Consider the following 57,671-nt stretch of genomic DNA (forward strand, 5'->3'; position numbering starts at 1 on the left):
CGGCGCTCTCGCCGAAGGCGAGCAGGTCGGCCTCGCCGAACGCACGCGCCGCCGTCGTGTCCTCCACGCCCGCCTCGCGCAGCCGTTCCCGCATCGCGTGCTTGTCCTGTACCAGGCGTACGGTCCGCGCACGGTGCGTGGCGATGCCCAGGGCGGCGCCCACCGCGGCGGCGCGGTCCTGGTCGTGCTCCCAGAACGTGGTGATCCGGGTGACCGGCTGGATCGTGTGGACGGTACGGGCCAGCGCGACGACCTCGTCCATCGGGGCGTCCTTGCGCACCGCGAGGACCCGCGCGTAGTGGCCGGACTCGGTGATCCGGGACAGGTGTTCGGGCCGGCAGAGCACCGAGACGGTGGCGGACTCGTCCAGTTCACGTATCCGGCCCGCGAAGTCCAGCTGGGGGCCGATCGCGAACAACAGGTAGTGGTCGGAGGCAGGAGAGGGGGAGAGGGCGGTGGGGACACGGTCAGACATGGGGGAGGGCCCTTTCACGGGTGGGTGCGCAGGAGGGGGGCGGTGGGGGAGAGGGCGCGGGACAGTCCCTCGGCGAGAATCGCGAGCGGTGGCCGCGCGATCAGGTAGAAGTGGTCGCCCGGTACGGTGTGCCGGACGAACGGGCCTTCGGTGACATCCGCCCAGGCCGCGGCCCGCTCCTCGTCGACCTGCGGGTCCGCGCTGCCCGCGACGGCGGTGACCGGACAGGTCAGGAGCGGGCCGGACCGGTACTCGTAGGCGTCGAACATCCTGAAGTCGCCGCACACGTACGGCAGGACCAGCTCGCGGAAGTCGGGGTCCGACAACAGCTCGGCGTCCGTGCCGCCCAGCTCCACCAGAGCGTCCGCGACCGCCTCGTCGTCCATGTCGGCGGCGGCCGGGCCACCGTCCGTGCGGTGCGCGAGGTGCGGTGCGCGCGCCCCGGAGGCGTAGAGGTGCCCGACCGGACGGCCCCGCGCCTGGAGGCGCCGCGCCGTCTCGAAGGCGACGACCGCGCCCATGCTGTGACCGAGGAGGGCCGTGGGCCGGTCCAGGAGCGGCAGCACCGCCTCGGTGATGTCCTCGGCCATCCGGTGCAGGTCGGTGGGCAGGGGCTCCTGGAGCCGGGCCGCGCGGCCCGGGTAGCACACCGAGTGGATCTCGTACCCGGGCAGTTGCCCGGCCCACTCGTGGAAGAAGGACGGCGAGCCGCCCGCGTGCGGGAAGCACACCAGGCGGTACGTCGCCCCGGGGCGCGGGACCGCGCATCTGAGCCAGCTCATCGTCGTTCCTCTGCTCCTGCCGTGATCAGTGATTCCACGAGGGCGGTCTGCTGGGCGAGGGTCGGCCCGGTCATCAGCGCCCGGACCGGGACGCGTACCCCCAGGTCGTCGCCGAGCCGCCGGGCGAGCCGGACCACCAGGAGGGAGTCACCACCGAGGTCGAAGAAATCGGACTCGGGTGACAGCCCGGGCCGGCCGAGCAGCTCGGTCCACCGGGCCGCGACCGCCTCACCAGGGCTGCGTACCGCCGTGGCCGGTGCCGCCGCGGTCCGCACCGCGCCCCTCACGCCCGGGGCCGGGCTCCCCGTACGGGCGTGGGGGGGGGGGGGGGGGGCGGCGCCGCCCGGCCGGCCCCCCCCCCCCCCCCCCCCCCGCCCCCCCCCCCCCCGCCCCCCCCCCGCCGGGGCCGCGCGCGGGGCCGCCGCGCCCCGCGGGGCCCCCCCCCGCCCCCCCCCCGCCGGGGGGGGGGCCCCCCGCCGGGGGGGGGGGGGCGGGGCCGCCCCCCGACCCGGGTACGTTCCGCAGCCGCGCCAGCGCCTGCGGCGCCACCAGGCGCGGCCCCGCGAAGGCGTAGCCGGGCAGGTGCGCCGGACGCCCGGGGCCGGCCAGGGCCACCGCGTCGAGCGGCAGTCCGGCGGCCCACAGCCCGGCCAGTGCCGACAGGGTCTCCTCACCGGGACGCTCCGAGCGCCCCGGGCTGAGGGCCACGGCCGTCAGCCCCGCAGCCTCCGCCATACTGCTCAGCGCCCGGCCGGGGCCGAGCTCGACCGCCACCGCGTCCGGGTGGAACCCGGCGATCGCCGCCAGCCCGGCCGCGAACCGTACGGTGCCGCGCGCTTGCCGGGCGAACGAGTCCGCCTCGACCGGGCTGCCGGCCGGCACCAGGGCGCCGGTGGCATTGGACAGGTACGGCAGCCGGGGGCGCCCGAGGGGCAGCTCCGCCACGGCCCGCGCCAGCTCCCCGACGGCCGGCTCGATCATCGAGGTGTGGAAGGCGTGGCTGGTCCGCAGCCGCCGGACCCTCTCCCGGCCACCGAGCCACCCCCGGAAGGCCTCCACCGCGTCGGCGGGCCCGGCCAGGACCGCGCTCTCGGCGGTGTTCACGGCGGCGAGCTCCAGCAGCGGCCCGCCCGTCCCGGCGAACTCCCGGGCCAGAGCGGTGGCCTCGCCCTCACCCACGGGCAGGGAGAGCATCGCACCGGGCGGGCAGGACTGCATGGCACGCCCGCGCAGGGCCACCAGCGAGGCCGCGTCGCCCGGTGCCAGTACGCCCGCCAGCGCGGCGGCGGTCAGCTCGCCGAGGCTGTGCCCGGCGAGCGCGACCGGGCCGAGACCGAGAGCGGTCAGCGCGGTGGCCGCCGCGTACTCCACGCAGAACAGCGCGGGCTGCGCCAGTTCGGTACGCGCCAGCTCCCCGGCGGGGAACGCCGGATCGAGCAGCGCGGGCCGCAGCCGGGCCGCCGTCCCCTCCTCGAAGAGCGCCAGGCACTCCTCCAGAGCGGCGTCGAACCCGGGCAGCGCCTCCCGGAACGGCAGTGCCATGCCGGGGCGCTGGCTGCCCTGGCCGGGCAGCAGGAACACCACGGGTGCCGGTCTCCCGGCGGGCCCGGTCGCCGTGGTCGCCGCGTCCAGCCGCTCGGCCAGTTCCCGGTGGGTGCGGCCGACGACGGCCGTACGGTACGGCAGCCGGGCCCGGCCTGCGGCCAGGGTGTGGGCGATGTCCCCGAGCGGGGTGGACTCCAGGCCGGGCAGCCGCTCGGCGAGGCGCCGCACCGAACGGGTCAGGGCCTGCGGTCCGGCGGCCGAGACCATCAGCACCCGGCCGTGGGGGGGGGCCCCCGCCCGCCCCGCCCGGACCGGGGGCTGCACCACGCCCACCGCGGCGGTGGTCCCGCCCAAGCCCAACGAAGAGACGCCCGCCCGGCGCGGGCCGGGGCCGTCCCAGTCGAAGCGGGCGGTGGGCACGTACAGCGGCGAACCACCGGTCTCCAGCAAGGGGTTGAGACCGGTGAACCCGGCCACCGGGGGAACCTGTCCGTCGCGTACCACCAGCAGGGTCTTCATCAGCGACACCAGCCCGGACGCCGCGTCGAGGTGGCCGATGTTGGCCTTCACGGCGCCGACCGCGACGCTGCCCGGTGCGGCGCCCAGGGCGCGCAGGACCGAGGAGGCGGCCGACCACTCGATGGGGTCGCCGACCCGGGTACCGGTGGCGTGCGCCTCCAGGTAGCCCAGGGTGCCGGCGCCGATGTCCGCCGCGGCGAGGGCGGCCCGGATCACGGCCTCCTGCCCGGCGGCGGAGGGCGCCTGGTAGCCCGCCTTGGCGGAGCCGTCGTTGTTGACGGCGGTACCGATGATCAGCCCGTACGGGTCGCTTCCGTCGTCGAGGGCGTCCTCGGCCGGGCGCAGGACCACGGCGACCACCCCGGAGCCCGCCAGCGCACCGTCGGCGGCGGCGTCGAAGGGGCGGCACTCCCCGGAGGCGGAGAGGATCCCCCCGGGCAGGTGGACGTGACCGGTCTGCGGGAAGTCGACGGCCGCCGCGACGACCACGGCCTGCTCGCACTCGCCGTTCAGCAGGGCCTGCACGGCGAGGTGCACGGCGACCAGGGAGGAGGAGCAGGCGGTCAGCACGCTCAGTGCCGGCCCGGTCAGGCCGAGGCGGTAGGCGATCCGGGTGGCCATGTAGTCGGGCTCGTTGGCGCGCAGCGCCTCCTCGACGCCCGCCGCGTCCAGGGTCCCCGAGGTGAGCATGGCGCGCAGGTAGGCGCTGCTGCTCGCGCTGGCGTAGACGCCGGTGACCCGGGACTCGGTCAGCGGGTCGCAGCCCGCGTCCTCCAGGGCCGTCCAGGCGGCCTCCAGCATCAGCCGGTGCTGGGGGTCCATGAGTTCGGCCTCGCGCGGGCTGATGCCGAACAGCTCGTGGTCGAACCGGTCGGCGTCCTCCAGCAGGCCCCGTACGGGGACGTAGTCCGGGTCGTCCAGCACACTCGCCGGCTCGCCGTCGCCCAGGAGCCGTCCGCGGGGCAGGCGGGAGGTGAGCACCTCGCCGCGCAGCAGCGCCTGCCACCAGGAGCCGATGTCGGCGGCGCCGGGGAAGCGGCCGGCCATGCCGGTGACGGCGATGTCCAGGGACCGGTCCCGGGCGTCCTGAGCGGCGGGCGCGTCCGTGGCCGCGTGGTTCCCGGGGTGTCCGAGCGGCGCGGTCATCGGGTCGCCCCCTGCACGGCACGGCGCTGGCGGGCGCGGGCGGCCCGCTCGCGGCGCGCCCGCTCGGCGCGGCCGTCGCCCTGCCCCGCCTGCTCGGCGCCCGCCCCGGCACCGGCCCGTACGAGCGCGGCCTGGGCGTCCACCGTGGAGCAGCGGAACAGCTCGACGACGGAGGGCCGTGCGCCGGTATGGCGTCCCAGGGCCTCCTGGAGCCGGATGATCAGCAGCGAATGCCCGCCCAGGTCGAAGAAGTTGACGGAGGTCGGTACGGAGGAGATCCCCAGCACCTCCGCCCACGCCGCCGAGACCTGCGCGACCGGGTCCGCGCCGGCCCCGGCCGGCCGCGCCTCCCGCAGCGCCGTCCCGGCCGCGGCCCGTCCGGGCCGGTCCGCTCGCGCCCCGTGCTCCAGGAGTGCGGCCAGCGCCGCCCGGTCCGCCTTGCCGTTGACCGTGACCGGGAAGGCGTCCATCGCCCTCAGCACCGCCGGCACCGCCACCTCGGGCAGCTCCAGCGCCAGCCGCTCCCGTACGGAGTTCAGCGCCTGGGGCGCGCTCGTGACGACGAAACCGGTCAGCCGGGTGCCCGTGGCGTCCGGTACGGCGACGGCCTCACGGACGCCGGGGCAGGCGAGCAGCGCCGACTCGACCGCGCCCAGCTCGACGCGGTGGCCGCGGATCTTGACCTGGCCGTCGCGGCGCCCGAGGAACTCCAGGGTGCCCGTCGCGCTCCAGCGGACCAGGTCACCGGTGCGGTACATCCGGGTGCCGCCGCCCGCGAAGGGGTCGGCGACGAAGGACACGGCGGTGGCCTCCGGCCGGCCGAAGTAGCCGCGGGTGACCCCCGAGCCCCCGATGTGCAGCTCGCCGGTGATCCCGGGCGGCACCAGCCGGCCCGCCGGGTCGAGCACGTACAGCAGGGCGCCCGGCACCGGACCGCCGATGTCGACGGGACCGGCGGTCCCGAAGCGCCGGTAACTCGCCCAGACGGTGGCCTCGGTGGGTCCGTACTCGTTCACGAGCGCGACGCCGGGCAGCAGCGCGGCGTGCCGGCTCAGCAGCGACTCGGCCAGCGCCTCACCGGCCGTGATCACCGTGGTCAGTCCGGCGGGCAGCCGGTCCAGCTGCTCACCGGCCGAGAGGATCGCGTCGTACAGGGAGGGGACGCACAGCAGGTGCGTCACGGCGTGCCGCTCGACCAGGCCGAGCAGCGCCTCCGGGTCGCGGTACTCGCCGGGGTCCGCCACGACGAGCAGGCCGCCCGCGCTCAGGGTGCCCCACAGCCCGGCGACGGAGGAGTCGAAGGCGAGCGGCGAGAGCAGCAGGAAGACCGGCCGGCCCGGGTAGACCTCGCGGCGCGCGAGGGTGGAGGCGGCCAGTTGGGCGTGCTCCACGAGGACGCCCTTGGGGGTACCGGTGCTCCCCGAGGTGTAGATGAGGTACGCGGGGTCGTCGGGGCCGGTCTCCACCGGCTCGGGAACCCCGTCCTCCTCGCATACGGCGGACCCGCCTTCGCCCCGTACGGCGGGCTCGTCGGCCGACAGGACGGTGAGGCCGAGCCCGGCGACCCGCTCCCCGAGCGCCCCCGTCACCAGGACCGCGCCGACCCGCGCGTCGCCGAGTACCGCGGCGATCCGCGCGTCCGGGTTGGCCGGATCGACGGGGACGTACGCCGCTCCCGCGCGCACCACCCCGAGCACCGCGGCGACCATGGCGACGGACCGGTCGGCCAGCACGGCGACCCGGTCGCCCCGGCCGATCCCGGCCTTGGCCAGCCGGGCGGAGATCCGGGCCGCCCAGGCGTCCAGCGCGGCCCGGTCGGCCCGGTCGCCGCCGCAGGCCACCGCGGGTGCGTCCGGTGCGAGGCGGGCGAGTTCGGCAATGCGCCCGTACACCGGGCCCCGGCCTTCGGCGGGCAGTTCGGCGCCCTGCCCGAGCGCCAGCAGCTCCCGGCGCCCCGCCTCGTCCAGCAGCTCCAGCGTCCCGACCGTGTGCTCCTGCCCGGCGGTCAGCCCGCGCAGGACGGTCCGCAGGTGAGCGAGGAGCCGCAGGACGCCGGAGGCGGTGTACCGCTCCTCGCTGTAGAGGGCGACGAGTTCGCACGTGCCCGCGGCCGGGTCGAGGCCCTCCAGGGCGACGCAGACCTCCCGCGCCCCCGACAGCTCGGCCGGTGCCGGGCCGTGCCGGAACTCGACGAGGTGCTCGGGAGGCAGCCCCTCGGCGCCGGCGGCCCACGACGCGAGCGACCGCTCCAGCTCCAGGGCGGCGTCGGCGAGGAACTCGGCCCGGCCCACCTCGTCCCGTACCGCGAGGACCACCGGGACCTGCGGCGTCCCGGCCACCACCCGGTCCGTGCCGGTCCGTCGGGAGAGGGTCACGGCGAGGGCCGCCAGGCCCACCGCCAGCGGGGTGACGCGGTGTTCCCGGGCCGTGCGCCCGACCGCCGCGCGCAGGGCGGCGTCGAGGGGCAGCCGCACCGTCGCGGACCGCCCGCCGGGGGCTGGACGGGCCCCGCCGACGCCCAGCGGACTGTCGGTGGTGGCGGCGCGGACCTCGTCGGCCCACCGCCGGAACTCCTCGGTGCTGCGGTGGGCCGGGGGCGGCCCGGACCGGGCGGCGGCGGACGGCGTTGACATCGTTGCTCCTTGGGTGGCGGTCGGGGCGCGTGGGGGCGGGGGTCAGCCGGCCAGCGTCATCGTGAGGTGGATGCGGTCGGTCCCGCCCGCGTTGTACGCGGAGTGGTGACGCAGGGTGTTGAGGATGTGGACCCGGCCGTCGGTCGGCACGTGGTAGGTGTGGCCGCTGCGGAACAGCAGACGGCTGTCCTCGTTGGTCGTGAGCGCCACGTGCGCCACGCGCGAGTGGTCGGTGTGCATGTGGTAGATCTCGCCCGGGTGCAGGGTGACCAGGCGCATCCGGCCGGGGCGGAAGGTCAGGCTCCGGTAGAGCTCGTAGAAGTAGGTGTCCTTCAGCTCCTCGTTGAAGAACGCGAACTCGCCCTCCTCGAAGTTCTTCCGGCCCGTCCTCTGGTCGAACTGGCCGTTGCCCGCGTCGCGCCACGGGTCCTCGGCACCGGCGCGGTGGGTCAGCCCCAGCCGGCGGAAGCGGTCCTCCGGCTTGCCGGAGGGAGCGTCGGGCAGACGGTCCAGGTACTGCTGGTAGGCCTTGAGGATCTCGTCCTGGTCGAGGGCGGGACCGGGGACGATCTCGACGAGCTCGGGGTCGATGACGCTGAGGGTCGGGGTGGCCATGCTGCTCTCCGGTTTCTGGTGTCCGTGCCGTCCGGACGGGAGCCCGGACGGCACGGGGAACGACAGGGGAAGGAAGGGGAAGGCAAGGGGAGAAGGGAGAAGGGGGAGGGGGGAGGGGGAGGGGCCGGGCTGCCCTCGCGGGCGGTTCAGACCACCGGGCCCTCGTACGTCCGGGGCCGTGGCGAGGTCCGGACGGCCCAGGAGACGAGCGGGCGGCTGACACAGCCCACGAAGAGGAACACGAGTGCCAGCACGAACCAGCCCGAGCGGCCGAGGCCGAGTGCCAGGGTGGCCAGCACGGCGGGGGCGAGCGCCTCCGCCAGGCCGCCGCCGAGACCGAAGACCCCGGAGTACTGCCCTTGGGCGTGCGGGGCCGCGAGCCCGAAGGAGTACTCCATCGCGGCGGCCGCGTGCCACAGCTCGCCGAGCGTGTAGACGGCGGTGGCGGCCAGCAGCAGCGCGGCCGAGGCCCACATGGAGAGGTCGCCGGCGGCCATCATCAGCAGCAGCCCGACGGCGACGGCCCCGCCCGCCCAGCGCATCCGGGAGCCCGCCGAGGCGGGGTCGCTGACGTTCTTGCTCACCGCGACCTGGAGGGTGATGACCAGGACGGTGTTGAGGACCAGCACCCCGGAGACCATCCAGCGGGGCGCCTCGGTGTGCTCGACGATCCACAGCGGCAGCAGGAACGTCGGCACCGCGAAGTGCAGTGACATCAGGGAGTTGAGCACGGTGGCCGCGAGGTACGGACGGTCCCGCAGCGCCTCCCACCGGCCGCTGAGCGGCGGCACCTCGACGGGGACCGGCCGGGGCAGCCACAGCAGCGTGATCGCGCAGCCGACGAAGGCCAGGGCCCGGGCCCCGACCAGGGTCAGGTAGGCCGGCGCGGTGTCGAGCTGGATGGCGACGCCCGCGGCCAGCGCCCCGAGCGAGATGCCCAGGTTGGTCCCGGCGCGCAGGTAGGCGCGGAACCGGGCCGGGTCGTCGCCGCCGAAGCTCCGTACCAGCGGCGCCCGGCTGGACTTGTCCGCGGCGAACACCACCCCGGTGAGCACGGAGATCAGCACGAACGACCAGAAGGCGTCGACCAGCAGGAAGCAGCCCATGAACACCGCACCCGAGAGCATCACCGCGATCTGCGTCTCCCGGGCGCCCCAGCGGTCCGCGATCCGGCCGCCCAGGACACCGGCCACCAGGCCGACCATGGCACCGGCGAACAGCCCGAACGCGACCTGGGACATCGGCAGGCCCACGACACGGGTGAAGTACAGGACGCTGGACGACATGAACATGCCGCTGCCCAAGGCGTTGACGAAGGTCGCCCCGGCCAGGGTCCGGCGGGGACCGCGCTCCGGCAGCAGCCGCGCCGGCCGCCTCCGCCGGGCGGCCGTGTCCTTCGCCCCCGGCTGCTGTGCGGGCGTGGTCACGGCCACAGCGGGTCCCGGAAGTCGGCCTCGGGCCGCAACGCGCGGCCCCAGGCACGGATCTCGCGTCCGGTGAGCCCCTGCGGGGCGATCACCAGGCGTTCCTCGAACCAGGCCCCCACCTCGGCGAAACGGGCCTCCAGCCGTTCCTCGTCGGCCGCCGACACCAGCACCTGTCCCACCCGGTGGTTGGTGTTGTCGATGTCGCCGAGGAAGCGTTCACCGGCCGGGAACTCGACCCGGGCGAACTCCACCCCGGGCAGGGCGCGCAGCTCCGCGGGGGAGGGGCAGCCGAACATGATGCCGGCCCGGCCCTTGAGGTAGCTGGTGCCGAAGACCCCGGGGCGGACCTCCACCTCGGCGCGCGGCGTCCGGCCGAGCGCGCTCATCAGCGCCGCCTCGCCCAGATGGACGCCGAACTTGGCCTGGATCTGCTCGTGGATCAGGGCGCCGCCGCGGCGGGCCGCACACTCGCTGAAGGTCAGCCCCCCGGTCCCGGGGTCGTGGAACAGCTCCATGTGGAAGACGCCGTCGCGCAGTCCGAGCGCCTCCAGGGAGCGCCGCACCACCGGCTCGGCCCGGTCGTACGCCCAGGCCTCGTCCTTCGGGTCGAAGTGCCGCATCCAGAGCGGGGTCTGCTCGTCGATCATGGTGAGGCAGGGGGCCCCGTAGCGGCCGACGGCCAGGAAGAGCAGTTCCCCGTCGTGCAGGAAACCGTCCGCGATCCACTCCTCGCCGCCGATGTACTCCTCCAGGACGAAGGTGCGCTGAGCCGTGCGCTCCGCGCGGTAGCGGCGGCTGAGGGCGCGCAGCGCCTCCGGGCCGTCGACGACCGCGGTGCGCGCGGTCGCGGCGCCGGCCACGGGCTTGAGCACGGCCCTGTCGTACTCCCACGCGACACCGGACACGTCGTGCACGTCGTCGATGACGGTGACCCGGGCGGCCGGTATGCCGGCCGCCGCGACCGCGCGTTTTTGCAGCGACTTGTCGCGGAAGTACGCGGCGGTGACCGGGTCGATCGCCCGGCAGCCCAGCTGGGTGGCGAGCATCCCGGCGGTGACCAGCGCCCATTCGTCGGAGGTGTGGACGGCGTCGAAGGGGTGCTCGCCCAGCCCGGCCCTGTGCAGGGCCGTCAGCACGGCCTCGGGGCTCTTGTGGTCGTCGACGAGGAGTACGGTCAGCCCCTCGGGGACCTCGGCCAGCCCGTGGTCGTAGCCGGCCGCCCCCCAGGCGACGACCGCGTCGACGCCGCCCCGCAGGCATGCCTGCATGACGTACTTGTCGGGGCCCAGCAGCAGGACGCTGGGGCGCCGCTGGTCCTGGGCCACCCGGTAGACCCCGTCCTTGAGGTCCTGGACGGCGTCGCGGTCGGCCCGCACCTGCTCCATGCCGTCGGCCGTCAGGAAGATCCGCAGCGGGCTGGTGAGGAGGTCGGCCGTGGGGCTGATCCGTTTGCCGGGGCCGAGCTTGACGCCGACGAGGTGGACGCTCGGCAGGGCTTCGATCCGCGCGACCGCCTCCCGGTCCACGGACTCGACCAGGCCGCTGAGCCCGGTGCGGGTGCTGTGGACGGCCGCTGCCGCGCGCCGGGAGTAGACCAGGCCGGCGTACCGCCGGGTGAACTCCGAGGGGCGGGTGTAGGCGAGGGCGGTCAGATCGGCCTGGTTGGCGCCCGTGCACACGTCGTGGAAGCCCGGGTTCATGTTGCCGTTGAGGCGTGCGCCGATCTCCACGAGGGTCGGTCCGTGCGGGGTCATGATGACCTCGGCGTGGGCGGGACCGTGCTCGATGCCGAGGGCCTGGAGCACCGTGTCGACGTAGGCGACCAGCGCGGGGACCGGGCCGTCGTCCGGGTCGAGCAGGACGTCGAGGTCGTAGATGTTCCTGCCGTTCGGCAGGATCTCCTTCTCGTACTCCCACACGCCGCAGACGTACCGCTGCCCGGCGACGCTGACCGTGTCGACGATGTACTCCGTGCCTTCCAGGAAGGACTGCACGAGCGCCTCGGAGTTGGGCCGGTCGAAGATGTCGGTGGAGCCGAGCACCGCGCGGGCCGCCGCGAGGACCTCGGCCGCGTCGTGGCAGCGGTAGACGTGGTCGGTGGAGGCCGAACTCAGCGGCTTGACCACCACGGGATACCCGCCGCCCGTCCGCTCGGCCCAGTCGGCGAGCGCCTGCGGATCGGACCCCTTGTACTGGTCCGCGCAGCGCACACCGGCCCGGCGCAGGGCCTCGATCATCTCGTACTTGTCCCGGCGGGCGGCCGAGAGGTGCGTCCCGTTGGTCGCGAGGCCCAGGGCCTCGCTGAGCGCGTCGGCGAGCGGGACGCCGGGCTCCTGGCCCGCCAGCACGGCCACCGGGCCGAGCGTACGGAGCGCTTCGACGGTCGTCCCGAACGCGGTGGCGTCCGGGCAGTACAGCTGGCCGCGGTAGGCGTCCGCATCCGGCTGGAGCATCGTCGACATCGGTTGTGCGGAGCTGTACACGTGCACCACGTCGACGCCGAGCCTGGCGAAGGCCGGGGGAAGGAAGGCACCGGTCGAGTACCCGTCGACGATCACTGCGGTTCTGGCGGCATGGGCCGGGGGAGGGTCGCAATCCATCGGGTCTGTCACTCTCTGAGCGGTGTGCGAGCAATGAGGGGCGGCCGGGTCGCGGCCGCGGGACGGCGGGATCGTGCCGGGTGCGGCGGGATCAGGCGCCGGGGGAGGGCCAGCCGATGTCGTTGCGCAGGGTGGGGGCCGGGTCGGGCGCGGTCCGGCCGGTCCCGTGGGCGGGGCTCTCCGGCGGCGGCGGCCAGCCGATGTCCCCGGCGGCGACGGCGCCACCCGGCGGCGGCGGCCAGCCGATGTCCCCGGCGGCGACAGGAAATCCGGACACCCCGGTGACGGCGACGGCGAGCAGGGCGACGAAGGCGCCGGCTGCGACACGGACTCGGGCGGTACGGAGCAAGGAACGCACGAAAACTCCTTGGCAGTGGTGACGAGGGAGGTCAGTGGTGCCGTGGTGACGGCTGCGTTGCCACGGAAGCTAGTCCAGAGATCGACCGCTTGGCAACATGTTTCCAACTGATTGGCAATCTTGATCTTGGCCAGAAGTGGCGATCGTAGTTTGTTTCGTTCGCCCCACGGGCAATAATTTGCCTCGGTGTCGCCTTAGCGGTTAGCCTCAGCAAAGCTCGCGGCAGCATGTCCCTGCTGAGCGAGTGCGACCGGACCGCCCGCCCCGCGACCTCCGCCGCTCCCGTCATGTCCGTCCGAACCCCTGGGGTTGATCACGTGTTGGAACAACCGTTGTTCGGGCGTCGGCTCAAGCAGCTCCGGACCCAGCGGGGGCTCTCGCAGGTGGTCCTCGCGGGCGAGGGGATGTCCACGGGCTACCTCTCGCGGCTGGAGTCCGGCGTGCGCCAGCCCACGACCCGGGCCGTGGAGCACCTGGCCGCGCAACTCGGGATCGCGCCCACGGCGTTCGACGAGCCCGAGACGGCCTCGCTGACGCGGGCTCTCGCCATCGCCGCCTCCGCCGACTCCGACGAGAACGTCCGGCAGGTCGAGCAGGCGCTCGCCTCGGGCAGCGGCCAGGACCCCCTGCTGCGCTGGCAGGCCCTGTGGCTGGTCGCCCAGTGGCACCGCCGGATGGGCGAGCACCACAAGGAGGGGGAGTCGCTGGAGGAACTGGTGCGGCTCGGCGACGAACTGGACCTGCCCGAACTGCGCTCCCGCGGCCTCACCCAGCTCGCACGGTGCCTGCGTTCGTGCGGGGAGATCCCCCGGGCCGCCGAAGCCGCCTCGGAGGCCCACCGGCTGGCCCGGGAGAACGACCTCCCGATCCAGGACGTGGCCGCCAGCCTGCTGGCCCTGGTCTCCGTGGAGACCGAGGCGGGCCGCCTCTCGGAGGCCCGCGCGCACGCCGACGAGCTGACCGCCCTCACCGGCGGGCGCACCGACTCCCTGTGGGCCGAGGCCCTGTGGACCGCCGCCGCCGTCCGCGTCCGCCAGGGCGACCCGAACAGTGCCCAGGAGCTGCTGGACCAGGCGCTGGCCGGCTTCGGCAGCGCGGAGAACCTCTCGCTGTGGACACGGCTGCGGGTCGCGGCCGCCCGGCTGCACCTGCAGAAGACACCGCCGGAACTCGACGTCTCCGAGCGGTACGTGGAACAGGCCGAGACCAGCCTCGCCTTCGTCGGCATCCCGGCGCTGGGGCAGGAGGTGACGGCCCTCAAGGCCGAGATCGCCTTCCAGGGCGCACGGTTCGCCGACGCCCGCGCACTGCTGGACCGGGTGCGCGGCACCGACCCGAACATGACCTACCGCAACCGGGTCCGGCTGGACATCCTGGACAGCCGGCTGCTGGTCATCGAGGGCGCCGAGGAGGAGGGGCTGGCGCGGATGCGCCGCCTCGCCGAGGAGGCCCAGAAGGCCGCCAACATCGACCTGGCGGCGGACATCTGGCGGCTGCTGGCCGACACCCTCGCCCTCTCGCGCGGACCCGCCTGAGCCCGGCCGGGCGGTACCGGCCACCCCCGCCGGGCCGCCACCCCGCCCCTGCCGGAAGGGGGGTGCCGTGGGGGGGGGGGGGGGGGGGGGGGGGGGGGGGGGGCGGGGGGGCGGCCCCCCCCCCCCGCCGCGCGCCCCCCCCCCCCCGCGCGCCCCGCCCCGCGACCGGCCACCAGACCGGCTCCCGCCAGCACCAGGAAACCGCCGCAGCCGAGGATCATCCCCTGCCAGCCGTACGCCCCGTACAGCGCGGTGCCGGTGAGCGACCCCACCGCGCCGCCCGCGAAACTGGCCAGCATGAAGAGCGTGTTGAGCCGCGCCCGGATGCCGTCGTCCAGCCGGAAGATGCGCACCTGGTTGGCGATCTGCCAGCAACTGCCGCCGTACACCAGCAGGTTGCATCCCACCACCAGCGCGGCCATCGAATCGCCGAACAGCCCGAGCAGCAGGAAGGCCGCGCTCACGCAGGCGAAGGCCAGCAGGTTGACGTGGCGCGGGCCGCGCCGGTCGCTGAGCCGGCCCGCCGTGTAGGACAGCAGCGCCGCAGGCAGGCTGAACAGGCCGAACAGTCCGGCCCAGGCGACTCCCATGCCGAAGGGCGGGGCCGCGAGGTGGAAGGCCAGCGTCGCCCAGAACGCGCTGAAGGCGGCGAAGACCGTCGCCCCCAGGAACGCCGACAGCCGCAGCTCCGGATGGGCCGTCACCAGCCGCGGCAGTGAGGCCATCAGCGCCCGGTAGGTCAGCGTCCCGCCGGCCGCCCGCTCGGGCAGCAGCCTCGGCAGGAAGGCCACCAGCGCACCGGTGAGCGCCGCCGCGACCAGGTAGGCGGTCCGCCAGTCCCCGCTGAGGCCGACCACCGCGCCGGACAGGGTGCGCGAGAGCGTCCCCCCGAGGGTCAGCCCGATGCCGATCATCCCGAGGGCCTGCCCGCTGTGGCCCGGACCCGCCATCGAGGCGGCCGTGGGCATGATCACCTGGGGGAGCACGGTGGTGGTGGACAGGGCGACCGTGGCGACCGTGAGCGTGGCCAGGTTGGGCGCCAGGGCGGCGGCCAGCAGCCCGGCGGTGGTCAGCAGGAGCAGCGTCGTGGTCAGCAGCCGCAGCCGGGCCACGTCCGCGAGCGGGACGACCAGGCTGATGCCGAGGGCGTACCCGACCTGAGCGGCGGTGGCGACCAGGCCCGCGGCCGAGTCCGTGACGCCGAGGCCCGAGGCGATGGCGTCGAGCAGCGGCTGAGGGAAGTAGATGTTCGAGACCGTGAGGGCGCCGGCGACCGCGAGGGCCAGCGCTGTACCACGACTCAGGCCCTGTCGAGGCGTGGTGGCGGGTGCTGTGACGGTCATGGCCGGTCTCCTCCGCGTGCGGATCAGTGGATGTGCGGAGTGATATTGCCAGCTTGGCAATCTGTGTGGCAACCTCTTGCTAATCCCTGGAACAGACCTGGCCCGAACCGGCCCAGGCTTTTCCATGAGCACAAGGTGGAGAACATGAGGAGCGCACAACTGCGCCCAGTGGCCGTGCTGGTGGACGCCTACACCAGTGGCAATCATTTGCCTCCGGCGTTTGCCAAGCTCGGTGTCGACGTGGTGCACGTACAGAGCACACCCGAGCTGATGACCTCGATGCGGTTGCCCGATCTCACCGCGTACCGGGCCGTGGTCCCCTACGGGACCCCGGCCGAAACGGCCGCCCGGCTCCGTGAGTTCGGCCCGGTCTGCGTCGTCGCGGGCCAGGAACCCGGCGTCGAACTCGCCGACGAACTCTCGGAACTGCTCGGACTGCCGACCAACGGCACCGCGCTCTCCCGCGCCCGCCGCGACAAGTACGAGATGATCGAGGCCCTGCGCCGCGCCGGTGTCCGCTGCGCCGACCAGCTCAAGAGCGGCAGCGCCGACGAACTCGTCGCCTGGGCCGAGGAACACGGCGCCTACCCGGTGGTCGTCAAGCCGCTGTCCTCCGCCGCCACCGAGGGCGTGGCCGTCTGCCGGGGACCGGAAGAGGTCCGCAAGGCCGCCGAGGCCGTCCTCGGCACCGTCAACATCTTCGGCGAGCCCAACGACGAGGTCCTCGTCCAGTCCTTCCTCCAGGGCGAGGAGTACATGGTCGACTTCGTCTCGTACGGCGGGCGGCGCCACGCCTGCGGGATCTGGCAGTACCGCAAGCGCCTCGACGGCACCCACCGCCTCTACGACCGGGACGCCATCACCCCGCCGGAGTCGAGCCCCGCGCCCGAGATCATCGCCTACATGCACGAGGTGCTCGACGCCCTGGGCATCGCGTACGGCCCGACCCACGCCGAGGTCATCGTCACCCCGCAGGGCCCCGCCCTCGTCGAGGTCGGCGCCCGCCTCTCCGGCGGACTGCTGCCCGACTTCCACGACCTCTGCCTGGGCGGGAACCAGGCCGACCTGACCGCGCTGGCCTACGCCCGGCCGCAGGAGTTCCTGGACCGGCACGCGGGCGGCAGCTACCGCAAACTGACCGAGGCCAGCCAGATCTTCACCGCCACCACCCGGGACGGCGTCGTCGAGAGCCTCGACCAGGAGGTCCTCGCGCAGATCGAGGCACTGGAGTCGGTCCACCTCGTCGTCCCCAAGCTCGCCCCCGGCAGCCGTATCCGGCCCACCGTCGACCTCTACACCGCCACCCTCGTGGTGTGGACCCGCCACGACTCGACCGAGGTGCTGGAACGGGACTACGTCCGCGTCCAGGAGCTCGCCGACCAGGTCTACCGGCTCCGCGACGACCTGGGACGGGCCGCGTGAGCGCCCGGTCCGGGACCCCCGGGCTGCTGCTGGTCGGCGGCGGCGGGGCGATGACCCTCAGCGTCGACGTCGCCGTCCAGGCGCTGGAACAGGCGCGCTCCCGCGGGCTGGACACCCATGTCACCAACCAGGCCGAAACCCTGGCCGCCACCCCCGAGGTCACCGCCGCCGCGGACGGCGCCACCGCCGTCGACTTCACCCGCCCCGGGGCCACCGCCGACTGGGCCGCCGCCCGCGCCGGCTCCGGCGACCACCCCGCCGTCGCCTTCGGAGTACGCGAGATGGCACAGGTCGCCGTCGCCGAGACCGCCGAACGGCTCGGCCTGCTCGGCAACCCGCCCGCCGCGGTCCGCCGCATCCGCACCAAGGACGCCTGCCGCGCCGCCCTCGCCGAGGCCGGATTCCGCCAGCCCGCCGTGCGCCTGTGCCATGGCGGGAGCGACGCGCTCGCCTTCCTCGCCGGGACCGCCGGCCCCTGGGTGGTCAAGCCCCGCGACGGCGCGGACAGCGCCGGCGTACGCAAGGTCACCGGGCCCGGTGACCTGACGGCCGCCCTCGGCCGCCTCCCGGACCCGCAGGCCCCCTTCCTCGTGGAGGAGTTCGTCCAGGGTGAGGAGTACAGCGTCGAGGGGGTCTTCCTCGACGGCGCTCCCCGGGTGCTCGCGGTCACCGCCAAGGAGAAGCTGGCACCCCCGTACTTCGTCGAGATCGGCCACGTCCTGCCCGCCCCCCTCCCGCAGGACACCCTCCGGGAGATCGAGGACACCGTCACCGCCGCGCTCACCGCCCTGGAGCTGCGCTTCGGGCTCTTCCACGTCGAACTGTGGCTGACCGCCGAGGGGATCGTGCTCGGCGAGGTGCACGCGCGGATCGGCGGCGGCTGGATCCACCGGATGCTGCCGCACGCCCGGCCAGGACTGGAACTGTACGGCGCCGTCTACGACGACGTGCTGGGCCGCCCCGTGGAGCTGCCTCCCGCCTCCCGCGCCGCCGCCACCCGCTACTTCGCCCCGCCGGCCGGCCGGGTCACCGCCGTCGACGGCTGGCAGGAGGCGCGCACCCACCCGGCCGTGCTCCACGCCGAACTCCGCCTCGCGCCCGGTGACGTCGTCACCGGCTTCCGCAGCGGCGGGGACCGGGTGGGCGCCGTGGTCGTCGGGGCCGCCACCCCCGAGGAGGCCCGGGAACTCGCCCGCACGCTCGTGGACTCCGTACGGATCACCGTCGAGCCGCTCGAAGACGCCGGGGCGGCCGGGGCGCCCGGGAGGACCGTACCGGCCGTACCGGCCGCAACGGCCGGGGCACCCGCGGCTTTCGGCACCCGTTTCGCCACCCGCGCGGTGCCCACCGGGCCCGCGGCGCCCGAGGTGGTCGTCACCGTGGAACCCAGGCCGCTGACCAGCTCCTTCCAGATCTCCCACATGACCATCCGGACGGTCGACATCGTCCGTCTGCGACTGCGCCGCGCCGAAACCACCGAGGGCGAGGGCGAGATCGCCGCCGACCTCGGCTACGGACAGGACGGCCGGGCCATCGCCGCCGAGGCCGGGGCCCTGGCCCGCGTCCTCGCCGAGGAGTGCGCCGCCACCGCGGATGCGCTGGAGCCGATCCGCTCCCGTCTGGCGAAGGCCGCCGCGGACGGCGTCGGCGCACCCGCCCGGATGCTCGTCGAGATGGCCTTCCTGGACCGCGCCGCCCGCCGGGCCGGCGTACCGGTGTGGCACCTGCTCGGCCTGCCCGAGCCCGGCCTCGTCCGACTGCTGCACACCGTGCCCATCGGCGAGGACATCCCCCTCGACGGACGGCCACTGAAGATCAAACTGGGCGGTGCGCAGGACGAACGGGTGCTGCGCTCCCTCCTCGGGGTCGACGCCCCGCTGATCCTCGACGCCAACCGCGGCTGGGACCGCGCCGACTGGGAACGGCTGCGCCCCCTGGTGAGCGCGCTCGCCCCGGCGGTCCTGGAGGACCCGGTCCGCGACCCGCGGCTCATCCCCGAGGTCCGCGCCGCGCTGCCCGGCACCGCCGTGCTCCTCGACGAGGGCATCGCCACCCCCGCCGACGCCGAGTACGCCGTCCGCGTGGCCGACGGCCTGAACGTCAAGCTGATGCGCTTCGGCGGACTGCTGCCCGCGCTCACCGCGCTGTCGGCCGCGACCGGGCAGGGCGCCGTCCGCATGCTGGGCTGCTTCCTGGAACCACCGCGTGCCATCGCCTACGCCGCGCAGCTCGCCGGAGTGTGCGACTGGTCCGACCTCGACGGGCACTTCTGGGTCAGCCAGGACCCCGCCGTGCCGTCGTACAGGCTCGACAGCAGCGCCCCGGGCATCCCCCGGATCGCCTACGGGCAGGACACCGGCGCATGACCGCCACCCGCGACCGCCTCCCGTACGGGAGCTGGCCCTCCCCGGTCACCCCGGAGGACGCCGCCCGCGGCGACGCCCTGCTCGAATGGGTCGGATTCCTCGGCGCCGACGTCTGCTGGACCGAGGCGCTCCCCGAACAGGACGGCCGCAGCGGGCTGATGCGCCGGACACCGCGGGGCACCGCCGAGGTACTGCCGGACGGCTGGGACGTACGCACCAGGGTCATCGAGTACGGCGGCCGGCCCTGGCTGGCCCTGTCCGACCGGGCCGAGGACGGCATCGTCTTCACCCACGGCCCCGACCAGCGGGTGTACCGCTGGCGGCCGGGCACCGACCCGGTGCCGCTCAGCCCCGCCGGAGCCTGGCCCGGTGAACTGCGGTACGCCGACTTCGCCGTCCACGGCGAGGAGGTGTGGTGCCTGCGCGAGGCGGTCGGGGACGAGCACGCCGTCACGGCCGTACGCCACCTGGTGGCGCTCCCGCTCGACGGCCGCGCCGCCGAAGACCCCGGCGCGGTGCGCGAACTGGCCACCACCCACCACTTCATGACCGGCCCGAAGGTCGAGCCCGGCGGCGGCCGGGTGGCCTGGATCGGCTGGAACCATCCCGACATGCCGTGGGACACCACCGAGCTGATGGCCGCCGAGATCCTCGCCGACGGCACCCTGGCCCCGGCCCGACCGCTGATGGGCGGCGACGGCGAATCGGTCACCCAGACCGAGTGGGCCGCCGACGGGTCCGGCACCCTCTACGCCGTCAGCGACCCGGACGGCTGGTGGAACGTCCACGCGATCCCCCGGGACGGGACGCCCCGCAACCTGTGCCCGCGCCCCGAGGAGTTCGGCGAGGCGCTGTGGCGGATCGGCCTGCGCTGGTGCCTGCCCCTGCTCGACGGCCGTCTCGCCGTCGTGCACGGCGTGGGCGAGCGCAGGCTCGGAGTCCTCGCCGCCGACGGCACCCTCACCGACCTCGCGGACCCGGCCACCGAATGGCACTTCGCGGCCACGGACGGCCGCCGCGTCGCCGCCGTGGTCTCCTCACCCGCTCAGCGGCGCACCGTGGTCCTGGCGGACCCGGACGAGGGCACGGTCGAGGTGGTCCGCGCCCCGGCCGACGGGGCCCTCGACGCCTACGCCACCGTCCCCGCGCGCCGCACCTACCGGGGGCCGGACGGCGAGCGGGTCCACGCCCACGCCTACCCGCCCCACCACCCCGGACTCACCGGCGCGGACGGCGAACTGCCGCCCTGGCTGGTCTTCGCGCACGGTGGCCCCACCAGCCGCAGCCACCTGGTCCTCAACCAGGAGATCAGTTTCTTCACCAGCCGTGGCATCGGCGTACTCGACGTGCAGTACGGCGGCTCCACCGGCTACGGCCGGGACTACCGCGAACGGCTGCGCCACACCTGGGGGGTGACCGACGTCGCCGACTGCGCCACCGCGATCCGCGGCCTGATCGCCGAAGGACTCGCCGCCCCCGGGCGGATCGCCATCCGCGGCGGCAGCGCCGGCGGCTGGACCGCGGTCGCCTCGCTGGTCGCCGAACCGGACCTCTACCGGGCGGCCGGGATCTACTACCCGGTGCTCGACCCGGTGAGCTGGCGGGCCGAGGGCGGCACCCACGACTTCGAGTCGCGGTACCTGGACGGCCTGATCGGCCCGTGGCCCGAGGCCGCCGACCGGTACGGGAAGCAGTCCCCGCTGTCCGGCGCGGAGTCCATCCGCACCCCGTTCGTCCTCATGCAGGGCCTGGACGACACCGTCTGCCCGCCCGCGCAGGCCGAACGGCTGCTCGAACTGACCGACCCCGCCCGCGCGCCCCACCGCTACCTGACCTTCGAGGGCGAGGGACACGGCTTCCGGCGCTCCGCCACCGTCGCGGACTCGCTGCGCGCCGAACTGCGGCTGTACGGGCAGGCCCTCGGCTTCACTCCCGCGCACTGACCGCGCCCACGCGCCGGCCCGGTCCCACCGCCCACGCCCCACGCTTCACGAACAGAGGCACCCCCATGTCTTCCTTCGAACAACTGAACTTCGACCGGCTCGCGCCGGGCGTCCGCAAGGACCTGCGGGCCCTGCGCACCCTGGACAACCACCACGGTCCGCTCGCCCTCCTCTTCGAGTACGCGCTGATCGCCGCCTGCGTGGCGCTGTGCGTCGGGGTCTCCTACTGGTTCTATCCGCTGGCACTGCTCGTCATCGGCTCCGTCCAGCGTTTCCTCGCGCACTTCCTGCACGAGTCGAGCCACAAGACCTTCGCCCGCAACAAGACGCTCAACCTGATCGGCGGCTCCCTCCTCTCGGGCTACCTCGTGTGGCACCTCTACGGCCCCTACCGCAGCTCCCACGTGGGCAACCACCACCGCAACCTGGGCGACGAGCACAACGACCCCGACTACACCTTCCACATCGAGTGCGGCCTGTACGACACCACCCGCTCCGACCGGCACTTCTTCCTCAAGGAGGTCGTCCTTTCCACCTTCGGCCTGCGCACCTTGTCCTACCTCGGCTACATCGCCCGCGAGCGGGTCTTCTGCGACAGCTCGCAGATCACGGTCTCGGTTCCCGTCCCGCTGCGCACCGAGCGGATCGTCCTCCTCACCCAGTGGGCGGCGGTCCTCGGCGTCTGCGCCTGGTTCGGCGTCCTGCCCGAGCTGCTGCTCTTCTGGTTCGTTCCGCTGTTCACCACCAACGTGGCGATCGGCTGGCTGGCCGAACTCTCCGAGCACTACCCGATGCCCGAGAGCGAGAACAAGCAGATCCTGCTCACCCGCAACCGCCACGGCATCTTCCTGGAGCGGTTCCTGATCAGCCGCCACAACGACCGCTACCACCTCGTGCACCACATGAACGCGGGCATCCCGTTCTGGAACCTGGCCCGCGCCCACAAGGTCCTGCTCGACGACCCCGGCTACGCGGCCTGGGACGGCCTGTGGGCCGGCGCCTTCACCCGCCCCCGGTCCCGCCGCGACAAGGAGACCGTGATCAGCTACGCGGCCAAGTACCGCCTCTGGCGCCAGGCCGGCGGTGACCCCGCCACGGCCGGCCCCAGCTTCGCCCAGCTGATGATGCTCGCAGGGTCCACCGGCACCCCGGCGGCCCCCTCCGCCCCCGTCCCCGCAGCGGACGCACCCACCTCCCGCACCTCCCGCACCTCCCGCACCTCTCGCACTTCCCGTACCGACGAGAAGGTCAAGGTCCTGTCATGACGTCCGCCATGTCCCAGCGCGTGCTCCACGAGGCCGCCGGCAAGGGCCTGCGCCTGCTGGCCGCCGACGAGCGCTGCCGCGATGCCTTCACCACCCCCGGGTCCGTCCTCCAGGACATCCTCTCCCCGGCCGCCCGCCGCTACGTACTGGCCGCGAGCCGCGACGAGTTCCTCGCCCACCTCGAAACCCTGCGGGCCAAGTCCTACCGGACCACCGTGGAGTTCGTCGGCGAGGAGAACTCCGACCCCGCCGAGATCGAACGCGTCGTGGGCGAGTACCTCGCGGTCCTCGCCCACGAGCCGGTCCCCGGACAGCTCGGCTTCGACCTCTCCAACCTGGGCCTGGCCTTCTCCCCCGACCTCGCGCGGAAGAACACCGCCCGGATCGCCGGGGCCGCCGCCGCCCGCGGCGGCGAGGTCGTGCTCAGCATGGAACGCGCGCCCGCCGTGGACGAGGTACTGGACGTCTACCGCGAACTCGCCGCCGACCACGCCAACCTCGGCGTCACGCTCCAGGCATACCTGCACCGCACCGAGCGGGACCTCGGCTCCCTCCCCCTGGAGGGACGCAGGATACGCCTGGTCAAGGGGGCTTTCTGCGAGAACTCCGAGACCGCCCTCGGCCGCGGCCCCGCCCTCGACCGGCGCTACCTCCAGCTCGCCGGGGAACTCGTCGACCGCGGTGCCCGCCTCAGCCTGGCCACCCAGGACGCCGCGCTCCTCGCGGAGGCGAAGGAGAGCGGCCTGCTGGACCGCGCCGACGAGATCGAGATGCTCCACGGGGTCCGCCCAGGGCTGCTGCGCTCGTACCGCGAGGCCGGCCACGCCTGCCGCGTCTACGCGACCTACGGCGAGAACTGGTGGCTGCACCTGCTGCACCGCCTGGCCGAACACCCGCCCATGGTGCTCACCGCGCTCGCGGACATCGCCGAGCACCACCGCGACGCCGGCCGCACCGTCGGCGGCGGCTACTGACCCGCGCCGCACCGTACGCACCGTACGACCCGCCGTACCGGAACGGCCGGCACCGCACCACGCACACACACGAAGGATCAGGGGCAGAGCAGTGGGAGACATGATTCACCTCAACACGGCAGGGGCCGGCCTGGTACCCGCCGAGGTCCGGCAGGCCATGGCCGAGGTCCTCGACCGCGAGGCGGCGGACGGCTGCTACGAGACGGAGGAGCACTACCAGGACATCGTCGGCGACGAGGTGTACCGCCGCGTCGCCCGGGTCCTCGACGCCCCCGCCGACGACGTGGCGCTCTTCGACAGCGCCACCCGCGCGTGGTGCGCGGTGGTGCCCGGCCTCCGCCCCGGCCCCGCCGACCGGGTCTGGGTCACCCCGTACGAGTACGCGGGCAACCTCATCTCCCTGTTCAACCTGCGCGACCGCACCGGCTGCCGCGTCGAGGTCGTCCCCACCCTCCCCGGCGGAGACCTCGACCTGGAGTGGATGGCCGCGAACATCGCCGACGACGTGGCCCTGGTGTCCGTGACGCACATCCCCTCCGGCTGCGGCATCGTCAACCCGGTCGAGGAGATCGGCCGCATCCTCGCCCCCCACCGCGCGTTCTACGCCGTCGACGCCTGCCAGTCGGTCGGCCAGATCCCGGTGAGCGCCCGCCGCATCGGCTGCCAGCTCCTGACCGGGGCCGGCCGCAAGTTCCTGCGCGGCCCGCGCGGCACCGCCTTCGCCTACGTCGCCCCCGAGCTCCGTGCCGCCCTGGCGACGGACTTCCACGACCTGCACGTGGCCCGGGTCGACTCGCCCACCAGCTACCGGATCGACGACCACCGCGCCCGCTCCCTGGAACTCGCCGAACGCGGCACCGCCGCCACCGTCGGATTCAACACGGCCCTCACCCTCTTCGAGGAGGGCACCCCCTTCGACCACGAGGAGGTCTTCCAGGCCCTGCGCGCCACCGTCGAATCCACCCCGGGCACCGAGCTGATCGCCCCGGGCACCGACCAGTCGGGCATCGTCTCCTTCCGGCACGACCGGGTCCCGGCCGAGGTGATCCGGGCCCGGCTCGCCGAGCGGCGCATCAACGTCTGGAAGATCGTCGGCCACCACACACCCCTCTTCATGGCGGAACGGGGCATCGAGAGCGCGGTGCGGGCCTCCACCCACTACTACAACACCCTCGACGAGATCGACCTGTTCGGCCGGGCGCTGCGCGCGGCCGTCGGAGCCGGGGCATGAGCGGCCACCGCCCGGAGGTGCTGCACACCGCGGTCGCCCTGCGGGCCGCCGAGGACCCCGACGCCGTCGCCGTCGTCCACGGCACGCGCCGCCTGACGTACGGGGAACTGGACGCCACCGCCGACACCTGGGCCGCCGCGCTGCGCGCACACGGCGTCGCCGCCGCAGACCTGGTGCCCGTCCTGCTGCCCCGGGGCGCCGACCTGGTCACCGCGATCCTGTCGGTGCTCAAACTCGGCGCCGCGTACGCGCTCCTCGACCCCGCCTGGCCCGACCGGCGCATCCGCGAGGCCGTCGCCGAACTCGGCGCGCCACTGGCCGTCACCGACGCCGCCGGCAGCGCCCGCACAGGACTGCGGACCTGGACCCCGCCCGCCCCCACGGCCCTGCCCGTCCCGACGGCCCGGACCACGCCGGCCCGTCCCGCCGGCCCGCCGCCGTCCGGCGGTTTCCGCCCCGCCGAGAACGACCCGTCCGATCCGGCCTGCGTGTTCTTCACCTCCGGAACCACCGGACGGCCCAAGGGGGTCCTCACCCCGCACCGTGCCACCGCACGCCTGCTGCGCCCCGGCACCTTCGCCCGCTTCGGCACCGGCACGGTGATCCCCCTGGCCGCCGCCCTCCCCTGGGACGCCTTCTCGCTCGAACTGTGGGCGGCGCTGCTCAGCGGCGGCACCTCCCTGGTCGTCGACGAGCCCTACCTGTCCGGCCAGGCGATCCGCGAAGCGGTGGCCCTGCACGGCGCCGACACCCTCTGGCTCACCAGCAGCCTCCTCAACATGACCGTGGACGAGGACCCCGACGCGTTCTGCGGCCTGACCCAGGTGATGACCGGAGGCGAACGGCTCTCGGTACCGCACGTCCGCGCCTTCCTGCGCCACCACCCCGGCATCGCCCTGATCAACGGGTACGGGCCGGTGGAGAGCACCGTCTTCGCCACCACCCACCGCATCACACCGGCCGACTGCGACCGGCCCGGCGGGATACCCGTCGGCCGCCCGGTCCCCGGCACCGCGGTCCACCTCGCCGACGGGGAGATCTGCCTCTCGGGCGACGGCCTGGCCCTGCGCTACCTCGGCGACCCCCGCCTCACCGAGGAGAAGTTCCCCCACCTGCCCCTCCCGGACGGCACCTCGGTACGCGTCTACCGCACCGGCGACCTGGGCCGGCTCGACGAGGACGGCGTGCTGCACTACCTGGGCCGGGCCGACCGGCAGATCAAGATCCGCGGACACCGGATCGAACCCGCCGAGGTCGAGCGGCAGATCGAAACGCTGCTCCCCGGCGTGCGCGCCTGCCGCGTGGTGCCCCGGCGCGACACCGCCGGCACCGCCGAGGGCCTGATCGCCTTCTGCGTACCCACCCGGCCGGGCGACCCCCTCACCGGCGCGCACGGCCTCCTGCACACCACCCTCGTGCCCTACCAGCGCCCCGAAGCGGTGATCTCCCTCGACTCCTTCCCCCTGACCGCCAACGGCAAGCTGGACGAGCGGGCGCTGCTGGAGACCGCGCCGCCCGGACCGGAACCCGCCCCCCACCCCGCACCGGGTCCGCCGGACCGGCCGGCGGCCGACGAGCACCCCCTGGTGACCTTGACCGCCGACGTGTTCGCCGCCGTACTGGGCCTGCCCTCCGTCCCCCCGCACCTCCCCTTCACCGACCTCGGCGGGAACTCGCTGGCGGCCGGCCGGGCCTGCGCACGCCTCGCCGCCGCACTCGGCCGCCCCGTCCCCGTGTCGCGGCTGTACGCCGGCCCCACCGCCCGCGCCCTGGGGCAGTGGCTCGCCACCACCCCGCCACCTCCACCCGCCCCTCCCGCCGCCGAGGCGTCCGGCGTACCGCTCACCCCCATGCAGACCGGCTACCTCACCCAGCACCTCCTCGACCCACAGGACCGCTCGGCCCACTGCCTGCTGGTCTTCGCGATCGACGAAGAGAGCGCCGGGCTCGACCTGGACGCCCTCGAAGCCGCCGTCGAGGCCGTCCACGCACGCCACGAGACGCTGCGCACGGCCTACCTCCCCCACCCCCGGCCGGTCGCCCGCCCGGCCGACCTCCCGGCCCCCGTCCTGGAGCTCCTGGACCCCCGCCCGGACACCGCCACGGCGGTGGAACTGCTGCGCGCAACCCTCGGCGACCCCCTCGAACTCGGCGACGGCGAGGTGTGGCGCACCGCCCTGGTGCCGCTGGAGGGCGGCTCCCGCCAGGTGTTCGGCTGCGTCGTGCACCACATCGCCTTCGACGGCTGGTCCGAGGCGGTGCTGACCGCCGACCTCGCGACGGCCTACGACGCCGCCCTGCGCGCGACCCCCGCCGCACTCCCCGCAGGCCTCCCCCTCGCCGCCGCGGCCCGGCTGCGTACCGAACGGCTCGCCCAGAGCGACCCGGGCCGCCAGCTCGCCGTACTGGAGGCCGAACTGCGCGGCGTACCCGAACTGCGCTGGCCCGGCACCCCCGCACCGGGCCCCGCACCGGACCGCGACCGCGACAGTGCCCGCATCGAGCTGCTCCTCGACGAGGACGCCGCCGCCCGCCTGGACGCCGCCGCCGCCCGCTCCGGCGCCACCCGCTACGCCGTCCTGCTCGCGCTCTACGGCCGCCTCCTCGCCGGGATCACCGGACAGCGCGACTTCGCGGTGGGGGTGCCCGTGGCCCAACGCGACGACCCCCGGCTGCGCGACGCGGTCGGCTGCCACATCGAGATGGCCTGTCTACGGCTGCGCGGCACGGCCCTCGACGGCGGGCCGGACGCGGTCACCGAGACCGCCCGCATCCTGCGGCGGGCCTTCGCCGCCCAGGACGTCTCCTTCCACGACCTCGTACGCCACCTCAACCCGCCCCGCACCGGCCGCCCCCCGCTCTCGCAGACCCTGCTGGTGCTCCAGGACAACACCCCGGCGGAACTCCCCCTGCGCGGCCTGACCACCACCCCCCTGCGCCCGCCCTACCTCGATCTTCCCCTGGAGGTCCACACCGAGATCTGGCCCCACCCCGACGGACGCCTGCGGCTCACGGTCAGCCACCGCACCGCCACCGTGCCGCACACCGTCGCCCGCGAGCTCCTCAGGGGCCTCGCGGACCTCGTCCACACCCTTCCGCTGCCCCGAGGAGCCTCCCGATGAGCGTGCTCGCCCCCGACACCGTCAACCTCGTCGACCCCGAGCTGTACGCCACCGGCGACCCGTACCCCGTCTTCCGCCGGATGCGCGACAACAACCCGGTGAGCTGGCACGAACCCACCGAATACCCCGGCTTCTGGTCCGTGACCCGCTACGACGACATCCGCACCGTCTACAACGACGCCCGCGTCTTCAGCTCGGCCCGGGGCATCCTGCTCCGCCCCCTGGGCCACGGCCGGGACCCGGGCGGCGGCCGCACCCTGGCACTGACCGACCCGCCGCACCACAAAGCCCTGCGCACCCTGGTCGCCGACTGGTTCACCACACGCTCGGTACGCGCCCTGGAGGACGCGATGCGCGAGGCGGTCCGCGCGGTACTGGCCCGGGCGGCAGCCCTCGGCACATGCGACTTCGTCACCGACATCGCGGCACGGCTGCCGCTCTACGTCATCTGCCGGCTCATGGGCGTGCCCGCGCACGAACAGGAGATGCTCTTCACCCTCACCAGCCGGGCGTTCGGCGCCGGTGAGCCGGAGACCCGCAGCATCGCCCACCAGGAGATCATGGCCTACTTCGTCGAGCTCATGTACCGGCGGATGGACGAGCCCGCGGACGACCTGGTGAGCGCCCTGGTCAACGGCGAGGTCGACGGCGAGCTGCTCGCCGAGGAGGACGTCCTCCTCAACTGCGACAACCTCCTGGTCGGCGGCACCGAGAACGTCCGGCTCGCGGTGGCCGGCGGCATGCTGACCTTCCTTGAGCGCCCGGCGGACTGGGAGCGCCTGCGCACCGACCGCACCCTGATGCCCACCGCGATCGAGGAGGTCCTGCGCTGGACCTCCACCGCCACCCACATCATGCGCACGGTCACCGAGCCCGTGCTCCTGGGCGGTCGCCGCCTGGAACCCGGCGACCGGGTCGTCCTGTGGACCCCTTCCGCGAACCGGGACGAGCGCCACTTCGAGAACCCGGACGCGTTCGACATCGCCCGCCGCCCCAACCGGCACCTCGCCCTGGGCGCCGGCGAACACTTCTGCCTGGGGGCCATGATGACCCGTACCGAGATGCGCATCCTGTTCGAGGAACTCCTCGACTCCACGCACCGCATCGAACGGACCGGCCCCGCCGTACCGCTGCGGTCCATCGTCGTCAACGGCCTGGAGAGCCTGCCGGTGAGGATCACCACCACCTGACCCGCCGCCCCTCCCGCCCCTCCCGCCCCGCCTCCGCCCCACCGGAGGCGGCTCGTCGCGGTCCTTGTGCCGCGCGGTCCTTATGCTGGGAGACATGGCTGTTCAGCGGATGGACAATGTCGGCGTCGTCGTGGACGACCTGGACGCGGCCGTGGCGTTCTTCACCGAGCTCGGCATGGAGCTGGAGGGCAGGGCGCAGATCGAGGGCCCTTGGGCGGACCGCACGGTCGGGCTCGACGGCGTCCGGAGCGAGATCGCGATGATGCGGACCCCGGACGGCCACGGCAAGCTGGAGCTGGCCGAGTACCACGCCCCCGCCGCGTCCCGCGCCGAGCCGCGGAACCCGCCGCCCAACACGCTCGGCCTGCATCGCGTCATGTTCGCCGTCGACGACATCGACGACACCGTCGCCCGCCTGCGCGCCCACGGCGCCGAGCTCCTCGGCGAGGTCGCGCAGTACGAGAGCATCTTCCGGCTCTGCTACCTCCGGGGCCCCGCAGGCATCATCGTCGCCCTGGCCGAACAGATCGGCTGACCGGGTGCGTGTCCCGCCCGGTCAGCCGGTCCGGACCGCGCGACGGGTGAGAGGGTGGCCCGAGTGGTCCCCCGTCGGGGGAGTGAGGAGCAGCCATGACAGCGACCGGCGGTAGGACCGCTCTGATCATCGGCGCGTCACGCGGGCTGGGGTACGCGCTGGCCGCCGAGTACCTGACCCGGGGCTGGCAGGTGACCGCGACGGTGCGGGGAACCGGGCGGACCAGGTTGCACGATCTGGCCGGGTCCTCAGGTGGCCGTCTTGTCGTGGAGACGGTCGACATCACGGTTCCTGAGCAGGTCACGGCGTTGCACGACCGTCTGGCCCGGACGGTGTTCGACCTGCTGTTCGTCAACGCCGGGGTGGCCGACGACCGCGAGGAGACCGTCGCCGACGTGTCCACGGACACCTTCGTCCACCTGATGGTGACCAATGCGCTGAGCCCGATGCGCGTGGTGGAGACGCTGCGGGAACTCGTCGCCCCCGACGGCACGATCGCGGTGATGTCCTCGGGCCAGGGCAGTGTCGCCGACAACGACAAGGGCGGCTTCGAGATCTACCGGGCGAGCAAATCCGCGTTGAACCAGTTGATGCGCAGCTTCGCCGCCCGCCACGCCGACGACCCGCGCACCCTGCTGCTCATCGCGCCCGGCTGGGTGCGGACCGACCTGGGCGGCCCCGCCGCACTCCTGACGATCGACCAGAGCATCCCCGGTGTGGTCGACACGATCGAGGCCCAGGCCGCCAAGGGCGGACTGCAGTACCTGGACTACCAGGGGCGGACCGTCCGCTGGTAGCGCGCACGGTCCGCCCACACGGAGGCCCTGCTCCAGCAGCCGGCCACCGCGCTGCGACGCGCGGCCCCGGCCCCGGCCCCGGTGGCGTGATCGTTCAAGACACCCCCTCCCGCCCCGCCTCACGTGTCCGGAAGACGGCGACGGCGGCGGTGACGGCGGAAGAGGGCCCGGAGATGGACGAGTTCGCGAGCGCCAAACTGGTGGCGCTGGTCCAGCGGGCGCTGGCCGCCGAGGGCATCCAGGCCACCGCCCCGAAGGGCGCCGGGGCCCTGCTGCCCTTCGAGGCGAAGCGCCGGTTCCTGCGCGAGGTGGCGGGAGATCACGGGCTGCTGCCGCTGCTGCGGCTCGACCGGGCCGCGCACCGGCGCTGGTTCCTGCCCGTCCTCGCGGTCTTCCCGCTGAGCGGCTACGCGCTGCCGGTCCTTCCCCACCAGATGCTGCTCACGGGGTTGTCGGCGCTCCATCCCCGGCGCTGGCGGGTGATCGCCCTGACCTTCGTCACCGCGTCGGTGCTGGGAGCCTTCCTGACCGCGACCGCCGTCCGCGCGGCCGGGCCCTGGCTGCTGGAGACGGTGGGCGCCGTCGCACCCGGCCCCGAGCGCGCCCGTGGACGAGCGGACCCCGCCCCCCTGGTGCGGGGGCGGGGTCCTGTGTACCGGTGTCGGGCCGGTCCGGGCGGGCCGGACCGGTCAGTCGGTCATTCGAGCCGCCAGGTCTGGTTGCGGTCGCCGTCGCGGCAGGGCTCGGTGAGCAGCTGCGCGCCGTGGCCCTTGTTGGTCAGACACTGGTCCGTCTGACCGTCCCGGAGCTGGACCGTCCCGCCGGGGGCGTCGCGGAACACCCACTCCTGGTTGGGGTTGCCCCCGTACCCGTACTGCTGCATGCGGTTGCCCGCACGGTCCTTGTCGAGGACGAGGGTGGAACGGATGTTACGGAAGATGAACCGGTTGTCCGTGCCCCGCCGGTACATCTGCCAGCGCTGGTTGTCACCGCCGGTGTGGTCCCAGGCGAGGACCCGGGCCCCCTCGGGCTGCGCGGCGGCGCCGTCGGCGTCGACGACCTTGCCGTCGGCGGCGCTGCGGATGACCAGACCGGGGTTCTCGACCCGCCAGCCGTCCCAGATGCCCCGTCCGGAGCTGGACGGGCTGGTGTCCTTGAGCCGCCAGGCCTGGTTGCGGTCGCCGTCGCGGCAGGGCTCGGTGAGCAGCTGCGCGCCGTGGCCCTTGTTGGTCAGACACTGGTCCGTCTGACCGTCCCGGAGCTGGACGGCGCCGTCGGCCGCGTCGCGGAACACCCACTCCTGGTTGGCGTTCCCGCCGTACCCGTACTGCTGCATGCGGTTGCCCGCACGGTCCTTGTCCAGGACGAGCGTGGAACGGACGTTACGGAAGATGAACCGGTTGTCCGTACCCCGCCGGTACATCTGCCAGCGCTGGTTGTCACCGCCACTGCGGTCCCAGGCGACGACCCGGGCCCCTTCGGGCTGCGGGGCGGCGGCGTCCGCGTCGACGACCTTGCCGTCGGTCACGCTCTCGATCGTGAGGCTCGGGTTCTCCACCCGCCAGCCGTCCCAGCCGCCGTTGCCGGGCTTGGAGCCGGCGGCGTCCTCCAGCCGCCAGATCTGGGAGCGGTCGCCGTCGCGGCAGGGTTCGGCCGTCATCCGGGCGCCGTGGCCCTTGTTGGTCAGACAGCGGTCGGTCCGGCCGTCGCGGATCTGGATCGCGCCGCCGGGGGCGTCACGGAACACCCATTCCTGGTTGGGGTTACCGCCGTAGCCGTACTGCTGCATCGTGCTGGTGGCGTCGTCCTTGTCGAGGACGAGCGTGGAGCCGATGTTACGGAAGACGAACCGGTTCTCCTGGCCCCGCCGGTACATCTGCCAGCGCTGGTTGGCGCCGCCGTGGTAGTCCCAGGTGTTGACCCGGGAACCCTCGGGCTGCACGGCGGCGGCGTCCGCGTCGACGACCTTGCCGTCGGCGGCGCTGCGGATGAGCACCCCCGGGCTCTCGACGCGCCACGCGTCCCAGACTCCGCCACCGGAGCCGTTGGGCGGGGTGGACTTCACCGGGTTCTGCCCGCCGAGGTCGGTGACGGCGACATAGTCGACGACCATCTGGGCCGGCATGTCACCCAGGTTGACGGTCCCGCCCAGGTTGCCGCCGACGGCCAGGTTGAGGATGAGGAAGAACGGCTTGTCGAACACCCAGGGGTTGCCGCGCAGGTCAGCGCGCTCGACGCTGAGGTACGGCTGCCCGTCCAGGAACCAGGTGATCCGGTCCGGTCCCCATTCGATGCCGTACGTGTGGAACGCGTCGCTCAGCAGCTGCGGGTGGACGATCGAGCGGCCGATGCTGCCGCCGCCGCTGTAGCCGGGGCCGTGCACGGTGCCCAGCAGCCGGGCGCCGTCGTTGCCGACGTTCTCCATGATGTCGATCTCGCCGGAGGCCGGCCAGCCCGTCGAACCGAAGTCCTCACCGAGCATCCAGAAGGCCGGCCAGACGCCGCGCCCCGCCGGAACCTTGACCCTGGCCTCGATCCGGCCGTACTTCGCGCTCACCTTCCCGGCCGTGTTCAGCCGGGCCGAGGTCACCTCGCAGGGCCCGTAGTGGCACTGGAGGCCGGCGACGTTGTCCCGCCGGGCGGTGATCACCAGATTGCCGTGGCCGTCCAGCCGGGCGTTCTCCGGGCGGTTGGTGTAGTGCTGGCGCTCGTTGTTGCCCCAGCCGTGACCGCCGGTCTCCATCTGCCACGAATTCCCGGACGGGGACGCTCCGGCGGCGCCGGAGAAGTCCTCGGACCAGCGCGTACCGGACGGCACGCGCGGCGGCAGCGGGGCGTTGGCGGCGAGGATCGAGTCGATGAGGCCGCTGCCGGGGAAGTCCGTCATCACCACACCGGTACGGCGCGCGTTGCCGTTGCGGAGGTACTCCATCGCGAAGTCGTTGACCCCGCGGATACCGGGTGTGCCCCCGGCGACGCTGTACGGATAGGCCCCCATGCTGGCACCGCTGAGGAAGTTGAGGTACAGGCTGTTCTGGTCGCCGTCCGCGTTGGTCCGCTCGAAGTGGCTCTGCGCCTTGCCCCACTTCTCGTCGATGTCGAAGATCGTGGGGACGTTGTAGTCGTCCTGGATGTACTGGCCGTTGCCGTCGGAGGTGAGCGGGGTCAGGCCCAGCCCGCCGAAGAAGCCGCCCGACGGCCCGCGGAAGCGGGTGAGGACGACCTTGCCGCGCGTCTGGCCCAGGGTGGGCGTGGCGATGGAGCCGTTCCCGGACACCGACGGGTGGTACAGGACGTCCCGGTTGGGGTCGCTGTCACGGTAGCTGTCGAAGATCCGCCGCCGGTCGTCCCCGGTGGTGGTGCTGGGGCTGTCGGTGCAGGAACCCAGCGATCCGGTGCACTCGGCCTTCAGGTCGAGCAGCACGGTCTCGGTGGGGTGCGCGGCCAGGAACGTCTTCAGTACGCGCAGCACATCGGCGAAGTTGGCCTGCTGGTAGAAGACACCGTGGTGGATGGTGAACGCGTTGTCGATGACGCGCACCCGGATGTCGATGGCGCGCACACCGGCGTCGAGCTGCGCCTTGAGGGTGGCGCCGCTGACGCCGTGGTCCTCCTGGGTGGCCACCAGGTCGCCGCCCCGGATGGAGAGGGTGTCGTGCGTACCGGGTATGGAGAGCCGGCCCAGGGACGTGGCGTCGCTGATCTTGCCCATCCAGTCGGGGTTGCTGGTGTCCCCGAGGCTCTGGTAGTAGGGCGTGCGCCGTGCGGCCTCGGCCGTGTCGGGGGCCAGTACCTCGACCACGAATCCGAGGACCATGGTGAAGGCGAGGACCGCCGCGCATCTGCGGCGGAATCGCCCGAGGGTACCCGGCGGGGTCTCACGCCGGTTCTGATGTCGTCTCAATTCCCCTGTGCTCCTGACGGGTTCAAGCAGGTTTCGCATGGGTCCCGTTGTTACGGGACAGGTGAATTGTCCCACCGATCCCTTCACTCCCGACACGTCCATGACAGAAAAGTGCCGTTTGCCGGAAAGGTGGGGAGCTACCGGAACCTGCTGGTGAGAGCCGGTGCGCGCGCCCGGCGCCGCACCCGCACCCGCACCCGCGCACGGTGACTTCCTGCGTGGCTTTCCGCGGCCGGGACAGGTCCGCCCCGGCGAAGGGCGCTGTCGCGCAAGACCGCCGAACCGGCCGGACCCGGAGCGCGCTGAGCGGAGGATCGACAGGTCAGCGCGGGTTCGCCCCTGTTTTTCCCGTGCCTGAAACGGCCTGTTGCTCTGTGTGCGCCTCTCCTTACCATCGGTCTGAGTCTGCGGGGAGGCCGGTTTGGACGTGCGTCGCGTACGTAATGTGTTCCGGGACGAGTTACGCCGGGTCGAGCAGTGCCACGGGGGTGTCGGTCACGTCCATGTCTTCCGTCCTTTCGAACGGGCGGCGGACGGCCGCCAGGTGGACTTCATCGACCTGGCCGTCGTGCCGCCCGGCTCGGCCATCGGTCTTCACCGTCATGGGGACGACGAGGAGTGGTACGTACTCCTGGAGGGCACGGCCACCATGCTGCTGGACGGCGAGGAGTTCCCCGTCTCGGCGGGAGACATCGTCGTCAACCGCCCCTTCGGAGAACACGGCCTGCGCAACGACTCCTCCCGGGACGTGCGCCTCTTCGTCTTCCAGGCCGGCCGTTGAGGGGCACGGGCCCGCATGCGCCGCCCCTCTACCTGGTCGTGGACATGGGCGGTACGAACCTGCGCGTCGGGTGGGCCGAGGCCGGTTCCGCCACGGTGCTCGGTGTACGGCGCGAAGCGGTGGAGGGCATCGCACGGTTCCCGGCCGCACCGGTCGAGGAGCTCCAGGCACGCGTCGTGGACCAGCTCGTGCGCGTCCTGCGCGAGCGGCTGCGGGCCGCGCCCCGGCGTCCCTCGGCCCTGGCGGTCGCGTTCGCCGGCCCGGTCGGCCGGACCGGGGTGGTCACCGACGCGCCCACGGTCTGGGGACGGCGCGGCCCGGCACTGCCCCTGGCGGAGATCCTCGGCAGGGAGACCGGAGTCCCCGCGCGGGTGCTGAACGATGTCACCGCCGCCGGCTGGCGCTACATGGCCCCGGCACCCGAGGAGGAGGACGAGGAGGAGGACGAGGACTTCTTCTGCATGGTGACGGTGAGTTCCGGGGTGGGGAACAAGCTCTTCCGGCACGGCGAGGTGGTGGTTCCCGAGGACGGGCGGGGCGGCGAGATCGGGCACCTGCGGGTGGACTTCACCCCCGACGCTCCCCGCTGTGACTGCGGGGAACCGGGGCATCTCGGAGCGATCGCCTCCGGACGCGGGGCCCTGAACGCCACGGTGGCCCTGGCCCGCCGGCGCCCCCGCGCCTTCGCCCGCTCCACGCTGTACGCCGCCTGCGGTGGTGAGGCCACCCGGCTGACGGCCCACCAGGTGGCGACCGGACTGCGTGGCGGCGACGGCTTCGCCGTACGCGCCGTAACCCCCGGAGCAGGTCACCTCGCCCGGGTGCTGGCCGCCGTGCACGCGGCCGTGGGGGTGCGGCGGTTCGTCGTCATGGGAGGGTTCGCCCGCGCGGCCGGGCCCGGGTACCTGCGTCTCCTCGGCGAGGAGATGAGCCGGGCCGGGGGGCTCGGCGCCGCACCCGGCGACATCGCGGCCATGCTCCACGCGGCGGCACCGGACGACGACGACGGACTGATCGGCTGTGCCCGCTACCTGCACCACCACCTGGGCCGTCCGTCCGCCGCCGCGTTCTGACGCCCTGTTCCGCCGCCCTGTTCTGACGCCGCGTTCCGCCGCCGTGTTCCGGCGCCCCCGCTTCCGTCCCCCGCTTCCGTCCCTCGTTTCCCCTGTTCCCCACCGACCCCCGCCGTTCCCCACCCGCCGTTTCCCCGCCGTGGGTGAAGGCCGTACGCCGAAGTGAGGTCACCCATGCCCGTACCCGCCGACCCGCACGATGTCTCCTACCACGAACTGGGCCCCGACCTGCTGGTCAGGGGCGAGGGGATACGGGTCTGGGACGACCGGGGACGTGAGTTCCTGGACTGTGTCTCCGGTACGTTCAATCTTCTTCTGGGGCACAACCACCCGGCCGTCGTCACGGCCGTCAAGGAGCAGTCCGAACACCTCATCTTCGCCAGCTCCGCGTTCCAGACGGCCCCGACCAACCGGGTGATGCAACTCCTGGCGGAGCTCACACCGCCCAACCTCACCCGGGTCAACCTCCGCAGTTGCAGCGGGTCGACGGCGAACGAGGGCGCGATCAAGATCGCCCAGTTGTACACGGGACACCGGGACGTCGTGGTGCCGTTCCGCGGTCAGGTCGGGCAGTCGCTCGCGGCGACGGCGTACAACGGCCTCGCACGGATGCGCGCCCCGTTCCCCCAGCACCACCCCGGCGCCCTGCACGTCCCCGATCCGTACTGCCGGCGCTGCTTCTACCGCCAGCACCCCGACAGTTGCGGCCTGTGGTGCGTGGACCGCATCGACGACTTCCTGACCTACGCGGGATCGGGCAGCACCGCGTGCCTGATCATCGAACCGATCAGCGGGGTCGGCGGCAACATCGTCCCCCCGCCCGGATATCTGCAACGGCTGAGGGAGTTCTGCACCGAACGCGGGATCGTGCTGATCTTCGACGAGATGCAGACCGCTTTCGGCCGGACCGGGGAGCTGTTCGCCGCCGACCACTTCGGCGTCCGGCCGGACATCATGACGGTGTCCAAGGGACTGACCGGCTCAGGTCTCGCGCTGGCCGCCGTCATCACCGAGGAACGGTTTGTCGGCATGGACCGTTCCCTGCACGGATTCACCTACGGCGGTCACACGCTGGCCGCGGCTGCCGCGGCGGTCACCTTGGACATCGTGCGCCGACCGGAGTTCCTCGCCCAGGTGCGCGAGGTCGGCGCCCTGCTCCTCGACCGGCTGCTGAAGCTCAAGGACGAGCATCCCCGCGTCTTCGACGTCCGTGGGGTCGGTCTCATGCTCGGCATCGAGATGGCCGAGCCCGATGGAACGCGCTCGTCACCGCTCGCGCACGCCCTGCACCGGGCCCTGTCCGAACGCTTCGTCATCACCCGCGTGTCGGAGCACGGCCAGGGCAACGTCATCGAGCTGAGGCCGCCGCTGATCCTCACCGCGCAGGACGCCCACCTGATCGCCGACCGGTTCGGCGAGGCCCTGGCCTCCCTGCCGCGCGCGGTGCGCTGACCCCCAGGTCCGCGGCCCCGCCGCCACGGCCCCGACCGCGGCCCCCACCACGGCCCCCGCCACGGTCCACCGCTCCCCGCCGACGCCGCCACGAGAGGGAACCATGAGCCTGCCCCCCGGCATCCACGTGATCCACGACGCCATCGCGCTTCCGGCGCCCCACGACACCGTCCGCGCCCGGGCCGTGCACCGGGCCGAGTACCCGGTGGTGTTCGCGGACAGCGTGGAGGAAGCGGTGAAGCACCTCCGCACCGTCGTCCCGGACCAGCGGATCGCCCTCGTCACGGACGACACCGTCGCCGCACTGCACGGCCGGGAACTGCGCGAGGAACTCCACCGGCAGGGCGTGGAGACCACGGTGACCACCATCGCGCCCGGCGAGGCGAGCAAGACCCTGCGCACGGCCGAACGCCTGCTCGACTGGCTGGCGGGCAGCCGTATGCGCCGCCGGGACGTACTCGTCGCCTTCGGCGGCGGGGTGGTCATCGACACCGCGGGCTGGGTCGCCAGCGCCTACATGCGCGGCATGCCGTACGTGAACCTGCCGACCACCCTGCTGGCGGGCGTCGACGCGGCCCTGGGCGGAAAGGTGGCGGTCGACCATCCGCAGGCCAAGAACCTGATCGGGGCCTTCCACCAGCCGACCGCGGTCATCGCCGCCACCCCGTGGCTGTCCACGCTGCCCGCCCGGCACGTCCGGGCCGGACTCGCCGAAGCCGTCAAGAAAGGTGTCATCGCCTCTCCCGCCCTCTTTGAGCTGATAGAACGAGACCTTCCCGAGATCCTGGCGCTGGAGCCGTCGACGCTGCGCCGCCTCGTGCACGGCGCCGCCACGGTCAAGTGCGCGCTCATCGACCGCGATCCGTACGAGGAGGACCTGCGACGCCCACTGAACTTCGGGCACACCATCGGCCACGCCGTCGAGACGGTCACCGGGTACGGTCCCGTCCTCCACGGAGAGGCCGTCGCGTTCGGCATGGCCTGTGCCGCGCGGATCTCCCTCGGCCGCGGCTGGATGACCGGTACCGCGTCCACGCGTCTGCTGACCGTACTCCGACGGGCCGGCCTCCCGTGCGACCGGGCACAACTCCCCGCGCCCGCCGACCCCGGGGCGGTGCTCGCGGCGCTTGAGAAGATCCGGCTCATCCGTGACGGCCGACTGCGTTTCGTCCTGCCCACCGACATCGGCACCAGCGCCATCACCGACGACGTGACCGACGACGAGATACGACAGGCCCTCAGCTGGTCACCCGACCCGGACCCGGACCCGCGCACCGCCCGGCGGAACACGGCCCCCTGACCGGCCCCCTGACCGGGCCCCGCGCCTCCCCGCCCCGCCTCCCGCCCCGTCCCCCTCCCTCGTTCGCTTCCTCGCTCCCTCCGCAGGAGACCCCATGGTGGAAGAAGCCATCGGCATCGATGTCGGCGGCACCAAGACCCTCGCCCTCCGTGTCCGGCCCGACGGAACCGTCACCGCACGCGTCCGCGAGCCCACGCCCCGCACCGGGTCCCGCGCTCTCCTGCTACTGCTGGCCGGCCTCGCCGACCGCCTGCGCACACCGGTCACCTCCGCCGTCGGGGTGGCACTGCCCGGACTGGTCGAGACCACCACCGGCGTGCTGCGGCACGCCCCCGGCTTCCGCTGCGACGACCTCGCCGTCGGCGGCCTGATGGAGGAGGCGACCGGACTTCCGGTGCGCACCGACAACGACGCGCGTGCGGCGGCGTGGGCCGAGTACCGGGTCGGTGCCGGGCGTGGGCACGACGATGTCGTCGTGATCACGGCCGGGACCGGATGGGGATGCGGTGTCGTCATCGGCGGACGCCTCCTGAGGGGGACTCACGGCTTCGCGTGCGAGGTGGGGCATCTGTTCGTCGATCCGCAGGGCCCCGCCTGCTACTGCGGCCGGCACGGCTGTGCCGAGGTGAGCGCCAGTGGAGGGGCCATCAGCCACCACGGTCGGGCGGCGGGTTTCGCGGACGGCGAGTCGGTGACCCGGGCCGCCCACGACGGCGACCGCGAAGCCCTGCGCATCCTGCGCACCGTCGGTACCGCGCTGGGACGAGGCGCCGCCACACTGGTCGACCTCCTGGACCCGGCCGTCGTCATCGTGGGCGGCGGGGCCGCCGAAGCCGGAGACCTGCTCCTCGCACCCGCGCGCACGGCGATGCGCGAAGCCCTGACCGCGTCACGACGCCGACCGCACATCCCGCCCGTGGTCACCGCGGCGCTGGGCAACGACGCGGGCGCGACCGGCATCGCCCTCCTCGCCCTCGACCCGCGCCCCCCGCAACCCCGGGATTGAACCGACGCGCCCTCCCCGCCCCGATCGCCCCGGCCCCCCGGCGGCGGCCCGTACCGCCTTCTCCTGTTTCCCCTGCTTCTCCTGTTTCCACCGCTTCCACGACCTTTGACGGAGTGTGCTGCTCATGTCTCTTTCGTGTTCCCGCGGGCCCGCCGCCCGTGGTCTCGTCCTGATCGTTCTCGCCGCCCTCGGGCTCAGTACCGCACCCGCCGCCGGGGCCGCGCCCGCGCAGGCGGCGTCCCAGGCCCCGCCGGGGCCCGGCACCTACACCGTCAGCGCCCTGCACTCCGGGAAATGTCTCGGTCCCCGGGACGCCTCGGACTACGCGCAGATCGTGCAGCAGCCCTGCGACGGACGCGCCTCCCAGCGCGTCACCCTCGTCCCCGCCACCGGCTACCGGCCGAACACCTTCCGGTTCAAGCTGGACTCCGGCATGTGCTGGGAGGTCCACAACGACGACAAGGACCCCTACACGCCCATCGTCCAGCGCCCCTGCCGCAGCGGTTGGTACCAGTGGTTCGACCTCCACGACGACTGGCACCCCTGGGCCGGCAGCGTCATCCGCACCAACACCGGCGGCTGGACCGACCGCGACCGCTGGCGCGTCCTCCACGTCCACAACGCCTCGGTCGCCGACAACACCCACCTCATCCAGTACGCCCCGCACAACTGGCACGGCACCGGCGCCAGGAACGACACCTTCCTCTTCCACCCCGCCTGACCCACCCGATCCCACACCCGCCTGACCTGCGAGGACGGGAGGGGGACCCGTACGGATTCCTCGGCCTCCACCTCCACCGCGAAGGCTGCCCCACCCCCCTCCCCTGGCCCTGACCTCTCACGCCGACAGCCCCGGCCGGCCGGGGCTGTCGGCGTAGAACCTGTCGGCGCTTGACACCGCACCCCCTCTTCCACCACCCTTTCACTACTCAATTAGTGAAAGGGTGGTCCTCCTCGTGGCCACAGCCGACAGGGCTGAGAGCGCCGGCACGGCCGACACCATCGAGTTCCGCATCGACCGCCGCACGGGCGTCGCCACGTACGTCCAGATCGTGCAGCAGACCAAGCAGGCGCTCCGGCTCGGCCTGCTGGAGCCGGGCGACAAACTGCCCACCGCCCGCGAGGTCGTCGAGGCGACAGCGATCAACCCGAACACCGTACTCAAGGCCTACCGCGAGCTGGAGCGCGAAGGCCTGGTCGAGGCCCGCCGCGGCCTCGGCACCTTCGTCAAGAAGGGCCTCGGCGCCAGCGCGGGCGCCGGCTCGCCGCACCGCCCGGCCCTCGTCGCCTGGGTCACCGAAGCCCACCGCGCAGGTCTGGAACGCGACGACATCACCGCCCTCTTCGAGGACGTACTGAACGAGACCATCCCGCAGGGGGACCCCCGATGAACAGCGCCAGCACGCCACCGCCCGCCGCTCTCGAAGCGACCGGCCTGACCATGTCGTACGGTCACGGCCGCCGCCGGACCAGGCCCGTCCTGGACGGTCTCTCCTTCCGCCTCCCGCAGGGCCGCGTCTGCGCCCTCGTCGGACCGAACGGCGCCGGTAAATCCACCCTGCTCTCGCTCGCCGCCGGCCTGCTCCGCCCCACCGGCGGTGGCCTCCGCGTGCTCGGCGGGTCCCCGGCCGCCGCCCGCCCCCGCATCGCGTACGTCGCCCAGGGCAAGCCGCTGCACCCGCAGCTCACCGTCACCGCCACCCTCCGCCTCGGCCAGGAACTCAACCAGGGCGGTCACTGGGACATGGCCCGCGCCGAACGCATCGCCTACGCGGACGGTACCGGCGGCCTCGACCCGAAGGCGAAGATCCGCTCGCTCTCCGGTGGCCAGCGCACCCGTGTCGCCCTCGCCCTCGCCTTCGGCAAGCGCCCGGAGCTGATGCTGCTCGACGAGCCGATGGCCGACCTCGACCCGCTCACCCGCCGGCAACTCACCGGCGCCCTGATGTCCGAAGCCCTGGAACACGGCACCACCATCGTGATGTCCTCCCACGTCATCGCCGAGCTCGAAGGCTCTTGCGACCACCTCCTCCTGACCGCCGCCGGCCGCATCCTCCTCAGCGGCGAGACCGAGGACATCCTCGACGCCCACACCCTCCTCACCGGCACCGGCACCGGTGACCTCACCGGCGCCGACGTCATCGAGGAGCGTCCCTCCGGCCGCGGCCGGAGGGCCCTGGTCCGCCCGCGCGGCCCCCTCGGCACCGACACCGGCTGGCTCGCCGAACGCCCTTCCCTGGAGGAAGTCCTCCTCGCCCACCTCCGCAACCCCGGCGCCCCCGCCCTTCTCACCGACAGCGCCACCCCCGCACCGTCCGCACCGTCCGCACCGCAGGAGATCACCGCATGACCGGCACCACCCTCACCCCGCTCAGGACGACGTCCGCGCCCCGCACCGGCCCCGTCCGGGCCGTCCTGCGGCTGCACCGCACCTCCTTCTGGATCTGGACCGCGTACGTCGTGACCACCGCCGCCGTCCTGCTGTGGATGCTCGGCCCGGGCGGGACCGGCGCCCTCCGCGAGATCACGGACTGCGCCCGCTCGAAGTCCTGCGGCAGCCACCCCGCGGTCTCGGCCTACAAGGACGGGCTGCTCGCCGCCAAGTGGCTGATCCTGGCCCCGTCCTACCTCCTCCCGGCCTACGCCGGCGCCGCTCTGGTCGGCCGCGAGCTCGAAACCGGCACCGCCCAGCTCGCCTGGACGCAGAACGTGTCCCCGGCCCGCTGGCTGGCCACCAAGCTGGCCGTCGCCGCCGGCCTGATCGTCTTCGGCATGACGGTCCTCGTCGTCCTCTTCCGCATGGTCCGCGACGCCCGCTTCGGCACCGGCATCTGGTCGCTCTACGACCACTTCGTCTACCACGACGCCGGACTCCTCGCCGTGGCCTACCCGCTGCTCGGCCTGGCGCTCGGCGCGCTCGCCGGCATAGCCCTGCGCCAGGCCGTGCCCGCGCTCGCCGCAGCGACGGCAGCGATCGCCGTCCTCTCCTACGTCTACTCCCTGGTCCGCTTCGAGCTGTGGCCGTCCGTCACCGTCACCACCACCAGCGACACCTTCCCCGGTGGCATGGCCCTCTCCACCCAGGTGATCACCGGCGACGGCACCCGTCTCCCGTACGAAGCCTTCACGAACCGGTTCTCCAGCCACCCCGGCAGCGGGACCTTCGTCCACGAGTACCAGCCGTACTCCCACTTCTGGCCCCTCCAACTCGTCGAGACCGGCACCCTCCTGGCCCTCGCCACCCTGGCGACCCTAGCCGCCTTCCACCTCCTGCGGCGCCGCACTCCGTAGCGGATCACGGGGGATGCCGCACGGCACCACCGACGTCACCGGCCGGTGCCGGGGACCGTCGGTGGTGCCGGCGCCGGCCGTGAACCCGGACCGGGCCCGGGTGTCACCACCGGCCCCTGCGGCAGCCGGGTGCCGGCGTGGAGCACGATGCCGCCGCTGAGGGCGGTCGCCGAGCATCCGATGAAGGGGCCGTCGCCCTCATCGCGCATCCGCGCACATCCGCGTGCATCCGCCCCATGTGAGACAGGTCACCGGAACCGGGCGCCCCCGGTGGACAAGGCACTTCGTGGACTACTCATTGCACGCCCGGATACGCGCGGGGGACCCCGAAGCGTTCAGGGAACTCTTCCGCGACCATGCCCCCTTGGTCCATCGGCACGCCGTCCGCGTGACCGGCGACCGGGCCATCGCCGAGGACATCGTCTCGCTCACCTTCCTGGAGGCCTGGCGGCTGCGGGACCGGCTCCTCGACCACGAGGCCGGCCCGCGCCCGTGGCTCATGGGCATCGCCGTCAACGTGCTGCGCAACGCCAGCCGTGCCGCCCGCCGCCACCAGGCGGCCCTCGGGCGCCTGCCCGCCCGCGACACCGTCCCGGACTTCGCCGACGAACTCGTCGGACGCATGGCCGACGCCGACCAGCTCGCCGCCGCCCAGCGCGCGCTGAAGAAGCTGCGCCGCACCGAGCGCGAGGTGTTCACCCTGTGCGTCTGGTCCGGGCTGGGGTACGCCGAGGCCGCCGCCGCCCTGGACGTCCCCGTCGGCACCGTACGGTCGCGTCTTTCCCGCGCCCGCACGCGACTGCGCAAACTCGCCGAACAGGAACTGAAGAAGAACCAGGAAGTGACGAGAAACCGGGAACCGCTTCCGCGCCCCGGACAAGTACGGGGTGGCCGCACTTCGGCGGCCCGGTCGTACGAGTCGCACGAGGAGACGTACGGATGACCCGCAAGTTCTGGAAGCGGACCGAGCCCCTGGACCACACGGAGCTGGACCACGAGGAGCTCGCCCGGCTGCTGCCGGCCCCGTCGGCCCCCCGGATGCCGCTCGACCGTCAACTACTGTTCGAGGAGCACCTGTTGAACGAGATCCGCACTCCCGCTCCTGCTCCCACGGCCACGGCCACGGCCACGGCCACGGCCACGAAGCGGCCGGTCCGGCGCGCCCTGCTGATCGGCGTCCCGGTCACCGCCGTCGCGCTCACCGCCGTCTTCGCCGTCAGCGCGCTCACCAACGGCGGCATCGACCGACCGGGTACGGTCGCCTCGGTGGAAGCGCTCGTCGTTCCGGTCGAGGAGGGCAGCGCCCTCCAGCTCGTCTCGACCGTCCAGCAGATCGCCACCGCCGCGAGCGCGCAGCAGACTCCGGAGCCGAAGCCCGGCCAGTACATCTACATCAAGAGCAAGGTCTCCTACCTGGCCTCCTCGTACAACGCCGACACCAACGAGGCCAAGACGTGGGTGCAGCCGCTGCACCAGCGCGAGATCTGGAAGTCCCCCGACGCGCTCAAGGGCTGGCTCGACGAGCCCGGCTACCAGTCCCGGGGCGGCATCACCCTCGACGCCGACGGTCCCCACTCCAAGCCCAAGAACGGCCAGGACATCCCGGGCGAGGTCGTCCGCCTGTCGTACAACTGGCTCAAGGCCCAGCCGGCCGAACCGGAAGCGCTGCTGAAGGCGATCTACGCGACCGTCAGCGGCCCGCGTGACCGGGACCAGCAGGCGTTCGAGACGATCAAGGCGATCATCAACGAGCAGCTCGTGCCGACCCCGACCGCCGCCGCGCTCTACCGCGCCGCCGCGAAGATCCCCGGTGTGGTCGTCGTCCAGAACTCCCAGGACGCCGTCGGCCGCACCGGCCTCGCCCTGGCCCGCCTGGACGAGAAGACCGGCGAGCGTACCGAGATGGTCTTCGACCGTACGAACTTCGCCTACCTGGGCAGCCGCAGCGTCCAGGTCAAGGAGGTCGGCAACGTCAAGCCCGGCACGGTCGTCGAGCGCACCGCCGTCCTGGAGCGGGCCGTCGTCGACGCCCAGAAGGAGCGCCCCGCGACGGGCGGCACCGCCTGAGCGGAGCCCGCGACGACAGCGGCGGCGGCCGGGGCACCGGCCGCCGCCGCTGTCGCGGTGCGCGGCGTGATGCCGAGGCGCGCACTCCCCGGCGCACCTTCCTCGTCAGCCCGAACCCGTCCGTACGGGTTCACCCGCGTCCGGAACGACGGGGCCGACGCCCGCCGGTCGAGACCTCCTGGCCCTCCTTGCCCTTCTCGCCGACCCCGGTCCCGCCCCTCACCACCCACGGGGCGGGGGACGGTGGGGCGGCGGACCGTCATCGGGGCGGGTTCACCGGGGGGTCCGGCCGTGGACGGCGGCCCGGTCACGGTCACGGTCGCGGTCACGGTCACGGTCGCGTACGAACTCCGCGGCGGTGAGCGCCGACCCGACCTGCACCGCCACCAGGCGGCGGATGTCGATCCGCCGGCCCGGCAGCGCGGCGTCGGCCTCCACCAGCCAGCCGGTGAAGAGCCGCTCGGCCTCGGCGAGGCCCCGGCGCACCGCGGGCCGTACGTTGCCCGCCCCGGCCTCCGCGCCGAAGAGCCGCAGCGCCGTGCCGCCGTGCCGGACGCGCAGGACGTGGGGGAGCACGCGGAACGAGCACTCCTCGGACACGGTCGCGGGCCGGCCCGCCGCCCCGGCGTCCGACAGGAGGGCCCGCCGGCCGGCGGCCGGTTCCCCGATCTCGCGCAGACCGTCGAGGAGGGAGCGCCGGAAGGGGGTGTCGAGCGTCAGCCCGTCACCGGCTTCCGCGAGGAGGCCGGCCAGGTGCCGGGCGGTGTCCTCGCACAGCCCGAGGCTGTCGGCGGTGATCTCCCCGAAGGTGCGCCCGCAGTCGGAGGTGCCGGCGGCGGCCCCGTCCTCCCAGTAGGGGACCTCGGTGACGACGGTCAGGGTGCCGTGGCGGGCGGCGTGGCCGGTGCTGCTCGCGCCCGCCGCCATCGCCCCACCGGCCCGCGCCGCCGTCTCCGCGTGGGTGGGGGCGAGGACGACGCCCGGGGTGAGCGGGCTGCTCTCCGGTATCTCCCAGACGGAGTTGTGCAGCGGCAGGCCCTCGTACCCCGCTACCGCGGCGAGCCGCACCGACGGCTGGCGCGCCCTGCGGATCGAGTCCGAGGCGATGGGCCTCGCGCTCCAGGGCGACGCCGTCACCGCCGCCTTCCGCGACAGCGTCGACGAGCCCCAGCAGAGGCTGGCCCGCCTCCTCACCGGCCGCGCCACCCTTTCCTCACTCTCCTCCCCCTCCGGCTCCTCCTCCGGCTCCTCCTCCTCCCCCTCCGGCTCCTCCGGCCCCGTCCCGGCCGAGGCCGCGGCCCGGCTGGCCGCGACCCGGAGCGCCCTGCTGCGCGGTCTGTCCCAGCAGCACGCGCTCGGCCTGCCGCCCGGCGACCAGGACACCTGGGTACGGGCGGCCCGGGGCGTGACGACAGCGCTCCTGCCGTGAGGGCCTGACGCCCTGACACGCCCTGACGTCTGAGGCCCTGACGTCTGACGGCCCGATGTCCTGGCGCTCCGACGGTCCGGCCTGCGCGTGGGGAGCGGGTGAGGAAGGGGGCGCGGGCGTTGCCCGGGGGTGTTCCTCGTCGTTGACGCGTGCGACCCGCCGCTCCACCGGGCGGACGGGACCGTCACGGGAATCGAGGAAGCTCATGAGTGGTGCGATGTCCAGGGTGGCCACGGCGATCAGCGCGGTGGTCGTGGCCGTGCTGATCCCGCCGACCGGCGGGGCGGTCGCGGTGGCCGCGGCCGGTACGGCTCCGGTCGTGGTGGAGCGGTCCGCGCGGCCGGTGCCGGGGGAGTACATCGTCACCGTCGGACCCGCGTTCTCGCCGGACGACGTGCTGCGGAAGCTGGGGGTGGCGCCGCTGTTCACCTACGGGACCGCCCTGCGCGGGTTCGCCGCCGCCCTCACCCCGCTCCAGCTCCGGCTGGCACAGACCCTGCCCGCCGTCGCGGCCATCGAGGAGAACAGCGTGGTCACCGTCGACGGACCGCCGCACCCAGAGGCAGCGGTACAGGCAGGGGCAGGGGCAGCGGTACAGGCAGCGGCGACGCCGGAGGCGGGAAGCGGGGCCGGGGCCGTGGCCGCAGCGGCGCCCGGGAGCTGGGGGCTGGACCGGATCGACCAGCGGTCCCTCCCGCTCGACGGCCGGTTCACGGTGACCGGCACCGGCCGGGGCGTCACCGCGTACGTCCTCGACACCGGTGTCGAGACCGGGCACGCCGAGTTCGAAGGGCGGGCCTCCGCCGGGTACGACGCGGTCGGGGACGGCCGTAACGGCCAGGACTGCCACTTCCACGGCACCCACGTCGCCGGCACCGTCGGGGGCAGGACCTACGGGGTGGCGCGCGGTGTCTCCCTCGTCGCCGTCCGCGTCCTGGACTGCACGGGTGAGGGCACCGCGGCGCAGACCCTCGCCGGCCTCGACTGGATCGCCGCCCACGCGCGGCGGCCGGCCGTCATGAACGCCTCCATCGGCGACACCGCGTCCCTCGCGATCGACACCGCCACCGACGCCGTCGCCGACAGCGGCGTCCTGCCCGTCGTCTCCGCCGGGAACGACGGGCAGGACGCCTGCGGTTACTCTCCCGCCCGTGCGCACAAGGCCCTCACCGTCGGCGCCACCGACCGGCAGGACCGTCAGGCCGCCTTCAGCAACCACGGCTCCTGCCTGTCCCTGTACGCGCCCGGGGTCGACATCGTCTCCGCCCGCCTCGGCGGCGGCTCCCGCACCCTCAGCGGCACTTCCATGGCCGCCCCCCACGTCACCGGCGCCGCCGCCCTCGCCGCGGAGCAGACCCCCCGGGCCACCTCCTCGGAGATCGCCCACCGGCTCACCTCCACCTCCACCCGGGCCGTCCTCACCTCCCTGACCCCGGGCTCACCCGACCGCCTCCTGTACACCGGCGGCCTCTGACCCCGGGGTTGCCCGGGCGGTCCCGCGCTCCCGCGCCGCCACGGGTGCCCCCCGTCCCCCCGCCCCCCGTCCCCACCGGGCAAGGGCGACGCCTACCGGTTCGTGACCTTCTACCCGGGCCAGGCCGCCGCCCACTTCTCCGGCTTCTCCCACAAGGTCCCCGACCCCCTCTGGCTCGCCAACAGCGCCGACGCCGACACCAACGCCGTGGCCCTGTTCCTCGCCGACCACTACGGCATCACCGAGCAGGAGCCACCGCACGCCGGTCCTCCCGGTGCCCGGCCCGTACGGAGCCGGGCACCGGGACGGGCCGCATGCCTGCGGCGCGGGGTCCGGTCCGGTCAGGCGGGCGTGAAGACGTCCTCGTGCGCGTCGTCGAGGACGAACCCGTTGTCGAGGCGGACGCGGACCGTGACGCGGAGCCGCTGCTCCTGGTACGCGACCCACTCGGGCTCCAGGGAGCCGACCCGCTCCTCCAGTTGCCTCCTGCTCTGCGTGGGCATCTCGTGGCCGAAGGCGTCGAGGAGCGACTTGAGCCGCTCGTACTCGCGGACCTCGTGGCTCTGGTGCCGCTGCTCGGCCACCTGCTCGACGGTGCCCTCGGCGCCCGCCCCCAGGGACACGGACCCGGCGACGGCTCCCGCCGGGGCCGGGGCGTCCTCCGCCGTCGCGACCCACTCGGTCAGCCTGATGTCCACCGCCAGTCTCACCCGCTGGCCTTCTGCGAGCGTCATCGCTTCCTCATCGTCTCTTCAACGTCCTTGTCCTTCAGATCGGTGCGTACCGTCCGCCCGGCCGGGCCACGACCCCGGGCGCGCACGGAGCGTCCCGGGGTCCTGCCATTATCGGCACGCCGGGAAACCACACCTCCGGCTCCCCGGCTCCCCGGTCCGCACCGCGTCTGCTCCGCGTCCGTTCCGCACCCTCGGCCCGGCCGGGTGGGGGCGGCTGCCAGGTGATGAGGGCGTAGCCGAGGCCGGTGCGGCCGGGTGCGCCGGGTGTGCGTGCGGGGTGGGGCCGGTGGCGTAGGCGGGTGTCAGGCCCGCTGGTACGGCGACGGCGAGCAGGGACAGTACGCCCAGGGTCACGGGTAGCCGGCGTCGGAGCCGGTACCGGCCGGGGGACATGTGCGGAGACATGTACGGGGGAACGTACGGGGACACGCTCATCGGCGGACACCTCCAGACCGGGGTGCCACGGTCCGTCACCGGACCACGGACCCACGGACCCACGGACCCACGGACCCACGGACCCACGGACCCACGGACCCACGGACCCACGGACCCACGGACCCACGGACCCACGGACCACACGGATACGGGAAGTACGGGAACACCCCGGCGGGCAGCGGAACGGCCGCCGGGGGAGAGGTCCGCCGGAGCCGGGACCACACCGGCCCGGTGGAACACCCGGCACCTCGCTTCCCGCAACCCCGCCGCCACCAAACCGCCACCCCCGCCGAACAGCCCAAGCCCGTCTCCGGTGCTGCCCGGTCACCCTCCCCGCCCGCCGGTACCGGTAGCGGTACCGGACCCGTCGCACCGGCGGCCGGCTCGTGCCGCCGCCCGGCGGTGGGGCCCCGCTGCTCCTTCGGGTGTCCCCGGTTGCGGGGATCGCGTTGACCAGCACACGATCTGAGCGGGCCTCACCTGGAGGTCACCCGCCTCCGCCTCCCCGGCCGTCCGCCGGTCCCGCCTTCCCCGCCCCTCTTCTGCCCTGCCCGTCTTCCCGCGCATCACTTCTGCGACAGAAATGGAACACCCCCATGACGACTGCTCTGGCCGTGTCCGCCCGCAGGGCCCGCACCGCGGCCCTGCGTACCGTGACCGCAGCCTCCCTCGCCGCGGCTGCCCTGGTCCTGGCCTCCGCAGGTCCCGGTGCAGCCTCCACCACCCCGGTGGTCACGGCCGAAGCCAAGGCCAGGGCCGCGGCGCTGACCGTCGACGCGTCCTGCCCGGTGGGCACCGGCACCGTCACCTACACGCCCGGCATCACCGTCGCGGCCAAGCAGACCAGCCTCTCCTTCACCGGCAGCGCCGGTCCCTGTACCAGCACGGACCCGGCGATCACCGCCGTCTCCGGCTACAGCGGCACCGGCCAGGGCGACCTCGGCTGCCTCTCCGGAGGCTTCGACGCCCAGGGCACCATCGCCTGGAACACCGGCGCCGTCAGCACGGCCACGTTCTCCTCCGTCGTCGACCTCCGCCCCGGAGGCATCCCCGTCATCGTCGCCACCGGCCCCATCACCTCCGGCAAGTTCGCCGGCTCCACCGTCGAACTCGTCATCGCGCTGCTCCCCGCCAACCCCCTGGGCTGCTTCAACAACCAGGGCATCACCCAGACCCACGGCCCCGTCTCGCTCACCGTCCTGCACTGAGCGGTGACACGGCCTGGCCACGGCAGGGGTACCGGACGGACCGGTCCCCTGCCGGGACCGGATCAGCCGTGGTCGTACACCGTCACCACGATCCCCCGGTCCGTCAGCCGCGTCCGCACCAGTGGTTCCACGAGCGCTCACCGCCCGCCGGCCAGACCGCAACCTATGCGGGGCATGTGCACCGAGGCGCCGAGCTCGGCCGCCCGCCCGGCGACCTTCTCCAGGGCGGCGTCGACCGCTTCGTAGCGTACGGGCACGCCCTTGCTGCCGTACGTATCCCGTGCTGACCCACCATGTTGGCGACCCGGAGCAGCCGCCCCACCTGCACCAGCTGTACGCCGCCGAGGCCGAAGTCGTTCTCCGCGCGTGCGCCGTGCCAGCGCCGGTACTCCCGCTCCGGCTCCGGCCAGCGCCGCGAGACGGCCAGCACGAAACCCTTGCCCCAGCCGCCCATGTCGTTGCAGACGTGCGCGATCACCTTGGGCCCCTTGCCCAGCGGCGTCGTCGCGTCCCCCCGGACGTAGGCGATCCCCATCCCCATCCCCATCCCCGTCCCTCTTTCCGTCCCCATCCCCATGGAAGAACCGTACGCGGCACCACTGACAACCCGACGGCACACCGGTCATGACGGCCCGTCGGACGCCCCGCCCGCAGCGGCGGCGGGCGCCGGTGGGCAGGGCCGTCGGGCTCCACCCGTGGGTTCAGCAGGTGGTGACGGCACGGAAGCGGCCGTCGCTGTCGGACCCGGTTCCGCCGTCGCCGTAGGCATCCGTATCCGTATCCGTATCCGCATCGGTGGAGTGGGCGAGGTCCTTCTGCGCCTCCAGGCCGGACAGCCGGGCGGCCAGGGCCGCGGAAACGGCCTTCGGGGTGGTGGGGGTGGTCTTCTGGGTGGTGGGGGTGGGGGTGGGGGTGGGGGGCATGGTTCTCTGTCCGGAGAGAGGGGTAACTAACTGGTTATGTATCGAGCATGCGCCGCGTGGCCCCGCCTGTCAATAACTAGATGGTTACCCCCGTCCGCTAGGGTGATGGACATGCCACCGGACTCCACCGCCACCAAGGCCCGCCTCCTCGAAGCCGCCTTCGGGGAATTCGCCCAGTACGGCCTCGCCGGCGCCCGCATCGACCGGATCGCCCAGAACGCGGAGGCCAACAAGCGCCTCATCTACGTCTACTACGGCAACAAGGACCAGCTCTTCGACGCCGTCCTCGCCCAGCGCCTGGGCGTCCTCGCCGATGCCGTCCCCTTCACCGCCGACGACCTGCCCGCCTACGCCGGAGCCCTCTTCGACCACCTCCTCGACCAGCCCGCGCTCCTGCGCCTGGCCACCTGGCGCCAGCTGGAACGCCCCGGCACCAGCAGCGCCGAGGCCGACGCCTACCGCCCCAAGGTCGAAGCCGTCGCCGACGCCCAGCGACGGGGCACCGTCACCGCGGACATGGAACCGGCCGACCTGCTGGCCCTGGTCCTGAGCCAGATCACCGCATGGTTCGCGGCCTCATCCGCCCTGCGCGCGCTGGCACACGACGACGCCTTCGCGCCGGCGCGCCTCGAACGCCACCGCACGGCCCTGACCACGGCCGTCCGCAGCCTCACCCGCCCCTGACCGAGACCTGCCCGGCACCCGCACCCGCGTCCCGCACCTGCCGCTGGCCGCTGGCCGCGGCCACGAACCCCCACCCCCGCGAAAGGCGCCCGCCATGACCACCCGTACCGCACTGCTCGCCGGAGCCACCGGCCTGGTCGGCACCCACTTGCTCACCCGGCTGCTCGCCGACCCCCGCTACACCCGCGTCACTGTGCTCGCCCGACGGTCCCCGGCCCTCACCCACGACAAACTCGACGTCCGCCTCGTGGACTTCTCCGCCCTCGACCAGGAGAGCCTGCCCGGGACCGACGACGTGTACTGCACCCTGGGCACCACCATCAAGAACGCCGGATCGCGGGAAGCCTTCCGCACCGTCGACCAGCACTACACCGTCGCCGTCGCCCGCCGTGCCCGCCAGGCCGGCGCGAGCCGCATCGCCCTGTGCTCCTCGATCGGCGCCGGCCCCGACGCCCGCCAGTTCTACCTCCGGGTCAAGGGCGACACCGAGCGGGAGGTCACCGCCCTCGGATACCCGAGCACCCAGATCTTCCGGCCCTCGCTCCTGCTGGGCAACCGCGCCGAACACCGCCCCGGCGAACGCGCCATGACCGCTCTGGCCCCCCTGCTCATCCCCGTCCTGGCCGGGCCCCTGCGCCCGTACCGGCCGGTCACCGCCGACCGCCTCGCCACCGCCATGATCACCTCCCTGGCCACCGCGACGCCCGGCACGCACGTCCACACCTACGACTCCATCACCGCCCTGGCAGACCACCGCCACCCGTGAACCAGCACCCGTCCCCCCCCTCGCCGGGACGGCCCGGGCGGGCGCGTTCTCACACCGCCCGTGCACGACGTACAACGGACTGCGTGATCGTTTCAGCAGGTCAGTGCGGTTCTTTGGCCGGTTGGCGCCTTCCCCCGTACGTGGGGGTCCGGAAGGCTACGCGCCGACAGGGTCGTGCGGAGGAGGGCGTCATGGGCAGGCACGGTGACGGCCGGTGCGGCGAGACCGGCGATGTGGCGGGACCGGCGGTGCGGCGGACCGACGGCGTGGCCCGACACCCCGGGCCACCCCCCTGCACCCGGTCGCCGGTCGCCGGTCGCCGGTCGCCGGTCGCGGGTCACCGGTGCCGCGCACGGGGCGCGGAGGCGGCCGAGGAGTGGCCGTCGCTCCCGGACCCGGTCCGACGCGGGCGCTTCCTCCTGAACGGCTGACGCTGCGTCCGGCCGCCGTCTACGGTCGGAGTGACCCTGTAGCCGCTGGAGGAGAGGAAGCCCCTATGACCAGCACCGCAACGCCGACGACGCCGTCGGGCACGGTCGCCGTCGGGTTCCGGCTCGGGAGCGAGGAGCGCGGCAGGCAGGTCACCGTGCTGGTGACCCAGAGCGCCGTCAGCCACCGGGGAGCCAGTACCGGCGGGCGCCGGTTCCGGGCCACCCACGCCGAGGCGGCGGTGAGCGAGGTGGCCCCGATCCCCGTGCAGATCAAGTGGCTGCGCAAGCAGCACGCCGACTACCTCGGCCAGGGATACAGCGCGCTCACCCCTCCGGCGTGCGTCCGCCTCCGTGTCACCGAGGCCCCGCTGCACCCCAGGCCCTGGGGGGTGCGCAGCCCGCGCCCGGACCTCGGTCTCCTCGAAGCCTTCAACGCGGCCCCGGTCCCGGCCCGACCGCGCGGCGACCTGGAGGAAGCGATCCGCACCTTCTACCGCACCCTGGGAATGCCCGTCCGTCCCGAGCGGCCGAGGCAGTTCCCGCCGGGCTCACGACCGCCGCTGCCGCCCCGTGCCGAGGCCGTCTACCAGGCCCTCGGAGCGCAGCCGGCGAAGCCGCTGGTCTTCCCGGTCCGGCGGCACATCGGTTACACCCTCACTCCGGGAACGGTGACCCTGCGGGTCCACCACCAGGTCGCGGACCTCGACCACCAGGGCGCCGTCGAACTCCAGGCCGCGCTCACCGCCTGGCTCCGGCACCACCAGCAGCGCCGCCCGGCCCCCGGGCCGCGCACGGAGTCCCCGCAGGGGCGCCCCCCGCTCCCGCCACCCCCGACCCCGGGCACCTGACCGGCCCGGCCCCGCCAGGCACCGGTCGGCGGCAGCGGACACCGCCGGGGGCGGGCGACTGCCCGTAGCTCCTTCGGGTGGTCGGCGGCCCGGGTAGCGGACGGTCGGTGGACAGGGCGGGCAGAGTGGCCGGTGGGGTGTTCCCGTGCGTCTGAACTCCCACCCGACCCCCACCTCCACCCCCCCACCTCCACCCCCCCACCTCCACCCCCCCACCTCCACCCCCCCACCTCCACCCCTCCACCTCCATCCCCACCCCCGTCCCCATGCCTTTCCCGTTTCCAGGAGGCTTCCCATGCAGCGCAGCCTGCTCACCGTCTTCATCGGTGCTGCCTTGTCCCTGGCCGCTGTCGTCCCCGCAGCCGCCAACAACATCGAGTTCTTCGCCTATGAGGACCCGGCACACCCGGGGAAGGCGAAAGTGGTGAACATGGTCGCCCGCACTCCCGCGAGTGCCGACGAGGCCCAGTGGAACGTGTGCAAGGAACTGGTGATCGGCAGGGACTTCATCAACGACACGGGCGGCACCGTGTTCCTCTACGAGCACGAGGGGTGTACGGGCCAGCCCGTCCATCAGCTCGCGGACACCGAGGAGTCCATCAACATGCCCACCAGGAAGATCAAATCGGTGAAGGTCGTCAGGTGACGGCACCGGTGGTTCTCCCGGGGCCGTGAGGGCCGGGCCGCCGCCGGCCGGACGCTGTCCGTCCGGCCGACGGCGGCCCGGACACCGCCCGCCGCCGTCGACGCGTCCGGCATCGCGTTCCACACCGGCAGACCGCGCCGCAGACAAACCCGTCCACCCCGGCCGAGGAACACATCACCATGCACCGCGTACTGACCGCAGTGGCTGCCGCAGCACTCGTCCTGGCCACCGCTCTGCCCGCCACCGCCCACAACATCCGCTTCTACGTCTACGAAGTCCCCGACCCACCCGGCACGGTCAAGGTCGTGGACATCGTTTCGGAGTATCCCGACTTCTCGGAGCAGGTGTACGGAACCTGCAAGAACGTGCACGGCACCGGCGAGTTCTTCAACGGCACCGGCCGCACCGTCTACCTCTACCCCATGGCGGCGTGCCAGAAGACGGAACAGTTTCCGCCGCGCAGGGTCAAGGACCGTGAACGCCTCGCCACCGCCGGATTCCAGTCGGTCTTCGTCGGGGAGGCACCCCCCTCGGAGACCTGACGTTTTAGCGGGGCGGTGCCAGGGTGCGCAGGACGCAGAATTCGTTGCCCTCGGGGTCTCCCGACACACAGAACTGGATGTTCTGGAGTGTGAGAGATGGCAGCGGCATCTGTGCTGGTCAGGGGCTCGGAGCGGGGCAGCGGGCAACCTTCGCCCTTCACCGTGGGCATGGAAGGTACATCGGCCACGCTCCCCGGCGGGCAACCCTTGCTCCCCACACAGAGCATGGAAGATGCTCGCAATCCACTGTCCGGCACCGTGTTCACCGAGACCCTTCGGGGCGTCCGGTGCATCCGACTGTCCGTCCTGACGGACGAGACCACCAGCCCTGAGCGTCAGCGGGAAGCGTGCGACCACGTAGGCGCAGAGTTGCGGGTCACGTTCGGCGAGGGTGACGCGCTGCGCGAAGCGGTTGACCTTGACGTCAGCGCGTCCAAGACCAGCCCTTGGGAGCGCCCGCAGCTTCTCCGCTGGCTCAGCAACCCGCAGGCGTACGACGCTCTGGTGTTCTGGCGGTTCGACCGTGCCATCCGGTCCATGGGCCACATGTACGCCCTCGCCAACTGGGCACGCGAGCACCGCAAGGTACTCATCTTCGCCGAGGGTCTGGGCGGGGGCCGGCAGGTGTTCGACTTCCGCAACCCCATGGACCCCATGGCGGAACTCCAACTGTTCATGCTGGCTTTCGCCGCACAGTTCGAGTCGCAGTCCATCAGCGACCGCGTGAGCGGTGCACAGGCCGCCATGCGCAGGATGCCGCTTCGCTGGCGCGGCGGTGGTCGTCCCCCGTACGGCTACATGCCCGCCCCCATGCCCGAGGAGTTCGGCGGCAAGGGCTGGACGCTGGTACCCGATCCGGACGCGGTGGCGGTCATCGAGCGCATCGTCCGGGAGCTGCTGGAAGGCGCCACGGTGTCCGGCATCGCTGCGGGGCTCAACGCCGATGGGGTGCTCAGCCCGCGTGACTACTGGGCCGAGAGGATGGGCCGCGAGCGGGGCGGCAAGACCGGCGGGACGAAGGGTCAGCACGTCGTTCGGGAGACGTTCCAGTGGACCCCTGCGGTCATTACCCGGATGCTGCGCAACGAGGTCCTGTTGGGCTGGAAGATGCACAACGGCGTTCCCGTGCGCGACGACCAGGGCAACCCGGTCGTGTGCAGCGAGACGCCGATTCTCACGCGCGAGGAGTTCGACCAGATCGGCGCTGTTCTGGACGAACGCAGCATCAACAACGGGGACCGGTCCGACACGGAAGCGCTGCTGCTGCGCGTCATCCACTGCGACTCGTGCGGCGGGCGCATGTACCTGAACGCGCAGGAAGGCAGGACCCCCACGTACAAGTGCAACTACCACGCCCGGGGCGACAAGTGCGAAGCACCCGCGAACATCCGGGGAGACTGGGCCGACGAGTTCGTGACAGCCGAGTTCCTGCGCCTGGTCAGTGGAATCCAGACCAGGACCACCGTGGTGGTGCCCGGGTACGACCCCGAGCCCGAGTTGAACGCCACCGTGGCCGAGTTCACCGCACACCTGAAAATCCAAGGACAGCAGAAGTCCAAGCACGCCGCGCAGGAGTGGCAGAAGCGTCATGACGCGCTGGACAGCCGGATTGCCGAGCTGGAGGCCCGCGAGAAGACCGAGCCACAGCGCATCACCACGGGGACCGGGCGCACCTTCGCCGACGACTGGCAGGCTGCCGACACGGCCGAACGGCGCGGCATGCTCGTTGACGCAGGGGTGTGCCTGAACGTCCGCCGGGGCACCCGTGGCGGGTGGCGCAAGCTCGACACACGGCGCGTGGACTTCACCATGTCCGGCGAACTCGACCCCGCCGCCGAGGAACTGTCCGCATGGGAGACCGTCACGGTTCCCGAGATGCTGCCCGCAGCCGCGTAACGGCCCTATAGAGCCCCGAATAGCCCTGGTCGCCCCCCCGTGGTCGGCCAGGGCTCTCTTGTGCCCGCAGAAGGGCGCCTGCGGCCTCGGGGTTCGCCGGCACCGGACCGGTCGACAGCGGCAAGAGGGGTGATGAGGTGGTGGTTCTTCCCTATTTTTTTGAACACATAGAAAAAACCAAGAAAAAACAGAAACAGGACCACTCTCGCCACCTCGCCACCCACTGGCCGGAAACCTCCGCCCTTCACTACCGAAGGGGGACCGGAGAAGGCGGGAACCCTCCGCCCTCCACTACACCCGAGAGAAGAGCGGGCAAGGGGCGCCCCCTACGTATACCGGGAATCCCCGCCGTGGGCACTGACGAACGGAGAGAACACTATGAGCGACACCCTGCACCGAACTGGCTACCTTGACGGTCCTCGGGACAAGGACGCGATCCGCGCTGCCGAGTGGCAGTGGGACGAGCGCATGGAGAAGTTGGCCGAGCTGCGGGACTCGAACCCCGAGATGTACGACCGTATGGGCACCACCGCCCATATGTCCCTTGGCTACTACGAAAACGCGAAGACGATTGCGGCCCAGTTCGGGCGCGACACCACGAAGGGTGGCAAGTGATATGAGCGCCGAGATCGAGAAGGCCGCTGAGCGGGTCGCCAAGCTGCAAGCGCAGATCGACAAGGTATCCGGTCCGCTGGCTGCCGCCGAGGCCGCTCTAGAGGCCGCAGAGCAGGCCGAGCAGGCCCGCCGTGACGAGCGCCGCGCCGAGTACGACCGGGCGTTTCTCAAGACGTGGGTGGAGCAGGCCGCCGAACGGACCGACCGGGGCAACGAGCTGCATGACAACTTCCTGGAACTACTCTCCGCCGAGCCGTGGTTTCAGGCGTACGCCGCCAGCCGTGCCGAGCGATTCAAGCGGGAGAAGATCCTGACGATTGCGCAGAATGCACAGGCCCGTCTG

At 73.3% G+C, this 57,671-nt stretch carries 47 protein-coding genes and 2 pseudogenes (2 of these 49 only partly in view); 34 read left to right on the forward strand and 15 right to left on the reverse strand.

The genetic code is table 11. From position 1 onward, the window contains the following. From ACIA5F_RS09905 to ACIA5F_RS09945, 9 genes are all read right to left on the reverse strand, one after another. On the reverse strand, window positions 1–475 hold the 5' portion of the coding sequence (locus ACIA5F_RS09905) for an acetyl-CoA carboxylase biotin carboxylase subunit family protein (protein WP_399351099.1). It extends 818 nt beyond the left edge of the window; the window shows 475 of its 1,293 coding nt (coding positions 1–475); its start codon is at window positions 473–475; the stop codon falls past the left edge of the window. 14 nt (window positions 476–489) lie between these two features. Beyond that, window positions 490–1,257 carry a thioesterase II family protein gene (locus ACIA5F_RS09910; protein WP_399351101.1) on the reverse strand — a complete coding sequence of 256 codons (768 nt, stop codon included), beginning with the start codon at window positions 1,255–1,257 and terminating at the stop codon, window positions 490–492. Then, a complete protein-coding gene (locus tag ACIA5F_RS09915) occupies window positions 1,254–1,532 on the reverse strand; it encodes an acyl carrier protein (RefSeq protein ID WP_399351103.1) in 279 nt (92 codons plus the stop codon). The genes ACIA5F_RS09910 and ACIA5F_RS09915 overlap by 4 nt, the downstream gene beginning before the upstream one ends. Next, window positions 1,486–4,467, reverse strand: coding sequence for a type I polyketide synthase (locus ACIA5F_RS09920; RefSeq protein WP_399351105.1), 2,982 nt, complete (start codon window positions 4,465–4,467; stop codon window positions 1,486–1,488). Before ACIA5F_RS09920 ends, ACIA5F_RS09915 begins: the two co-directional genes overlap by 47 nt. After that, the gene (locus tag ACIA5F_RS09925; protein ID WP_399351107.1) at window positions 4,464–7,100 is read right to left on the reverse strand and encodes an amino acid adenylation domain-containing protein; all 2,637 of its coding nucleotides are present in this window, start codon (window positions 7,098–7,100) and stop codon (window positions 4,464–4,466) included. The genes ACIA5F_RS09920 and ACIA5F_RS09925 overlap by 4 nt, the downstream gene beginning before the upstream one ends. 42 nt (window positions 7,101–7,142) lie before the next feature. Then, window positions 7,143–7,715: a hypothetical protein gene (locus ACIA5F_RS09930; RefSeq protein ID WP_399351109.1), complete on the reverse strand. Its 573-nt coding sequence runs from the start codon at window positions 7,713–7,715 to the stop codon at window positions 7,143–7,145. A 146-nt stretch (window positions 7,716–7,861) separates the two neighbouring features. Then, entirely contained in the window at window positions 7,862–9,142 is a 1,281-nt protein-coding gene (locus ACIA5F_RS09935) for an MFS transporter (protein ID WP_399351111.1), read from the reverse strand. Continuing rightward, entirely contained in the window at window positions 9,139–11,700 is a 2,562-nt protein-coding gene (locus tag ACIA5F_RS09940; RefSeq protein WP_399351113.1) for an ATP-grasp domain-containing protein, read from the reverse strand. Before ACIA5F_RS09940 ends, ACIA5F_RS09935 begins: the two co-directional genes overlap by 4 nt. A 133-nt stretch (window positions 11,701–11,833) precedes the next feature. Beyond that, window positions 11,834–12,100: a hypothetical protein gene (locus ACIA5F_RS09945; RefSeq protein ID WP_399351115.1), complete on the reverse strand. Its 267-nt coding sequence runs from the start codon at window positions 12,098–12,100 to the stop codon at window positions 11,834–11,836. A gap of 317 nt (window positions 12,101–12,417) precedes the next feature. Between ACIA5F_RS09945 and ACIA5F_RS09950 the strand changes: the two genes are divergently transcribed. After that, a complete protein-coding gene (locus ACIA5F_RS09950) occupies window positions 12,418–13,635 on the forward strand; it encodes a helix-turn-helix domain-containing protein (RefSeq protein WP_399351117.1) in 1,218 nt (405 codons plus the stop codon). Between the two features lie 116 nt (window positions 13,636–13,751). On the opposite strand, the pseudogene ACIA5F_RS09955 reads toward ACIA5F_RS09950, so the two are convergent. Next, window positions 13,752–15,185, reverse strand: a pseudogene (locus ACIA5F_RS09955) (MFS transporter); the annotation flags it as partial. Here ACIA5F_RS09955 and ACIA5F_RS09960 point away from each other — a divergent pair. The 11 genes from ACIA5F_RS09960 to ACIA5F_RS10010 all read left to right on the forward strand — a co-directional run bounded on the left by ACIA5F_RS09960 (window position 15,123) and on the right by ACIA5F_RS10010 (window position 30,620). Next, on the forward strand, window positions 15,123–16,400 hold the full coding sequence (locus tag ACIA5F_RS09960; protein ID WP_399351119.1) for an ATP-grasp domain-containing protein: 1,278 nt from the start codon (window positions 15,123–15,125) through the stop codon (window positions 16,398–16,400). The pseudogene ACIA5F_RS09955 and the gene ACIA5F_RS09960 overlap by 63 nt on opposite strands. Then, the gene (locus ACIA5F_RS09965) at window positions 16,397–18,766 is read left to right on the forward strand and encodes an ATP-grasp domain-containing protein (RefSeq protein WP_399351121.1); all 2,370 of its coding nucleotides are present in this window, start codon (window positions 16,397–16,399) and stop codon (window positions 18,764–18,766) included. The genes ACIA5F_RS09960 and ACIA5F_RS09965 overlap by 4 nt, the downstream gene beginning before the upstream one ends. Continuing rightward, window positions 18,763–20,709 (forward strand): alpha/beta hydrolase family protein, encoded by a 1,947-nt coding sequence (locus ACIA5F_RS09970; protein ID WP_399351123.1) that lies wholly within the window; start codon window positions 18,763–18,765, stop codon window positions 20,707–20,709. Before ACIA5F_RS09965 ends, ACIA5F_RS09970 begins: the two co-directional genes overlap by 4 nt. Before the next feature lie 65 nt (window positions 20,710–20,774). Then, complete coding sequence (locus tag ACIA5F_RS09975; protein WP_399351125.1) at window positions 20,775–21,974, forward strand: fatty acid desaturase family protein; 1,200 nt, start codon at window positions 20,775–20,777, stop codon at window positions 21,972–21,974. Beyond that, window positions 21,971–22,948, forward strand: a complete 978-nt coding sequence (locus ACIA5F_RS09980; RefSeq protein ID WP_399351127.1) for a proline dehydrogenase family protein — start codon at window positions 21,971–21,973, stop codon at window positions 22,946–22,948. The genes ACIA5F_RS09975 and ACIA5F_RS09980 overlap by 4 nt, the downstream gene beginning before the upstream one ends. A gap of 100 nt (window positions 22,949–23,048) precedes the next feature. Then, window positions 23,049–24,179: an aminotransferase class V-fold PLP-dependent enzyme gene (locus ACIA5F_RS09985; protein ID WP_399351129.1), complete on the forward strand. Its 1,131-nt coding sequence runs from the start codon at window positions 23,049–23,051 to the stop codon at window positions 24,177–24,179. Next, a complete protein-coding gene (locus ACIA5F_RS09990; RefSeq protein ID WP_399351131.1) occupies window positions 24,176–27,301 on the forward strand; it encodes an AMP-binding protein in 3,126 nt (1,041 codons plus the stop codon). The genes ACIA5F_RS09985 and ACIA5F_RS09990 overlap by 4 nt, the downstream gene beginning before the upstream one ends. After that, window positions 27,298–28,491, forward strand: a complete 1,194-nt coding sequence (locus ACIA5F_RS09995) for a cytochrome P450 (protein WP_399351133.1) — start codon at window positions 27,298–27,300, stop codon at window positions 28,489–28,491. The genes ACIA5F_RS09990 and ACIA5F_RS09995 overlap by 4 nt, the downstream gene beginning before the upstream one ends. A gap of 94 nt (window positions 28,492–28,585) precedes the next feature. Then, a complete protein-coding gene (locus ACIA5F_RS10000) occupies window positions 28,586–29,026 on the forward strand; it encodes a VOC family protein (protein WP_399351135.1) in 441 nt (146 codons plus the stop codon). Between the two features lie 95 nt (window positions 29,027–29,121). After that, window positions 29,122–29,823, forward strand: coding sequence for an SDR family NAD(P)-dependent oxidoreductase (locus ACIA5F_RS10005; RefSeq protein WP_399351137.1), 702 nt, complete (start codon window positions 29,122–29,124; stop codon window positions 29,821–29,823). A 173-nt stretch (window positions 29,824–29,996) separates the two neighbouring features. Continuing rightward, on the forward strand, window positions 29,997–30,620 hold the full coding sequence (locus ACIA5F_RS10010) for a hypothetical protein (protein ID WP_399351139.1): 624 nt from the start codon (window positions 29,997–29,999) through the stop codon (window positions 30,618–30,620). On the opposite strand, the gene ACIA5F_RS10015 is transcribed toward ACIA5F_RS10010, so the two are convergent. Then, window positions 30,521–33,727: a phosphatidylinositol-specific phospholipase C domain-containing protein gene (locus ACIA5F_RS10015; protein WP_399351141.1), complete on the reverse strand. Its 3,207-nt coding sequence runs from the start codon at window positions 33,725–33,727 to the stop codon at window positions 30,521–30,523. The two genes, ACIA5F_RS10010 and ACIA5F_RS10015, sit on opposite strands and share 100 nt — an antisense overlap. Window positions 33,728–34,154: 427 nt before the next feature. On the opposite strand from ACIA5F_RS10015, the gene ACIA5F_RS10020 reads away from it, so the two are divergent. The 11 genes from ACIA5F_RS10020 to ACIA5F_RS10070 all read left to right on the forward strand — a co-directional run bounded on the left by ACIA5F_RS10020 (window position 34,155) and on the right by ACIA5F_RS10070 (window position 44,697). Next, a complete protein-coding gene (locus ACIA5F_RS10020; protein WP_399351143.1) occupies window positions 34,155–34,508 on the forward strand; it encodes a cupin domain-containing protein in 354 nt (117 codons plus the stop codon). Window positions 34,509–34,552: 44 nt separating this feature from the next. Further along, on the forward strand, window positions 34,553–35,581 hold the full coding sequence (locus ACIA5F_RS10025) for an ROK family protein (RefSeq protein ID WP_399351145.1): 1,029 nt from the start codon (window positions 34,553–34,555) through the stop codon (window positions 35,579–35,581). Window positions 35,582–35,755: 174 nt separating this feature from the next. After that, a complete protein-coding gene (locus tag ACIA5F_RS10030; RefSeq protein ID WP_399351147.1) occupies window positions 35,756–37,033 on the forward strand; it encodes an aspartate aminotransferase family protein in 1,278 nt (425 codons plus the stop codon). A gap of 103 nt (window positions 37,034–37,136) precedes the next feature. Continuing rightward, window positions 37,137–38,333, forward strand: coding sequence for a 3-dehydroquinate synthase (aroB, locus tag ACIA5F_RS10035; RefSeq protein ID WP_399351149.1), 1,197 nt, complete (start codon window positions 37,137–37,139; stop codon window positions 38,331–38,333). Window positions 38,334–38,427: 94 nt separating this feature from the next. Beyond that, window positions 38,428–39,339: an ROK family protein gene (locus ACIA5F_RS10040; protein ID WP_399351151.1), complete on the forward strand. Its 912-nt coding sequence runs from the start codon at window positions 38,428–38,430 to the stop codon at window positions 39,337–39,339. A 124-nt stretch (window positions 39,340–39,463) separates the two neighbouring features. Next, window positions 39,464–40,060 carry an RICIN domain-containing protein gene (locus tag ACIA5F_RS10045; protein WP_399351153.1) on the forward strand — a complete coding sequence of 199 codons (597 nt, stop codon included), beginning with the start codon at window positions 39,464–39,466 and terminating at the stop codon, window positions 40,058–40,060. A gap of 235 nt (window positions 40,061–40,295) precedes the next feature. Then, window positions 40,296–40,730: a GntR family transcriptional regulator gene (locus tag ACIA5F_RS10050; protein ID WP_399351155.1), complete on the forward strand. Its 435-nt coding sequence runs from the start codon at window positions 40,296–40,298 to the stop codon at window positions 40,728–40,730. Further along, window positions 40,727–41,689 (forward strand): ABC transporter ATP-binding protein, encoded by a 963-nt coding sequence (locus ACIA5F_RS10055; RefSeq protein WP_399351157.1) that lies wholly within the window; start codon window positions 40,727–40,729, stop codon window positions 41,687–41,689. Before ACIA5F_RS10050 ends, ACIA5F_RS10055 begins: the two co-directional genes overlap by 4 nt. Further along, window positions 41,686–42,630 (forward strand): hypothetical protein, encoded by a 945-nt coding sequence (locus tag ACIA5F_RS10060; protein ID WP_399351159.1) that lies wholly within the window; start codon window positions 41,686–41,688, stop codon window positions 42,628–42,630. Before ACIA5F_RS10055 ends, ACIA5F_RS10060 begins: the two co-directional genes overlap by 4 nt. Window positions 42,631–42,916: 286 nt before the next feature. After that, complete coding sequence (locus ACIA5F_RS10065) at window positions 42,917–43,573, forward strand: RNA polymerase sigma factor (RefSeq protein WP_399351161.1); 657 nt, start codon at window positions 42,917–42,919, stop codon at window positions 43,571–43,573. Next, the gene (locus ACIA5F_RS10070) at window positions 43,570–44,697 is read left to right on the forward strand and encodes a CU044_5270 family protein (RefSeq protein WP_399351163.1); all 1,128 of its coding nucleotides are present in this window, start codon (window positions 43,570–43,572) and stop codon (window positions 44,695–44,697) included. Before ACIA5F_RS10065 ends, ACIA5F_RS10070 begins: the two co-directional genes overlap by 4 nt. A gap of 273 nt (window positions 44,698–44,970) precedes the next feature. Here the strand turns inward: ACIA5F_RS10070 and ACIA5F_RS10075 are convergent, their stop codons facing one another. After that, window positions 44,971–45,834, reverse strand: a complete 864-nt coding sequence (locus tag ACIA5F_RS10075; RefSeq protein WP_399351165.1) for a hypothetical protein — start codon at window positions 45,832–45,834, stop codon at window positions 44,971–44,973. On the opposite strand from ACIA5F_RS10075, the gene ACIA5F_RS10080 reads away from it, so the two are divergent. Further along, complete coding sequence (locus ACIA5F_RS10080; RefSeq protein WP_399351166.1) at window positions 45,803–46,126, forward strand: hypothetical protein; 324 nt, start codon at window positions 45,803–45,805, stop codon at window positions 46,124–46,126. The two genes, ACIA5F_RS10075 and ACIA5F_RS10080, sit on opposite strands and share 32 nt — an antisense overlap. A 205-nt stretch (window positions 46,127–46,331) precedes the next feature. Next, window positions 46,332–47,600: a S8 family peptidase gene (locus ACIA5F_RS10085; RefSeq protein WP_399351168.1), complete on the forward strand. Its 1,269-nt coding sequence runs from the start codon at window positions 46,332–46,334 to the stop codon at window positions 47,598–47,600. Window positions 47,601–47,941: 341 nt separating this feature from the next. Here the strand turns inward: ACIA5F_RS10085 and ACIA5F_RS10090 are convergent, their stop codons facing one another. Continuing rightward, complete coding sequence (locus ACIA5F_RS10090) at window positions 47,942–48,334, reverse strand: hypothetical protein (RefSeq protein WP_399351170.1); 393 nt, start codon at window positions 48,332–48,334, stop codon at window positions 47,942–47,944. A gap of 1,031 nt (window positions 48,335–49,365) precedes the next feature. Between ACIA5F_RS10090 and ACIA5F_RS10095 the strand changes: the two genes are divergently transcribed. After that, complete coding sequence (locus ACIA5F_RS10095) at window positions 49,366–49,977, forward strand: hypothetical protein (RefSeq protein ID WP_399351172.1); 612 nt, start codon at window positions 49,366–49,368, stop codon at window positions 49,975–49,977. A gap of 62 nt (window positions 49,978–50,039) precedes the next feature. On the opposite strand, the pseudogene ACIA5F_RS10100 reads toward ACIA5F_RS10095, so the two are convergent. Together ACIA5F_RS10100 and ACIA5F_RS10105 are read right to left on the reverse strand one after the other, a co-directional pair. Beyond that, window positions 50,040–50,512: pseudogene (locus ACIA5F_RS10100) on the reverse strand (Appr-1-p processing protein). A gap of 166 nt (window positions 50,513–50,678) precedes the next feature. Then, window positions 50,679–50,900, reverse strand: coding sequence for a hypothetical protein (locus tag ACIA5F_RS10105; protein WP_399351174.1), 222 nt, complete (start codon window positions 50,898–50,900; stop codon window positions 50,679–50,681). A gap of 105 nt (window positions 50,901–51,005) precedes the next feature. On the opposite strand from ACIA5F_RS10105, the gene ACIA5F_RS10110 reads away from it, so the two are divergent. The 8 genes from ACIA5F_RS10110 to ACIA5F_RS10145 form a co-directional block, all read left to right on the forward strand. After that, window positions 51,006–51,584, forward strand: a complete 579-nt coding sequence (locus tag ACIA5F_RS10110; RefSeq protein WP_399351176.1) for a TetR family transcriptional regulator — start codon at window positions 51,006–51,008, stop codon at window positions 51,582–51,584. A gap of 94 nt (window positions 51,585–51,678) precedes the next feature. Continuing rightward, window positions 51,679–52,350, forward strand: a complete 672-nt coding sequence (locus ACIA5F_RS10115) for an NAD(P)H-binding protein (RefSeq protein WP_399351178.1) — start codon at window positions 51,679–51,681, stop codon at window positions 52,348–52,350. A 496-nt stretch (window positions 52,351–52,846) separates the two neighbouring features. After that, window positions 52,847–53,629 (forward strand): hypothetical protein, encoded by a 783-nt coding sequence (locus tag ACIA5F_RS10120; protein WP_399351180.1) that lies wholly within the window; start codon window positions 52,847–52,849, stop codon window positions 53,627–53,629. 295 nt (window positions 53,630–53,924) lie between these two features. Beyond that, window positions 53,925–54,275 carry a hypothetical protein gene (locus tag ACIA5F_RS10125; RefSeq protein WP_399351182.1) on the forward strand — a complete coding sequence of 117 codons (351 nt, stop codon included), beginning with the start codon at window positions 53,925–53,927 and terminating at the stop codon, window positions 54,273–54,275. A 179-nt stretch (window positions 54,276–54,454) separates the two neighbouring features. Further along, entirely contained in the window at window positions 54,455–54,817 is a 363-nt protein-coding gene (locus ACIA5F_RS10130; RefSeq protein WP_399351184.1) for a hypothetical protein, read from the forward strand. A 225-nt stretch (window positions 54,818–55,042) separates the two neighbouring features. Then, a complete protein-coding gene (locus tag ACIA5F_RS10135) occupies window positions 55,043–56,713 on the forward strand; it encodes a recombinase family protein (RefSeq protein WP_399351186.1) in 1,671 nt (556 codons plus the stop codon). 378 nt (window positions 56,714–57,091) lie between these two features. Then, entirely contained in the window at window positions 57,092–57,328 is a 237-nt protein-coding gene (locus ACIA5F_RS10140) for a hypothetical protein (protein WP_399351188.1), read from the forward strand. A gap of 1 nt (window position 57,329) precedes the next feature. Next, a protein-coding gene (locus ACIA5F_RS10145; RefSeq protein ID WP_399351190.1) for a hypothetical protein crosses the window boundary here: on the forward strand, window positions 57,330–57,671 show its 5' portion. The gene runs 156 nt beyond the window's last position; 342 of the gene's 498 nt are visible here — the first part of the coding sequence; its start codon is at window positions 57,330–57,332; its stop codon lies beyond the right edge, outside the window.

The sequence above is a fragment of the Streptomyces sp. NPDC051567 genome, assembly GCF_044454165.1.
In the GTDB taxonomy this organism is placed as follows: Bacteria; Actinomycetota; Actinomycetes; order Streptomycetales; family Streptomycetaceae; genus Streptomyces.

Bases quoted from the DNA above. Each gene is read 5' to 3' on its own strand.
- ACIA5F_RS09910 (WP_399351101.1), bottom strand. From the start codon at position 1,257: ATGAGCTGGCTCAGATGCGCGGTCCCGCGCCCCGGGGCGACGTACCGC.
- ACIA5F_RS09920 (WP_399351105.1), bottom strand. From the start codon at position 4,467: ATGACCGCGCCGCTCGGACACCCCGGGAACCACGCGGCCACGGACGCG.
- ACIA5F_RS09925 (WP_399351107.1), bottom strand. From the start codon at position 7,100: ATGTCAACGCCGTCCGCCGCCGCCCGGTCCGGGCCGCCCCCGGCCCAC.
- ACIA5F_RS09930 (WP_399351109.1), bottom strand. From the start codon at position 7,715: ATGGCCACCCCGACCCTCAGCGTCATCGACCCCGAGCTCGTCGAGATC.
- ACIA5F_RS09960 (WP_399351119.1), top strand. From the start codon at position 15,123: ATGAGGAGCGCACAACTGCGCCCAGTGGCCGTGCTGGTGGACGCCTAC.
- ACIA5F_RS09970 (WP_399351123.1), top strand. From the start codon at position 18,763: ATGACCGCCACCCGCGACCGCCTCCCGTACGGGAGCTGGCCCTCCCCG.
- ACIA5F_RS09975 (WP_399351125.1), top strand. From the start codon at position 20,775: ATGTCTTCCTTCGAACAACTGAACTTCGACCGGCTCGCGCCGGGCGTC.
- ACIA5F_RS09980 (WP_399351127.1), top strand. From the start codon at position 21,971: ATGACGTCCGCCATGTCCCAGCGCGTGCTCCACGAGGCCGCCGGCAAG.
- ACIA5F_RS09985 (WP_399351129.1), top strand. From the start codon at position 23,049: ATGATTCACCTCAACACGGCAGGGGCCGGCCTGGTACCCGCCGAGGTC.
- ACIA5F_RS09990 (WP_399351131.1), top strand. From the start codon at position 24,176: ATGAGCGGCCACCGCCCGGAGGTGCTGCACACCGCGGTCGCCCTGCGG.
- ACIA5F_RS09995 (WP_399351133.1), top strand. From the start codon at position 27,298: ATGAGCGTGCTCGCCCCCGACACCGTCAACCTCGTCGACCCCGAGCTG.
- ACIA5F_RS10000 (WP_399351135.1), top strand. From the start codon at position 28,586: ATGGCTGTTCAGCGGATGGACAATGTCGGCGTCGTCGTGGACGACCTG.
- ACIA5F_RS10005 (WP_399351137.1), top strand. From the start codon at position 29,122: ATGACAGCGACCGGCGGTAGGACCGCTCTGATCATCGGCGCGTCACGC.
- ACIA5F_RS10010 (WP_399351139.1), top strand. From the start codon at position 29,997: ATGGACGAGTTCGCGAGCGCCAAACTGGTGGCGCTGGTCCAGCGGGCG.
- ACIA5F_RS10025 (WP_399351145.1), top strand. From the start codon at position 34,553: ATGGGCGGTACGAACCTGCGCGTCGGGTGGGCCGAGGCCGGTTCCGCC.
- ACIA5F_RS10030 (WP_399351147.1), top strand. From the start codon at position 35,756: ATGCCCGTACCCGCCGACCCGCACGATGTCTCCTACCACGAACTGGGC.
- aroB (WP_399351149.1), top strand. From the start codon at position 37,137: ATGAGCCTGCCCCCCGGCATCCACGTGATCCACGACGCCATCGCGCTT.
- ACIA5F_RS10040 (WP_399351151.1), top strand. From the start codon at position 38,428: ATGGTGGAAGAAGCCATCGGCATCGATGTCGGCGGCACCAAGACCCTC.
- ACIA5F_RS10045 (WP_399351153.1), top strand. From the start codon at position 39,464: ATGTCTCTTTCGTGTTCCCGCGGGCCCGCCGCCCGTGGTCTCGTCCTG.
- ACIA5F_RS10055 (WP_399351157.1), top strand. From the start codon at position 40,727: ATGAACAGCGCCAGCACGCCACCGCCCGCCGCTCTCGAAGCGACCGGC.
- ACIA5F_RS10060 (WP_399351159.1), top strand. From the start codon at position 41,686: ATGACCGGCACCACCCTCACCCCGCTCAGGACGACGTCCGCGCCCCGC.
- ACIA5F_RS10070 (WP_399351163.1), top strand. From the start codon at position 43,570: ATGACCCGCAAGTTCTGGAAGCGGACCGAGCCCCTGGACCACACGGAG.
- ACIA5F_RS10080 (WP_399351166.1), top strand. From the start codon at position 45,803: ATGGGCCTCGCGCTCCAGGGCGACGCCGTCACCGCCGCCTTCCGCGAC.
- ACIA5F_RS10085 (WP_399351168.1), top strand. From the start codon at position 46,332: ATGAGTGGTGCGATGTCCAGGGTGGCCACGGCGATCAGCGCGGTGGTC.
- ACIA5F_RS10090 (WP_399351170.1), bottom strand. From the start codon at position 48,334: ATGACGCTCGCAGAAGGCCAGCGGGTGAGACTGGCGGTGGACATCAGG.
- ACIA5F_RS10095 (WP_399351172.1), top strand. From the start codon at position 49,366: ATGACGACTGCTCTGGCCGTGTCCGCCCGCAGGGCCCGCACCGCGGCC.
- ACIA5F_RS10105 (WP_399351174.1), bottom strand. From the start codon at position 50,900: ATGCCCCCCACCCCCACCCCCACCCCCACCACCCAGAAGACCACCCCC.
- ACIA5F_RS10110 (WP_399351176.1), top strand. From the start codon at position 51,006: ATGGACATGCCACCGGACTCCACCGCCACCAAGGCCCGCCTCCTCGAA.
- ACIA5F_RS10115 (WP_399351178.1), top strand. From the start codon at position 51,679: ATGACCACCCGTACCGCACTGCTCGCCGGAGCCACCGGCCTGGTCGGC.
- ACIA5F_RS10120 (WP_399351180.1), top strand. From the start codon at position 52,847: ATGACCAGCACCGCAACGCCGACGACGCCGTCGGGCACGGTCGCCGTC.
- ACIA5F_RS10125 (WP_399351182.1), top strand. From the start codon at position 53,925: ATGCAGCGCAGCCTGCTCACCGTCTTCATCGGTGCTGCCTTGTCCCTG.
- ACIA5F_RS10130 (WP_399351184.1), top strand. From the start codon at position 54,455: ATGCACCGCGTACTGACCGCAGTGGCTGCCGCAGCACTCGTCCTGGCC.
- ACIA5F_RS10135 (WP_399351186.1), top strand. From the start codon at position 55,043: ATGGAAGATGCTCGCAATCCACTGTCCGGCACCGTGTTCACCGAGACC.
- ACIA5F_RS10140 (WP_399351188.1), top strand. From the start codon at position 57,092: ATGAGCGACACCCTGCACCGAACTGGCTACCTTGACGGTCCTCGGGAC.